Source organism: Nonomuraea basaltis (genome assembly GCF_005893125.1).
GTDB classification, from domain to species: Bacteria; Actinomycetota; Actinomycetes; order Streptosporangiales; family Streptosporangiaceae; genus Nonomuraea; species Nonomuraea basaltis.
Genome location: NZ_VCJS01000071.1, coordinates 1 through 55,467 on the forward strand (window position 1 = coordinate 1; position 55,467 = coordinate 55,467).

Sequence of the window (55,467 nt, forward strand, 5' to 3'; positions counted from 1 at the left end):
CCCGGCCCCCGGCCGGCAGCCGCCCGGCCGCCCCGGCCAGCGCGAGAGCGCCCACCGCCAGGACCAGCGACAGCCGCGCCGGATCGACCGCCGACAGCCCCAGGGCGATCAGCCACGACACCAGCGCCGTCCCGCCCACCGGCCCGGCGACGGCCCCGGGCAGGGCCGGCAGCGCGGCGGCCCGCGACAACAGCACCGCTACCAGCAGCAGCACCAGCGCCGCGTTCTCGGTGCCGAGCCCGCCGCCGAGCGCCGCGGCCACGCTCTCGGCCCCGACGGCCAGCCCGGTCACGGTCGAGGCAACGCCGGTGACCGGCGAGCCCTTGCCCCGGATCGCGCAGAGCACCCCGGTCACCACGATCGCCGCCAGCACCGCGAGCGTCGCCGTACGGTCGGCCAGCGACCAGGAGACGGCCAGCGTCGCCGTCCACAGGCTCGCGCTGCCCGCCGCCGACCGGCTCACCGCCGACCAGAGCGCGAGCCCCGCCGTGAGCGCGACGAGGAAGGCCAGCGCCGCCCAGTACGGCAGGTCCGCCGCCACCGGCAACGTCGTGGCCGCCAGCGGGAACGCGACCCTGGCCACCCCCATCGCGGCCGGCCTGCCCCAGCGCGCCCACGCGGCGAACGTCCCCGCGACGCCCGCCAGCACCAGAACGGGCAGCAGCATCGGCTGCTCCTGCCACGGCCCCGAGGGGCTGACCGCCTCCCGGGCCCCTTCCGCCGCACCGGCCCAGGCGTTCGTCAACCATCCGTACGGGCCCACGAGCGCCGGTACGACGGCCTTGCTCACCGGCAGCGGCGCGAGCGCGGCCAGCACGCAGGCCTCGGCCACCGCCGCCGTCCGCCACGGGCCCCTGGGCCGCCGCCACGCCGAGGCCGCCGCCAGCACCGCGCCGACCGCCAGCACGAGTGCCAGCCATTCGCCGCGCACGTCCTGCTGCCCGAGCGCGAACAGCCCCACCGCCACGGCCGCCGTCTCGACCGCCGCACGCCCGCCCGGCCTGATCATCCTGGTGAGCCGGTCCAGGACGCCGAGCGCGAGGGCGGCGCCTGTGCGGCGCGCCCGTACGACGGCGGTGGCCAGCCTGCGCGACGGCCGCGTCACGACCAGCGTCGCCGCCCGCACGCCGAGCAGCGCGAACGCCGCCCCGAGACCGTCGGCGAACAGGCCCCAGGCGAGCAGGCCCGCCGCCAGCGTCGCCCCGGCGCCGCCCATGGCCTGCACCGCCCTCGGCCGGGCGGCGACGGCACAGGCCAGCAGGACCACCATGAGCCCGCCCGCGACGCCGACGGTGGCCTGCCGATCAGCCAGCGCCCAGCACATCGCCAGCACGGCCAGGTATCCGCCCGTCCACAGCGCCGCCCCGCCGGGATGCGCCAACGCCTCCGTTCGGCCATCGGCCCTGTGGGACACGGCTTCCGTCTCACAGACGGCGGTGGTGCCGGTCGCCTGGGCTGTCGCGGGCCGGCGGGCGGCCGTGAGGAGGAGGGCACCGGTCAGGGCCACGAGCACCGCCAGCGCCGCCTCGTACGGCATGCCTGTCGCCACCGGCGCCGTGAGCACCGCCAGCAGGCCGAAGACCAGGCAGAGCGTGCGCCGGAGCCCGGACGTCCACATCTCACCCCGGGGCGGCACGAGCGCCAGACCCAGCGCGACGGCGCCCATCACCGCCGGAGCGGCCGGCGTGTCGTCCCATCGGACGCCATGAGGCCCCAGCACGTTCGCGGCGTGGCCGCCGGCCCCGGACCAGATCGACCCCACCCAGCTCAGCGGGGTGAGCGCGGCCGCGCCCACGGCGTGCGCCTGCCAACCGGCCGACACGGCCAGAGTCAGCACGGCACCTGTGCGTACGCCGTCGCGCAGCCGTACCGGGAGCATGAGCGTGGCGGCGAGGATCAGGCAGGCGCCGCCCGCGAAGACGGCGGCCTGCCACGAGCCGGGCACCATCGACGCGGGCACCAGGCAAACGGCTCCCGTCGCGGCGAGACACGCGCAGGCAGCGATCAGCAGGCGTCCCGCCCGGCCGCGCGTCGCGGCCGCCCACAGCATCGCCACCGCGGAGGCGGCGGCCAGGACGAGGGCCGCGACCGGCAGGGGCACGGGCGGCTCGGGGAGGTGGCCACCGGCGACCTCCGCGACCACCAGGAACGCGATCTCGCCGGTCCCGAGCACCCAGGCGAGGGAGCCCGCGACGGCCGTGGTCACGTACTCGGCGGCGGCCCGCGCCCGCCGGGCCGCCTGCCAGAGAGCCAGGTCGAAGGCGGCCGTGACGACCAGCGCCGCGGCGAGCCAGGCGTGTCCGGCGAAGGAGAGGGAGCCGTTGTCCATGGCCAGCCCGGCCAGCGGGAGCGGCGTCTGAGCCAGCACGATCGCGACCGGTACGGGAAGGCGCAGCGGTGCCCACCACGAGTACAGCGCCCACCCCACGGCCAGCGCGGCACCGCCGAGGGCGAATCCCCACAGCGGGTCCAGCCCCGGCGCGGCGGAGGGGCCGCCGTCGTCGAAGACCTGCATGATCGCGACGCCGTCCAGCGGGATCAGCACGAGGCCGATCAGCGCCACCGTCTCGGCGGTCGCGACCAGACGCCGGCGTGCCAGCAACCAGGGAGCGGCCAGCACTCCGAGCGTGAACACGCTCAGTATGAGCGCCCGTAGCGCCGGCACCTGCCAGCTCACCAGCGTGAACGCCACGGCGGCGATCGACAGCAGCACGCCGCCGAGCAGCAATAACACGTTCTGCACCGCCCGATGCGACAGATCACGCCGGGGCACTCGCCCGGCGCCGTCCGTCGGTCCGGCGCCGTCCGCCCGCTCGGCGGCATCCGTCCCTTCCGCGCCGGAGGCACGGTGCGCGTCGCTCGCGCCCTGCGCCGTGTCCGCGCCCTGCCTGCTCCGGTGCCCAACAGTGCCCCTCGCGCCGGGGACCGCGGTCACCATCGGCCCCTCAGCCGCGTCCTCGACAGCGGCCGTCAGTGCGGCGGTCATGGCGTCGGTGCCGGTGGTCCTTGCGGCGGCTGCTGCTGTCGCCGTGCGCATGCGGGTGAGGGCGTCGTCGCGGCGCTTCAGCAGCTCGGTACGGCGTTCCTCCAGCCGGTTCAGCGCGGCGGCGGCGGCGCGGTAGTCAGCGGCGGCCGGCCCGCGCAGGAGCAGGTGGCACTTGGGGCAGGCAGCAGCGGGCGGCGCGCCGGGCAGGACAGCGGCGCAGCCGGGGCAGATCGGCCAGTCCATGCGGTGAGACCTCGCGAAGATCGGTTATGCACGAGACCTTGCCGCACAAATCACGCATTGTCTGGTAATCAGAAAAGTCGCTGCCCGGTTGTAATTCGAAGTCGCCATAGGCCCCACGGTCTTCCCGGACCGGGGCCAGATCCGTCAGAGGTCGCGTTCCTGCTGGTCGAGGATGGCGACGGACACCGCGACCGCCCTGGCCGGATCCCCGTCCTCGATCGCCCGCAGCAGGTGCTCGTGCGAGCTGTCCGGATCCAGCGCCGCCTCCTCCTTATCCCGCACGCTGTCCCGCAGCGCGTCGCTCATGCTGCGATAGAGGTCTCCGAGCAGCGCGTTGTGCGCGGCGTCCGCCACCAGCAGATGGAAGTCGACGTCCGCGTCCGCGAACCCGTCGAGGTCGCCCGCCCGCCCGGCCGCGTCCCGGCGGGCCAGCGTCTCGCGCATCGCGACGAGGTCCTCCTCGGTGCGCCGGCCCGCCGCCAGCCGGGCCGCCACCAGATCGAGCCCGCGGCGTACGTCGATGATGTCCATGGCGGCCGCCGTGTCGAGCCGGCGGCGCAGCGCGACCTTGGACTCGTCGGTGGCGGTGACGTACGTGCCGTCACCCTGCCGCGTGTGCAGCAGACCGGCATGGGCGAGCACTCGGACCGCCTCGCGTACGGACAGCCTGCTCATGCCCAGGCTCTGGGCGAGCTGGCTCTCCGAAGGGATCTTCGTGCCGACCGGCCACGTCCCGCGGGCGATCTCCCGGCGGAGCTCGTCGATGGCGGAATCGACGAGCGAGGTCCGAGCGACGTTTCGCATTCACCCTCTTCTCATCCAGCTGGGAATTCCCACCCTAAGCGCTGCCGGCGAAGATCCGATCAGGTCAGCTCGGCGGCCAGACGCTCGATCGTGTCGCGGCCCTCCAGCGGGCGCAGCCAGGCGGCGGGCAGGGCCGCGGCGCCGTGCAGCGTGCCCAGGAGGTTGCCGCACACGGAGCCGGTCGAGTCGCTGTCGCCCGAGTGGTTGACCGAGAGCAGCAGCGCCCGTTCGACGGAGGGCTCGGCGAGGGCGCAGTACACGCCGATGGCCAGCGCCTCCTCCGCGACCCAGGCGCCGCCCAGCGACTCCGCCCGTTCCGGGGAGGGCGGCCCCTCGGCCGCCCGTGCCAGTGCCGCGCGCAGTGCCTCCGTGGTCTCCTCGTGCGCCGGGTAGCCGGTCAGCAGGTCGAGGGCGCGGTGGACGGCGGGCTCCAGCGCCTCGCCCGCCATCAGGTACGCGATGATCGCCGCGAACGCCCCCGCCGCCAGGTATCCCGTCGGGTGCCCGTGGGTGATCTGCGCGCACGCCGCCGCCAGCTCGAACGCCTCGCGCGCATCCCGCTCGGCCAGGCCGAACGGGGCCGAGCGCATCACGGTGCCGCAGCCCTTCGAGTCCGGGTTCACCGGCCCCGGCTCGCCCGGCGCCGACGGCCCCGGGAAGTGCCGGTGCAGCCCCGACAGGCAGGCGTTGCCGGGTGCACGGCGGGAGTACAGCCAGCCCTCCTCCCGCAGCAGCCCCGTCCGGTGGGGGAGGTCGGCGGGCGGGGGAGTGCGGTGGTTCTGGGTGTCGAGCCAGCGCAGGTACGCCTGCCGTACCGACTCCACCACCGCCTCCCGCGCGTCGCCCGCTCCCGCGGCCGATGATCGGCTAGCGTGATCAGCGCGGATGAGGCCCTCGACGGTGAAGAGGGTCATCTGGGTGTCGTCGGTGATGAGGCCGGTATTACCCCGCCAATCAGCGACATATCCGGAAATGCCGTCCGTGCCGTGATGTTTGCGGATCTCCCGCAACGACTGGAACTCGATCGGCGCCCCGAGTGCGTCACCGATCGCGCCGCCGAGGAGGCAGCCCCGGACTCGATCCTGAACATCCATACCCGGATCTTGCCAGCTTCCGGGCCGTCTGAGAGATTGCGGTGTATTTCCCACAGCCACGGAGGTCACGCGTGCCACAATTACGCCCGGCCCTCATCGCCGTCGCCCTCACCCTGGCGATCGCGACCCCGGCCCAGGCCACGGCCGGATCCACCATCAAGATCGAGAACGGCCGTACGCAGCCGGTCTTCTCCTATGCGGACGCGGTCCGCGAGCACGTGTACGTCGAGTCCACCGTCGACAGCGACCTGGACGGCAGGCTCGACAAGGTACGCGTGGACATCGTCAGGCCCAAGGAGTCCGGCCCGGGACTCAAGGTGCCGGTGATCATCGACGAGAGTCCGTACTACGACAACTCGGGCCGCGGCAACGAGGCGGAACGGAAGGTGTACGACGCCGCCGGAAATGTCGTAAAATTCCCGCTCTTCTATGACAACTACTTCGTCCCCCGCGGCTACGCCGTCCTCAACGTCGACATGCTCGGCACCACCAGGTCGGAGGGCTGCCCGGACATCGGCGGCAAGGCCGACGTGCTGGGCGGCAAGGCCGTCATCGACTGGCTGAACGGCCGCGCCAAGGCCGTCAAGGCCGACGGCACCCCGGCCGTGGCCGACTGGACGACCGGTAAGGCCGCCATGATCGGCAAGTCGTACGACGGCACCTTGGCCAACGCCGTCGCCGCGACCGGCGTCGAGGGGCTGAAGACGATCGTGCCGATCTCGGCGATCAGCTCCTGGTACAAGTACCAGCGCTCGAACGGCGTGATCTACAACTACGACTACGCCTCCTGGCTGGCGAACTACGTCGACACCGACCCCGAGCCCAAGTGTCAGCCGGTGCGCGACAAGATGGACGCCGAGGACGGCGACGACACGGGGAACCACAACCCGTTCTGGGCCGAGCGCGACTACATCCAGGGCCTGCTCGGCGACGTCTCCAAGGTGAAGGCCAGCGTCTTCGTCGTCCACACGGTCAACGACCTCAACGTCAAGCCGGACAACTTCTCCGTGTGGTGGAAGGCCCTGGCCGACCGGAACGTGCCGCGCAAGATCTGGGTCGGCCAGACCCAGCACGTGGACCCGTTCGACTTCGAGGGCCGCAGAGCGCTCTGGGTGGACACCCTGCACCGCTGGTTCGACTACTGGCTGCACGGCGTACGCAACGGGATCACTGGTGAGCCCCGCGCCGACGTCGAGATCGGCCCGGCCAAGTGGATCAGCCAGCGCGACTGGCCGGCGCCGTTCGCGGCCAAGGCGTCGCTGCGCCCCGCGCCCGACGGCTCGCTCGGCCTCAGGCCCGCCGCCAGGAACAGCACCGCCTCCTTCACCGACGTCGCCATGAGCGAGAACGCGATGGTGGCCGACGTCGGCACGGCGAACCCGGGACGGGTGGCGTTCACCACGGGCGCGCTCCCGCTCGACCTGCGCCTGTCCGGCACGCCCACCGCCGACCTGCGGGTCAAGCTGGACAAGCCCACCTCCAACCTGACCGCCCTGCTCGTCGACTTCGGCGAGGACACCCGCGTCGACTGGCGACGCGGCCAGGGCATCACCACGCTCGCCGAGGAGGACTGCCACGGCGAGAGCACCACGGCCGACGACGCCTGCTACAAGAAGGTCGTCACGAACGTGGCCACCCGGCCGCTGGAGATCGTCGCCCGCGGCTGGATCGACGTGCAGAACCGCGACTCGCTCAGCCAGGCCACCCCGCTGCCCGCCGGCACGTATGGCACGGTCAAGTGGCTGACGCTGCCGCAGGACTACACGTTCAAGAAGGGCCACAGGATCGGCCTGGTGATCGCTGGCACGGACTCGACCTACAGTGACGAGACCGGAACCGGCGCCAACGTCACCGTCGACCTGGCCAGGAGCAGCGTCGTCGTGCCGTTCGTCCTGGGCACGCCGCTGGCCGACGTCCCGCAGGACAAGGCCAGGTTCCACGGGCCGGACCGGATCGAGCTGCCGCAGCCGGAGCCCGAGTTCCAGTTCTTCTAGCCCGCCCACGGCCTCGGGCTCTCCGGAGCCCGGGGCCCCCTACCGGCAGTTGCTCCAGGTGACGCCGTCGCGCGAGTCGAGCATCAGCACGCCCTTGTCCCTGGCGACGGTCCAGGCCACGTTCAGGGTCAGGGTGCCCTTCCCGGCGGTCGTGCCGCCGGTGCGGGTGCCGTCGCCGGTGGTCCGGCCGGCCCACCGGACGACGATCTTCCCGCGGTGGACGCTCGGCCGCGTGCCGCAGCCCGGCCGGTCGGCGGGCGCGCGCACCCGGAACCTCGTGCCCGACACGACGATGCCGTCCGTGCCGGTGGCCGAGGTGATCGTGCAGCGCCCCGTGCACGACAGCGAGAACGACCCGGTACGCTCCGCCCCCAGCCGCACCGACGCCGGTGACAGCCGCGCCACCGGCGGCGCGGGCCTGGGCAGGTCCATCTTCCTGGGCACGCTCGCCAGCCCCGAGCGGGCGGCGGCGGTGGCCTCGGCCACCCAGCGCGACGGCTCCTCCAGCAGGACGCTCGTCCGCGAGGCGGCCTTGGTGATCGTGGCCGGGTGCTCGCGGGCGTTGAGCAGCGCCCACACCAGCCCGGCCGCCAGCAGGCCCACGCCCAGGACCAGCCCGAGCCTGGCCACGGCCCGGATCGGCGCGCCGGTCTCGGGATCGTCGTCGTCCGAGCGGTCCCGCCAGAACTCCTGCCACTGCGCGCCCTGCAGGGCGGCCGGCTCGCCGTTCAAAGTGATCCCGCCGTACCGGATGATCGCGCCGTTGCGCGGCGGCTCGTCGCCTGGGGGACCGTTCACCCGGGCGCCGTTGCGGGGCGGCTCGTCGCCCGGGAGAGCGTTCACGTGGGCGCCGTTGCTCTCGCCCCTTAGTGTGGCGCTGTAGACGAGCTTGTCGCCGTACGCACCGCCGCGGAAGGCCCGCGTCCGGCTCGGCGGCGTGAACGGGTGCCGCCCGCGCACGGCGGGGGCGGCAGGGGGATGCTCCTGGTCGGCGGCGGCCGCGCCCGCCGCCGACCAGGGCTTTCCCGGCGTCGCCGTCGTGGGGCCGGCGACCGGGACGGGCGGCGTGGCGTCGGCGACCGGTGGGACCGCCGCTGGGCCGGTCTCCATGGGGCCGGTCTCCATCGGGGCGGTCTCCACCAGTGTGCGGGCCTGCACAGGAAAGCCGTCCGCCCGCCAGAGAGGCCCCTCGCCGGGCAGCGGCTGCGCCGACGCCAGCCGGTTGGGAAGAGTGCCGGGCAACGTCGTGATCGGCAGGCGGCGCAGCAGCGCCCCCGCCGACATGGTCCTGGGTGCGGCCCGGCAGGTCGCGCAGGACTGGATGTGGCGGCCGATCCTGGCCCTGGCCCGCCGGCCGGGCGCGGTGACCCACGCCGCCACCCGCGCCGTCAGATCGGGGCAGCCGTCGCGGGACCGCGCGGCGGCGATCGCGGCGAACCACTCCTCCAGGCCGGCGGCGGCCCGGTCCACGATGGCCCGCACCTCCGCCGGGTCCAGCTCGAAGATCGCCGCGAGTTCGGGGTCGGCCAGGCCGTGCCGCACGGACAGGTCGAGCAGCTCCCGCTGCGGGCGGTCCAGGGACAGCAGGGCCTCGGGCAGCAGCTCCGACATGCGGCCGGGGCGGGACCAGGAGCCGATGCTGGCGGGTTTGGCCACGATCGCGCGGTGCGTCCGGGCCAGCGCGTACAGCCAGGGCCGCCGCAGGGCCGGATCCGTCATGCGATCCGCGTACAGGTGCGCCGTCAGCAGCGCGCCGGCGACGGCCTGCTCGGCGTCGCCCGCGGCGAGCTCGGTGCGGCAGTAGTCGTAGAGGCGGGCTCCGTGCCTGTCGCACAGGTCACGAATGGCCTGGCGCGCGTCGTCGGACAGGGTTCGCCACATCCGGCGTCACCTCCTCCAAGATCATCGTGGCGGCAGGTCAGGTCTTCCCCGGCACCGTGTCCAGCAGTGACGCCTGCGCCAGGTACGCCCGCGTCGCGTCGGGGTCGCCGGCGATCGCCCGCAATCCCGCCATGGCCGCGGCCAGCCTGGCGCTGTCGCGCTCGCGCACGCCTGCCAGCCGCGTCTCGCCGCGCGGGATCACCCGCTGCATCAGCACCGAGCGCCGCCGCCAGGCCCACGCCTCCAGCGCGGCGGGCGGGGCGAAGCCGCCGAGCACGGCCGCGATCACCTGGCCGACCTCGGCCGCGTCGTGGATGCCGGCGTTCATGTTCAGCCCGCCGACCGTGGAGGTCAGGTGCGCGGCGTCACCGACGAACATGACCCGCCCGCACCGGTACGACGTCAGCACGCCCCTGGACAGCCCGAACCGGTCCGCGCCCGTCACGTGGATCGGCCCGCTGGCCCCTGGGAGGGCCCGGCGGACCAGCAGCGACAGGTTCGCCGGTGACAGCGGCTCGTGCGAGTCGACGGGGATCTTGAAGATGATCCGCCAGTGGTCGGGCAGCGCCAGCAGGGTGCACGACTGCTGCACGTCCCGCACGTACGTCAGCGGCGCCAGGCTCGGCAGCAGCCGGTCGAGCGCGGAGTCGGTGAACACCCGCAGCGCCTGCGTCGGATAGCCGGACCTGGGGAACGGCAGCCCCAGCGAGCCGCGCACCGTGCTGTGCGCGCCGTCGGCGGCGATCATGTACCGGGCCCGCGTCCAGGTGTGGCCGACGCGGACCCGGATGCCTGTGCCGCCTTCGGCCACGCCGTCCACGCGGGTGCCGAAGCGCACGTCGACGTCGGGGTAGACGCTGAGCGCCGCGAGCAGCAGCGGGGTGAGCGCGGTCTGGTCGGCGTGGATCCTGAACGGATGCCTGGTCAGGCCGTCCAGCCGGTTCATGCCCATCTCGGCCAGCACGATCCCCGACCGGTCGCGCCACTGCACCCTGTCGACCACGCGGCCCTTGGCGACGAGCTGGGAGGCCACGCCGAGCCCGTCGAGCAGGTCGAGCGTGGCGGGGTGGAAGGTACAGGCGCGCGGCTGCCGGCCGAGCTCGCTCTCGCGCTCCAGCACCGTGACCGGGACCCCCGCCCTGGCCAGCGAGAGCGCCGCGGTCAGCCCCGCGGGTCCCGCTCCGACGACGATGACGCCGTTCATGCCGGGCGCCTCCCCTGCGCCGCCATGGGGCGGCGGTAGGGCACGCGGCCGAGCGTCACGTGCTGCCCGATGGCCCGCGACAGCGCCCACCAGGCCGTGCAGAGGTTGGCGGTGAGCAGGAGCCGGTCGTTGCCGGTGCTGAGCGGCCCGAGCACGGGCAGCGTGGCCATGCCGGTGCCGGTGAACAGCAGCACCGCGTCCGCCGGCAGCTCCGCGAGCTCGACCTGGGTGATCAGCTCGGCGGGGGTGACCGCGTACGACGAGTAGCCGTCCTTGGCGCGTACCTGCACCACCTGGGTGACGTTCAGGCCGGCCGTCTTCCAGAACCGCTCGGCCAGCTCCGTCAGCCACGGCTGGTACGGCGACACCAGCACGATGTCGCCCACCCCGACGTGCTCCATCGCCTCGCGCGTGGCCAGCGTGGCCGAGGCGAACGGCACTCCGGCCGCGGCGCTCAGCTCGGCGCACTGGTCGCGGTCCTCGTCGGGGCCGAGCAGGTAGCGGGGCTCGCTGCAGGCCATGACCATCGCGCTCAGCGGCAGGCCGTCGAACGCGTGCATCATGACGGGCAGATCCTCGTTGAAGCTCTCCAGCCGTTCGGCCAGGGGCAGCCCGGGCCGAACGGGGAAGCGGGTGACGTGCATGTCGGCCCGCGATCCGAGCAGGCGGGTCAGTTCTGGCTCCGCCGACGGGTTCGCGGGCGCGACGATCACGCCCACCCTGCGGCTCACCGCACCGGTGCGCATGGGTCTCCTCCTGCGAGGGGGAAGGACGGGATTCAGGAGGCGCGGTGCCGCAGCGCCTGGTCGATCTCGGTGATGGCCTGGACGGACACCTTGCGGATGCGGCGCAGTCGATGCACGGTACGCGCGGAGCCCGCCTCGTCCTGGTCCTCGCCCCAGGACGGCGGCGGCGCGCCGGGCCGTGCGCCGCGTGCGTGGACTTCGTGTGGTTGTGACCTGTGCATCTCGTCGGCGAGCATGTTCGCTCCTGTCTATCGCGGGTTGACGACTCGGGAGTCGCTGGCGTCGAAGCGGGCCGGGGCCGCGCCTCGCATCTGGTCGAACAGGTCGCGCGGCCCGGCGAGGAGCCGGCGTGGCGTCGCCGGCTCCTCTTCCGCCGCGCGTTGAGATCGATGTTCGGTCTCATGGCCCGACGCCCCGGCGACCCGCACCAGCGCCGTGGCGGCGAGCAAGACGGCGGCCATCAGGGCGGCCACCGGCACGGAGGCGTGCGCGGGCACCGGCCGCCGCGGCGGCCGGTCGATCAGTACCGTGGCGCCCGTCACGCCGATCGCCCCACCCAGCATCACCCTCGTGCCGATGGCGCCGATCCCGGCCGCGCGCCGCCGGCGCGCGGCCTCCGGTGCCCCGGCAGGCGGCACCGCGAACGCGTCCGCACACCCCAGCGGACGCGAAGGAAGCCGGCCCCAGGCGCTACCCCTCGAGCTGGCCAGCACGCCAGCCGCTACCGCGCTGGCCAACAACACCGCGCCGACTAGGTCGGGCACGTGCCGCACGGTGCCGGGGGGGTGGGGAAGCGCCGGGGCCAGCGCTAATGGGGCCCGCGCGCGGAACCGCGCGAGCGAGAGGGGGAGCATCATCGGCTTCATCGCGCCGTCCCCGCGCTCAGGGCCATGTTGGGCACGCTGACGCAGACCATGCGCTCCGTCAGCCCGGCCCTCTGTGCTGATACACGCAGGCCAGAGGCGCGCGACCTGGCCGGCACCGCACCACCGGCCACCGCGCGCGCGACCTTGGAGGCGAGCGCGAGATGCTCGCCGCAGCGACGGCTCACCTTGGCCTCCAGCCCGGCCACCTGGGCCAGCCTGAGCCTCAGCGGCTCCAGTGACGACCCGCGTTCGAGGCCGCCGAGATCGGCCAGCCGGGCGGGCCAGCGCAGCGCGTCGCCGCAGCGAGCTTCCACCTCGGCCGGAAGCTCCTCTACCGGGAACTCCGCGTGGCGCAGCCGGGTGGCGATCATGACGGCCATGAACGCCGTCTTGTCGAAGTCGGCGAGCCGTCCCGCGAGGGCCGCGCTCAGCATCCTGGCACGGTGGCTCAGGCAAACCGCACTCCACCCGAGCAACAGCAGCCGATCAGGGCCCGTCTCCGTGTGCCAGCCGGACAGCCGCAGCTCGCGGGCCATCCGGTGGTAGAAGCGCCAACGGTGACGGGGGCTGTCCAGCCAGACCTGGACCCCGCCCAGCGGCAGGCTCGCGACCTGGACGCCCGCCCCTGCCACGGGGCCGGCGACACGCGCGCAGATGCGCTGGACCACCTGCTCCTGGCTGGGAGAGACCGGATCGTCGATGAACCAGGAACCGCCCGATGAATCCATGGTCACCTCCGGCCACCTCCTCGCTGGGGAATCGCTCCAGAACCGCCTGACTGTTAAGCCTCAGTTACCACTTGCTCCGATAGTCCGCTTATAACGGAGGCTATGTCAACTGACAGTTTCCGCATATGTTGATACCTGACCGCGTGGCAGAGCTTGCCCGCATGGCAAGGGGACAGTGGGGCCCGCGTCCCTTACGCTGGAAAAGTTCACGGGCGGTAGGAGGTGTGCCGTGGCGAACTTCGCCGAGCGGCTCGATCTCGCGCTGACCAAGCGCGGCTTCACCGGCGCGCAGGTCGCCTTCGCCTTGACGGAGGCCGGCATCCCCATCACCCGTGCGTACGTCAGCCAGCTGCGCACCGGCAAGCAGACCAACCCGACGCTCCAGGTGCTCCGGGCGCTGGCCTCCTGTCTGCAGGTGAGCGTCGGCTGGCTGGTCGGCGACGACTACCTGGAGTCAGGCGCCGCGGAGGACCTGCAGCTGCGGGCGGCCACGATCGGCCTGGCCGCCTCGGGGCTGTCGGAGAGCTCCCTGAGCGTCCTGCGCGGCGTGGTCGAGCTCGCCCGCAAGGCCGAGGGCCTGCCCGACGAGCCCGAGCCCAGCTCCGACATCCCCGACGCCGCCGCGCCGCTGAGCGGGCCGCAGCGCCGGGCGCTCGGCCGGCGGCTGCACGGTCTGCGGCTGGCCGCGGAGCTGTCCGTGGAGCAGGTCGAGACCGCGATCGGCAGGGGCGCGGCCGCCATCCCCGCCGTCGAGGAGGGCCGCATCGCGCCGGCGCCGATCACCGTCGAGCGCCTGCTCACCGTCTACGGCGTAGCCTCGCCGCCGATCCGCGAATACGTGCTGTCGCTGGCCAGGGGCGAGCGCGAGGCCGCCTGGTACGACGCGCAGTCCGTGCCCGTCTGGCTGGCCACCACCTACGCGCTGGAGCAGCGGGCCACGCTGATCCGCACCTTCCACACCCAGTTCGTCCCGCCGCTGCTGCAGACCGAGGAATATGCCAGGGCGGCGGTCACCGTGGCCGGGCCCGCCACCCTCGGGCAGCCGACGGTCGACGAGGCGCTCGCCCTCGTGCTGGCCAGGCAGGAGGCGCTGGCCCGCGACAGCGGGGTCGTGGTGTGGGCGGTGATCGACGAGAGCGTCCTGTTGCGCTCGATCGTCGGGCGGCACGTCCAGCTACGCCAGCTCGAGATGCTCATGGACCATGCCAAGCGGCCCAACGTCTCGCTGCACGTCGTCCCGATGGACGACCCCGCCTACGTGCCGCGCACCGGTCCGTTCACGCTCTGGCGCTTCGCCGAGGCGTTCGAGTCCGACATCGCCTGCGCGCACGGCATCGAGGGCGACGAGCTGATCATCGACACCGCCACGGTGGAGGCGTACCACCAGGCGTTCACGAAGTTGTCGGTGACGACGACCACCCGCGAAGAGACCTTCGAGGTGCTGAATTTCCACCGTGAAAGGCTCTCGCGTTCGCTCGGAAAGTGATCTCTTTCCCGGATAAATGATCGTTATGCGCGGTGGACGGTTACCCACATATACCCAAAACTGATGGGTTTTCGGCTTGTCTTCTCGCGTGTAGCGAGGATCATATGGTCTGGGTCATCGAGTGGGGTCCGCAAGGATCAGCTTTTCCCGAGATAGTGGGCGAGGGGAAAGGGGCAACACTCAATGCGTCAGCGTGCCATCCGAAACCTGGCGAAGCTGGAGATGACCCAAGCAAGTGTCACCCGGGTTCTCGACGCCGCCGCGGGTGGAAAGAACAATTTCGTGGCGGACAGAGACGCAGTGCGCCGCTACGACCAGGCCGCTCCGATCGTGACGACGGCCGCGCGGGCCGTGCTCGAATATGTGTGCCGTGTGGTCCGTCATCTGGCGATCGAGGGTGTGGATCAGTTCGTGATCGTCGGCAGTGGCGTCCCCAGCGGCCTGCCCGCGGGCGGGCAGTTGCACGACGTGGCCCGTGACGCCCTGGTCGCCTCGGTGCCCCGGGTCGTGTACGTGGAAAGCGATCCGATGGTGCTGGCCGGAGCGAGGGCGACCATCGAGCCCGTCACCGATCTCGTACGCGTTGTAGAGGGCGACGTACGCGAGATCGACGACGTGCTCGACGACCGGGTCCTGCAGACGTTCCTTGACTGGGACCGGCCGATGGCCGTGCTGCTGCTGTCGGCCCACAGCCTGAACGACGACGAGTTCTTCCATTACGTGATCAAGCGGATCAGACAGGCGGTGCCGGAAGGCAGTTACCTGTCGTTGCTGCAGACCACGTTCGACGCCATCCCGCCGGAGTTGCTTCCCGCCATTCATGACCTGCTGGCGATGACGCTGCCCGGTCACGCGATTCGCGCACGGGAGGAGGTTGAGGCGTTGCTCGGAGATCTGGTGCTGGTAGATCCGGGATTGGTGTGGGTTCCGGAATGGCGGCCGAATGGCCACGACACCGCCTGCCTTGATCAGCCGAGCTCATCCGGCAATTACGGCGCCGTGGCATGCATTCCGTGAGAACAGTTATGCCTCGGCGGTCGTTATAGAGGGTTCGGCTGGTCCGCCGGCCGAGCCCTTGGCCGGCTCCACGCCGAACGCGAGCACCGCGAGCACGGCCAGCACGAGGGGCACCGCCCCGAGCAGCGCCGTCGTGCCGATGGAGGGTGCCGTCGCGCCCGCGACCAGCACGGCGGTGACGGCGACGCCGCCGAACTTGCCCATGCCGGCCGACAGCCCGGAGCCGCGTGAGCGCACCCGGGTCGGGTAGATCTCCGAGCTGTAGGCGGCCAGCACCGCCGCGATCGCCGCGGTCCCGACGATCGGCCCGGCCAGCAACGGGTAGATCCACCCATCCTGCGCCAGCGTCTCGCCCGAGAACGACAGCACCACCAGGGCCGCGCCGACCAGCGCTGTCAGCGTGAGGATCGTTTTCTTGGCGCTCCACAGTCCGTACATGGCGGCCGAGATGAAGATCAGCGGCAGGCCCAGCAGCGTCGAGTCGCGCAGCGCGCGGGCGGCGGTCTGCTGGTCGAGGCCGAGCCGCTGCAGGTTCGACGGGATCCACAGCTGGAAGCCGTACGTGACCAGGCCGATGCTCAGCCCCAGGACGACGATGGCCGTCGTGAGCCCGGTGAACGGGCGGCGGAACAGCCGCGAGTAACCGCCGTCGTGCTCGTCGGCGACCCGCTCGACGTCCTCGGCGGAGACCGCGGCGGCGCCGTACCTCGCCATGACGGCGCGGGCCTCGGCGTCGCGGCCGTGCGCGAACAGGAATCGCGGTGACTCGGGGATGAAGCGGTTGAGCAGGATCAGGAGCACCCCGGTCGGCAGGCCGACCAGCCACAGCACCCGCCAGGAGAACTCGGGCACCAGCGCTTCCGACAGCCAGCTCGCCGCGAGGAAGGCGACGGCCAGGTTGCCGCCGATCAGCACCATCACCCAGCCCTTGTGCCGCGGTGGGATCGTCTCGGCCAGCAGCGAGAACGCGATCGGCAGCATGCCGCCCGCGCCCAGCCCCATGGCCAGGCACATGGCCAGGTTCCACCCGAAGTCCGGCATGACGCCGCAGATGGCGGTGCCGATGAACAGCACCCCGGCGAACAGGATCGACGGCTTGCGGCCGATCTTGTCGCCCATCCAGCCCCACAGGATCGAGCCGAGCACGGTCCCGGTCAGGCCCGCCAGCGGCAGCAACGCGACGGGCAGCTCGCCGGCCGGGTCGAACGGCTTCAGGCCGTATTCCTTGGCCATCTCGGGCGCGACGAAGCCGAGCGTGATCGGCTTCATGGCGTCGATCACCACGGCGATCGACATGACCACGATGAGCCCGATGTGGGCGGGGCGCATCGGCGCGTCGTCCAACGCGCGCACCCGCACCTCGCCGGCCGGCTTGGCCTTGAACGCGCCCGGTGGCACCAGCCCGTACGCGGTGACGGCCGGGTTGCGGGCACCCGGGATCACCACCGAGACCCCCTCCTGGTCCAGGATCCAGCGGAGCGCGAACTGGGCCATCGTCACGCCAGAAGGCACCAGCGGCGCCAGGCGGCGGACCGCCTCCAGTCCGGTGGAGAAGTCCACGCCCGAGAAGGTCTCCCCGACGTCGAACGCCTCCCCCTGCCGGTTGTAATTACGGTGATCGTCCGGCGCGAACGTCGTGTGCTCGTCGTACCGGCCGGACAGCAGGCCGCTGGCCAGCGGGACCCGGGCGATGATGCCCACCCCGGCCGCCCGCGCGGCGGGCAGGACCTGCTCCAGGGGCTTGAGGCGGAACGCGTTCAGGATGATCTGCACGGTCGCCACTCCCGGCCGGGCGATCGCGGTCAGCGCCTCCTCGCACGTCTCCACGCTGACCCCGTACGCGGCGATCTTCTCCTCGGCCACGAGCGTGTCGAGGGCGTCGAACACGGCGTCCGCCGAGTACACCGGCGTCGGCGGGCAGTGCAGCTGGACCAGGTCGATCGTGTCCACCCCGAGGTTCTGGCGGGAGCGCTCGTTCCAGGCACGGAAGTTGGACATCACGTAGTTCGAGGGGATCTGCTCCAGCCGGCGACCCATCTTGGTGGCCACGGTGAGCTCGGGACGGCCCTTGGCGAAGCGGCCGACGGTCTGCTCGCTGCGCCCGTCGCCGTACACGTCGGCGGTGTCGATGAAGGTGACGCCCGCGTCCACGGCGGCGTCCAGCGTGGCCAAGGCCTCCTCCTCGGAGACCTCGCCCCAGTCGGCGCCGAGCTGCCAGGCGCCGAGCCCGACCACGCCGACCTGACGTCCAGTACGCCCCAATATGCGGTTTTCCATGGTCAGGCTCGCTTTCCCAGTCCGTCACTGTAGGGCTCGTATTCCACCACAGGACCGCGCGCTCCTCTCAATTGAGTAGGGGTCTACTCATGCCCGCGGCGTCCGGCACGCCTAGCGTCGGGACCCGACGGCAAGCGGAGGTGGCGATGCGGTACGGGCTGGTGGCGAAGGCGCTGGTCGCGAGCGTGATCGTGCTGGTGGCGGCGCCCACGGCGGCCGGAGCGGCGGGGCTGAGCACGCCGCTCTCGCAGGCGCTGTCCCCGAGCCCGGCGTCGCCCGAGGACGGAGGCGGAACCCGGGACGGCGTCACCGTGAGGACCGTGCCCAACGTCGTGGGGATGACCCGGGACGACACGACCGCCACGCTCAAGCAGGCCGGCTTCACAGCGGACCCGACGCCTTCCGACGCGGCGGGCGACTGGACGGTGACCGGCCAGAACCCGGCCGGCGGGACTTCCATGGAGTGCTGCTTCACCGTGACCCTCCAACTGGAAGAGCCGACCGTGGAGGTCCCCGACGTCGTCGGCGACCCGCTGGAGCAGGCGGAGCAGGAGATCCTGGGCGAAGGGCTCGTCCCGTCGGTGGCCGAGGGCGCCGCCGCCGAGCCGCGCGTGGTGGACTCCCAGGATCCCCCCGCCACCACGCAGGTGCCGCGCGGCAGTACCGTGACGCTGAGCCTGCGCGCCCCCACAGTCCCTGAGACCCCATCATCTACCGGCGTCGAGGTCCCCGACCTGAGCGGGCTCACCGAGAGCGCGGCGACCAGGCGGCTCGACGGGCTCGGGCTCACGCTCGTCGTCGGCAGCGGCGACTCGGGCAGGGTGAGCGCGCAGGAGCCGGCCGCCGGCAGTGTCGTCGACCCCGGCAGCTCCGTCACCGTCACGCTGACCCCGGTCACCGCCCCGACCGACGCCGCCGGCCCGGACATCACCCCGAGCGACACCACCGGTGAGGCCGGTGAGCCGCCGGAGGAGGCCGGCGTCATCGACCCCGTCGAGACGGATTCGCCGAGCCCGGCACCGCCCATCTTCCTGCTGGCCGTGCTCGTGGCGGCGGCCGCGCTGGTCTGGGCAGTGCGCCGTGCCCGTCGCGGCCCGCGGCCCTCCCCGGCGGCCTCCGTCGTCTGCGTGCCGTACGCGGACCTCTCCCCGCAGGTGGAGATCCGCGACATCGCGCCCTCGTTCAGCCTCGACTTCGTGTGCCACCACGACGTGGGCCACCAGGAGATCAGGGAGACCGTACGGTGACCGTAACCTTCACCACCCACCCGAGCACCGCCGACCTGCTGCTCTACGCCGATCCCGGACGCGCGGCCGAGAAGCTGTCGCAGGCCATGGACGCCCGCCGGGTGCTCGACGAGATCAGGCAGCAGGTCCAGACGCCGCCCGGCGACCTGGCGCGCAAGGCCGCGGAAGCGGGGGTCGAGCTGCTGCAGGGCATCGACGTGGGCATGGTCCTGCTGAACGGCTGGTCGAAGTACCGCAACCTGCGCGCCGCCGCCCGCAGGACCCTGGACGAGCCGGGTACGGGGCAGATGGTGCCGATAGCCGAGCACCAGGTCGTCTCCCACCACGAGCCCTACGTCGAGGTGCAGATCAACGGCCAGCCCATGGGCCGCGTGACCTTCGGCGTGGACCTGATCCTTCACGTCACGATGTTGCAGGCGAGCGTCCGGGCGGGCCGTCTCATGCGCCTGACCGGGGGCGACTGCACGGCCTCCATCGTCTGCAAGATCCAAGGCGTTGAGGTGGCCAAGCAGGACTTCGTGATGGTCACGCTGCCGATCAACCGCGACTTCGGAGAGGGCTACCCGCTGCTCCGGGAGGCGCGGACCGCGAGCTGACGACAACCTGACGCGTGATCCGCGTCTTCTGCCCCCCGCGTGACCTGGTCACAGGAGCCGTTCTTCGCCGCGAGCCGACCGGTCCATGGCCGCGCTGGGCACGGCCGCGCTCACGGTGGTCCCACCTCCCACCACGCTGTTGATCTTCAGAGTGCCGCCGATCCCGGCGAGGCCGGCCTTCATGACGATCTGCCCGCGCCCCGCCGCCCCCGGCGCGAACCCGGCCCCGTCATCGCTGATGGTCAGCCGCAGCCCGCGCGACCCTACGGTCAGCGCGATGGAGACGGTACGCGCCCGGCCGTGCCGCTCCACGTTGTCGAACGCCTCCCGCACCGTGGCGAGGACCACCTCCGACACCCGCCGCGGAACGTCCACACCGGGCACCGCCCACACCGCCACGGCGATCCCCGTACGCTCCTCCCACCGCGCCAGAAAGTCCAGCAGGACCTGCGCGAGCCCGCGCCGCCCGTCCAAGCGAAGTTCCATGTCCCCCTCGATTCACCGAATCGGCCCCCTCACTGATGAGGCGTTCCAACCGGTTCCATCAGCGAGGACAGGCGCCGGCGTGCGTGGGACCGGACTTCAGCAGCAGCCGGGTGGCCAGGATCTCCGCGGCCACGTCCCGGCCCATGGCCAGGCCGTCGACGTTGCTGAAGCCGAAGTGCTGCCCGCCGAGCACGCGCGAGCGCCCCGCGTCGGCCGCCGCCGCGGAGAAGCCGGGGAAGCGCCGCCGCCACGGCTGCCCGGTGGCCGGGTCGACGGGCGCGGAGTCGGTGACGAGCGTGAAGAGGATCCTGTCGGCGCAGAAGAAACCCGCCAGGACGGCCGCGCCGGCGCCGCTGAAGGAGCTGTGGCCGGAGATGTACTCGGGAGAGCTCCCCATGCCGCCCGCCCGCGCCCGCCAGGTCTCGTCCCGCTCGGTGTACGGGTTCCCGTCCGTGTCCGCCTGCTGGATCGCCGGCTGCGGCCGCCAGTGGCGGTAGGTGAACTTGGTCATGACCGTCGGGATCGACGTGTCGGCCAGCGCCATGCCGAGCAGCGCGAACAGCCGGCTCTTGTCCGCCGGCGGCAGCGGCCGCTGCACACTGAGCGCGATCTTGATCCATTCGCCGGGCGGCTGCGCCGTGCCGGCGGGCAGCGCCCAGTACTGGTACACGGCGGACTTGCCCACGTCCGGGATGGCGGCGTCGCCCAGCAGTCTCACCCCGGCGAACGCCGCCGCGTAGTCCAGGCTCCCGAGCGGCGGCGGACCGCTACCGACGTACGGCGCCGCGTCGGCGATCGCGAACGGCTTCATGTTCCGGTACTGCACGCCTGACCACGCCTGCCCGAACACCCCCGGCCCCGACCCCGCCGGCTGAGTCTCCACCGGATACGAGCCGTCGCCCTCCCGGGCCGCGACGACGTCCCTGCCCACGGCCTCGCCCCATGCGCGGCCCGCGGCGACGCGCGGCCCGCCGCCCAGCCGGGCCAGGTCGCCCGCCAGCCGCTCCTTGAGCCCCTCCGCCTGGGCGGGGTAGAGGCGGGTGAGCACCGTGTGCGCCGCCGCCAGGGCCGCGGCCTGCTGGTCACCGTGCGGAGGAGCGCCCTTCGGATCGCGCAGGGCGAACCCCCTGGCCCGGTCGCCGCGGGCGGTCGCGATGCCGTTGACGGCGTCGTACATGCCGGCGTTGACCATCGCGTACGTCCTGGCGGCGTCGGCGTCGGAGGCCCGGTGCACTCGTACGGCCTCCAGAGCCGCCTCGTTCCAGCCGCGTACGGCGTCCACGTCCGGCGGCGCGGCGAAGGTCACCGCGGGAGGCGGCCCCGCCAGCGGCGGGATGAGGACGAGCAGCATGAAGAGCTTGTTCATGAGGAACCCCTGTCCCGAGTCCGTCCCGGTTCCCATGAACGGTGCGCCTCCGCAGGATCGAGCGCCACTATCCCGGCAGGGTAGGCGGCGGTGCGCGCGGCACCAGCAGGCCCGTTCCGCTTTACCGGGGCCGGTAACAGCAGCGCAGCCCCGTCTGCACGCAGGTCCGCAGTTCCTCGCCGATCGCCTGGTCCGCGTCCGCGATGCGGGACAGCGCCCGCCTGATGGCCTTGCCGACGGCGATCCTGGCGCGTTCCTCGCTCCCCGCGAACGGCCGCGCCCGCCCGCCGATGCCGGTCGCCGCGGACAGCTCGGCCACCAGCCACTCGCGCTCCAGCCGCAGCGCCGCCGCCCGCTCCAGGTCGCACATCGCCTCGAGGTCGTCGATCTCGGCCTGCAGCTGGGCCAGCCGCTCCCGGTAGGCGTCCCTGGCCAGGTCGTCGAGCACCGGCTGGGCCGAGGCGCGCTCGCTGTCCCGCGACCAGGTGCCCGCGGCCAGGTCGGCGGCCAGGATCTCGTGCCCGGGATTGGCGACCAGTGTGGCCAGGTGCGTCATGCCCACGCTGTGGCTCACGTGCGCGACCCGCCCTCCGAGCTCGACCTGCCAGTGCCGCCCGTGCTTGCGGAACCGGCAGGGGCCGTCCGCTTTGACCGCCCGTCCCACCACAGCGGGCAGCGCCATGCCCAGCTCCCTCGCCTCCCGCGCGGCGGCGGTCTGCTCGGCGAGCGCCGTCTCGTCCCGCGGCCCGTCGCGCAGCGCCAGCGCCTGCCCGAGCCGGCACCTGGACAGCGCGGCGGCCGGCCAGTGGCCCAGGGCCAGGTTCGCCTGCACGGCGGCCCTCAGGCGCCCGACGGCCCGCTCCACGTCCCCGGTGGTGAGCGCGGCCATGCCGAGGGAGTGGTGCACCGAGCCGAAGCAGACCACGCCGAGACTGGCGATGACCGGCAGGTCCGCGAACGGGCTCAGCAACGCGTACGCCCGCGCCGCCGTACCGGCGTCCTGGAGGATGTGCGCGGTTTCCACGACGCAGTACATCGAGGCCAGCCAAGAGCTCGACCTGGGCAGGTCCGCCAGGTCACGGCCGCGCAGCCGCGCCAGGTGCCCGGCCGCCAGGCGCCGGTCGCCCGCCACGGCCGCGGCCAGCGCCAGGCCGGCCGGGTACGAGTTGTCGATCGGACTGAGCGTGGGCGAGCTGACCAGGTCCGACAGCACGGGCAGCAGCTCGGCGGCGCGGCCCTGGTACCAGCGGATGGCGCCGAGCTGGCCGCCGTACCAGCCGGTCGCGTCCATGTCACCGGCCACGACGCCGCGCTCGAAGCACTCGCCGGCCGACTTCTCCGCCTCGTCGAAACGGCCGGCGCGGATGGCCAGCATGACGTCGATGGCGTTGACCACGTACCCGGCGGCGAGGTAGTCGTGCTCGTCCAGCAGGCCGCGCAGCTCCTCCAGGGCGCGCTCCGCGTGCGGGTCGGCGGCCAGGTAGAGATCGACCGTCCGCCACAGCAGCCCCATCATGAGGTCGCCCCTGCGCCCGGTCACCGCCGCCTGGCCGATCAGCTCTCTCGCCAGCTCCAGCCGGGTCGCGCCGTGCTCGGGGCCGAGCAGGCAGTGGTGCGCCAGGCTCAGCGCCTCCGCCCACGCCGACGGGTCCCCGGAATCCCTGGCCTGCTCGAGCAGCGGCAGGATCGCGGCGTGCCCGCCGGCGCGGTAGTCCTCCTCGCCGCGCATCCGCACGCGCAGCCGCAGCGCCAGCGGCGAGGAGGGGTTGAGCAGCGCCAGCGCGTGCCGCTGCACGGCCCGCACCCGCTCCGACTCGGCGCATGTCCGGTGCTCGTGCACCCACACCCCGCCAAGACCCAGCGCGGCCCGCGCGAGCCCGATCGGGTCGGCGCACAGCTCCGCCTGCCGGTAGGCCGCGTCGAACCACCGGCGCGCGGTCTGCAGGTCGCCGTTCACGTAGAGTGCACGCTCGCCGAGCACGAGCGCCAGCTTGAGGTCAGAACAAAGGGCCGGCAGCACTTCCGGCCGTTGTGCGACGCCCACGTTTCCGCTCCCCTGGTCGGTCATCTGGGCGGAGTGTTCCGACGGCCCCCCGAATACCATTCCGGAATCAGGACGTCTGACGCCCCTGCCGGGTTCACTCCCGGAAGCTGTCAGTCTGGCCGCGCCTGACCTCCGAGCAGGCGCTCGCCTTCGCCGACCAGCTCCGCGCCCTGGCCGCGGAGCAGGCGCCGAGGAGCCCGCCCAGCACCGCCGCGCCGGCGGTCCGCCCCAGAGAGATGACCGGCATGCCGGTCAGTGTAAACACGGGTATCGATCAGGTCGAAGGTGCGGAAGCCACTTCGTCGATGGGATCATCTCCATTGGGAGACAGACATGACTGCTCGCGAGTACGGATATCAGATCCTTCCCGGCACCGCGGCGCAGACGCCGGGAGTGCTGGACATTGTGCGAAAAGAGGTGAGAGCGGGCCTTCGCCGAGGTTTGCCGTTGCTTGCGGTTCAGCTCTGCCTCACAGCCTTGCTGATACCCAGGGGAGGACCGGCGAGCTTCCTGGGCGTGATGCTCGCCTTCACCAGTGCGATCACGCTCGGTGTCGTCGTCATGTGGCAGCGGGCGCGGCGTAAGGAGCTGCGCATCCTCCAGACCAGTCCGTGGGAGGTCTGGCCTTGCCGAGGCGAGAAGGTCCGCGTGGTCTCCTCGGAAGGCGAACGAGCCAGCGGACGCCGATGGAGCACCGACGGCCGTCTCGTCCTGCTCAAGCCGGACGGCCAGTCCCAGTGCTCCTTTCCTGTCCCGGGCCCCGGCATCAAGGACAAGGTCTGTTTCGCCGGGGACATCACCGGGAGCGGGATCCTCGCCGCCCCTGGCGGACTGCCGTTCCGCCACGTGACGCGCACGAGGAAGGCTCGCTAGCCCCACCGACGGCGCTTCGCATCACTCGGGAGGGCGCGCTCGCGCCTCTGGAGTTCGGCAGGACGCCCATACATGGCTCGGCAGAACGCTCACGCATCCTTCGGCAAATCGCCCACCAAGTAATCGGCAGACTGCCCACAACAGTTGCGGCAGAACGACCACAGAGTGGAGCTTATCTGCGGTAACGTGCTGACATGACGCAGCCCTATCTATTCCCGCGACGCGCTGAAGAGATGACACTTGAGGCATTGGCGGATACGCGGGTCGTGATCGTGAATGGCGCTCGGCAAGTGGGCAAGAGCACCCTAGCCAGCTTGATCGTCTCGCGGGTTGACGACACTCGCCAGCTTTACCTCGACGACCCTGCGGTCCTGGCCGCGGCTGAGGAGGATCCCGTCGCCTTCGTTCAGCATGACGGGGTGCTCATGATCGATGAGATCCAACGCGCCCCGCAGCTACTCCTGCCGATCAAACATGAGGTTGACCGGGATCCACGTCCTGGCCGTTTTCTTCTCACCGGCTCCGCACGCCTCCTGGGCCTACGTGATCTTCCCGATGCTCTGCCCGGCCGAACGGAGACCATCGAATTGTGGCCCCTGTCCCAAGGAGAGATCGAGACCTCTCCAGACGGATTCGTGGACCACGTCTTCACGCATGGCGCTGATATCGCTATGCGTCCCTGCTCGCTGCGCAAGCATGACTACGTGGACAGGGCGCTGCGCGGCGGCTACCCGGAGGCGATCCGGCGGGACCCGGGGCGCAGACGAAGCAGATTCTTCGACTCCTACATAACTGATCTGATCACCCGGGACGTACGCCAGATCTCAGATATCGAACGTCCAGCAGAGATGCGGAGGCTTCTCAGCGTCATCGCTGCCCGTATGGGAGGCCTGGCCGTGATCCAGTCGATCGCCAGCGACGTGGGACTCCCCAGGATGACGCTCTCCCGTTACCTGGACCTCCTGGAGCTGGTCTTCGTCATCAAGCGCATCCCGGCCTGGTCCTCGAATCTCACCCGCCGCGCCATATCCACCCCCAAATTGATTTTCACAGACAGCGGACTCGGCGGCCGGCTCATCGGTATGTCACCCGAGCGTGCCAGGGACGTAACGGCCCCTATCGGCCCGCTGATCGAGAATTTCGCGATCGGCGAGGTGGCACGCCAGCTCACCTGGGCCAACGAGCCTGTCCAATTGTTCCACTACCGGGACCGCGACAAAGTCGAGGTGGACATCGTCCTGGAGCACGCGTCCGGTGAAGTGGTCGGGGTCGAAATCAAAGCCGCCGAAACCGTCCGTGGGGATGACTTCCGCGGCTTGCGCCATTTGGCTGATCGGCTGGGAGCGAGATTCCGTGCAGGATTCGTACTGTATACCGGCGAGCAGACCCTGCCGTTCGGCGACAAGCTCAAGGCACTGCCGATGGCGTCCTTGTGGATGCTCGGCAGCGCGACGGACCGTGAGTAGCAAGGCCTGTGCCCGGCCACTCCTCATGGGCGGCGGCGCAGCGGAACCGTGCGTTGCCTTGCGACGCTCGGGTGGGCGGTACTGGGCCCGGGATTATCACTGGTAGGCGGATGCCTGGAGGTCGTACAAGTGGGCGTACCGGCCGGCGCGGTCGATGAGCTCGGCGTGCGTGCCGCACTCGATGATTCGCCCGCCGTCGAGCACGACGATCAGGTCGGCCATCCGGATGGTGGCGAATCGGTGCGAGACCAGCAGGGTGATCCCGCCGGTGGCCTGCTGCCACTCCTGGGCCGCCTCCGCGTACCGCTGATAGATCTCGTACTCGCTGGCCGCGTCCAGCGCGGCGGTCGGCTCGTCGAGCACGGCAAGGAGCGGCGTGGACCGCATGAACGCCCGCGATAGAGCGATCTTCTGCCATTGGCCGCCGGAGAGCTCGACGCCGTCGCCGGTGGAGAACAGTCAGGCGGCGCTGAGCCGCGTGGACGAGAGCAAGGACCAGCCGATTTCGCGAACCCGCCGCCCTCAGCATGGGGATCATTGCGGAGCTCAACCGGGCCGTCCTCGAGACGGATGCCTTCGACCAGAATCTGCGCCGCAGGCTGGCCGAGCATTATGGCGGGCTCATCGATACGCGGAACGGCTGCCACTGCCCGTTCGCCTGGCGGCCCGCGACCTGGCCGGTCAGCGTGCGGCTACGGCTCCCGCCATCACGCTGACGATGATGGCGGCGGCCTTCGGCATCGCGTTGACGATCATCGCGGTTGGCGTGACGGGCCAGAGCAGGGCCGATTACCTCCCGCGGGAGCGGCCCGGCACCCTCCTGGTGGGGCATTTCTCGGCGGAGGATCTGGGTGCCGTACGTGCGGCGATCCGGCAGGAGTTACCCCGGAACGCCCATCACGCAGAGTGAGATTCCGAGTCACCCTCCGCGTGAATACCGACACTTCGGCGTGCATGCCGAGAACGTCGACCTGCCGGAAAGGTCCGTCTACCCGGACGAGGTCTTCGGTGACGAGACGCTGCTGCGATATCTCAAGGGCGACCAGTCGACGCCGTACGACGAGGGCACGGGCGTGGTGGTCACGACCGCCGACGTGAAGGTCGACTCGGTCGAGATCCACTACGACGTCACCGGGAAGAAACCCACTGATGAGCAAGACCATTCCAGCGATCGTCGCCCGAACCGTCGACCCTCAGATGGAGATGATCTTCGTCCCGTCGAAGGTCGTCCGGGACATCGGCTATCAGCTGGAGCCGGACGAGTTGATCGTCGATCCCTCCCTCCATCGCAAGCCGGCAGCCGGTCTCTCCGCGCCCGGCCAAGCTGCCGGCGTCCCAGCTAAAGCGCGGGAATGGGCCCGTGATGAGCTCTTTCCCAAGAGGAGTGGGACGAGTTCCTCGGCCAAAGGGAAGCGGCGCAAGGTCGCCCTGGGAGACTGCGGGCCGCGCCTACGGCACCAGCTGCCAGCACAAGCACAGTTGTTGACCGAACTGATCTTGAAGGGAGTTCCCGGGTCATCAAGAGCCGGTTAGGTGACTGAATGTGACCGCAAGAGATTGCTGATGGCCTGACCCTCGGCGTGTCGCAGGCACCCGCCTCTTGGGAAGTTTCAAGCCGCATCATGCGACGACGGGGGTCTCGCGCATCCTGTGCAACCACTCATAAGGGGCGGCATAGTCGGCGTCGCCGAGACCCTGCCTGGTGTCGACACGATCGAGCAGGGCATGTCCTTGGTGGTGTGCGGATACGCAAGCTCGATCGATGTCGGTGATCTTATCGTCGACCAGGCGAATGAGCGCCCTGCTGCCCAGCGACGAGGGCGCGGGTTTCCCAATGCCTCCCGTCCCGCTCGTCCTGTTCATCGAATCGCTCAGATTCGTGCCCTGAACTGCTGCTCAGCGGTACCCGGCGAGTCCCGCGAAAGGGTGTGCATTCCCGTCAAATGCCCCAACGCGTAGGTCTGGGGTCTGACGCGGGCGCTGGTGCTGGGCTGAGCCGACTGCGGACTTCTTGTTACAGGTGGACGGGTACTGAGGTGGAAGGCGATCATTCCGACGCCGGGGAGAGTGAGCGTCGCCACTCGTTGAGGTGCTTGCGCATCGCCTCGATACGCTCCGCCGTCACGCCGTAGGCGAGAAAGTCTCGGTCGGGGACCGTTCGAGGTACGACAGCGCTTCGGCGAACATGGACCTGTCGAACCCGGGATTGTGTTCTACGGCGACCGCCAAGAGTTGATCTCTGGTGTAGCGGCCACTGCTCAAGATCGCTTCGATATCCAGGAAATCTCGGGGCGCCTGTTGAACAGCGCGTCCATCTTGCCAGCCACCGCATCGTCGGGGTGCAGCACCGGACCTATCTCCAGCATCACCGGGGAGCGCGCTTGCCAGAACACCCCCAGATCTACCTTGCAGCTGTGCCCAGTAGTGTCGCTGACCTCCATTTGCACCAGGTCAGGCGTACGCAGCCGTACCTCGACTTGGAAGCCCGCTCCGCGGTAGGCGTCGACGACCGCTCGTTCAACCTGTTCCGGTGTCCCGCGCCGTGGCGCGAACAGGTCGATATCCTCGGACGGGCGCGCACCCATGCCATGCAGTTGCACTGCATGACCGCCGCCGAGGACGAATCCGTGTTGGGCGGCCACCTCCAGTCCGATACGCGCAAGCCGCTCCTGCAACTGATCCATCAGGCGGCGACCCGCCGCAACTCGGGAAACTGCTCCTCCCACAGCGCCCGGACCCGCCGGGCAGGCAGGAACTCGCCCCAGTGACGCCGTAGCACCTCACCATTGAGCAGCGCGCGCAAATGCTCCTGACTCCCTTCCTCCAGCACAATTTTGTACAAAGCACCGAGGTCATAGGAATCATCCAGGTCGAAGCTGCGACGACCGCTCCATGCCAGCTCGTGCGGGAGGGTCACCACGCCGTGCACCGGGCCACGCAGCTCATCTAGCGACTCGGCGACCGCATACGGCCGGATATCTGCATAGCTGAAGGGAGCGCCACGCTGAGTGTTCATACTCACCAGACTGCCCCACGCGACGACACCTCCGCCGCTCTCCGTCCAGGACGGGAAGAATTGCTCCCATCTCACTCCCAGAACGCCGGTTTCAGACCGTCATCCTGGGCCCAGAACGAACACTTGACCCGGTGGGCGGTACTGGGTTCGAACCAGTGGCCCGTCGCTTGTAAGGCACGCCAGGAGGGTGCGGATCCTGGGCGATCCAGAAATCTCGCCTCGGTGAACGTTCGGCCCAGGTCCTCGGCCGTCCGCACGCGTCCCGGGCCGTTGTCACTCATATAGTCACTCAGCGAGGCGGTGGCGGCAGCCTGGAGACGGCGGGTTGAGTCCAGCACAGGATCGCCGGGACGGCTGCTCGACACCGGCTTCCCCTTGAGCACACAAGGAGACTTCCCCAACGAGGAACCCGTCTACGCGGCAGAGCGCCCACCCCGGTTCCGGCAGAACGCCCACACGACCTTCGGCAGAATGCCCACACTACCGAGAAAGCCACTACCGCTGACGATGAGGGTTCTCACGGTCGGTCACCATAGTTGATCAGAGGCTCTTGTCGCAGATGTGCCGTGCTTGGCCCGGCGCGAACCGCATCGCCCCAGTCCCAGTGCTTAAGCTCTTTGGTTCCTCGGGGCAACGAGGACCCTCGGCGACTCATTCGACGGGCTCGTCTGGGGGCGGAGACGTGCAGTGTCTCAGCTGTCTAGCGTTGCTTGAGGCGAAGTGCTTCTTTGCGGGTCTCGGCCTGGATGGACCGCTCGCGCTCCAGCCACGCTGGGTTCTCCGCTTTCAGCGCATCGATCTCAGCGGTGGTGAGCGGTTCGGTGATCCCTCCTCTGGTCAGGCCGGAGATGGAGACCCCGAGCTTCGCGGCGATGACCTGCTTGGGATGCGGGCCGTTGCGGCGCAGGTCAGCGAGCCAGGCGGGTGGCGTCGATTGCAGCTCGTTCAGCTCGTCCCTCGAGACGACACCCGCCTGGAACTCGGCGGGAGTGGCCGAGAGGAGAACACCCAGCTTCTTGGCCGCGGTCTCCGGCTTCATCGTCTGGATGGTCTTCGGTTTGGGCGAGGTCATGGCATCAAGGGTAGTCAGTCGGAACGGGTTCCCCTGACATCGGTACCCTGAGGAAGTGACTGATGGAGAGACCGGCAGCGTGTTTCGGCTGGCGTACGTGCCCGGGGTGACACCCGCGAAATGGGTCAACGTCTGGACCGAGAGGATGCCCGGCGTGCCGGTTACCCTGGCCGCGGTTCCCGCCTCCGAGGTGGTGGGACTCCTGCGGGATGGCGGCGCCGATGCCGGATTCGTCAGGCTGCCGGTCGACCGGGACGGGCTCAGCGTGATTCCTCTCTACGTGGAGGCCACGGTGGTCGTGGTGCCCAAGGACCACGCGGTGGCCGCCGCCGACGAGGTGGCCATCGCCGACCTGACCGACGACAAGGTGTTCCATCCTCTGGACGACACCATCGAGTGGACGGTCCGGCCCGGGCTGCCCGCGTTCACCCGCCCGGCCACAACGGCGGACGCGGTCGAGCTGGTAGCGGCCGGCACCGGGCTTCTCCTGGTTCCGCAGTCGCTGGCACGCCTCCACCACCGCAGGGATCTCACTTACCGGCCGGTGCCGGACGCGCCGCAGTCTCAGGTCGCGCTGGCCTGGCCCACGGACGCGACCACTGACCTGGTGGAAGATTTCATCGGCATCGTCCGCGGCCGGACAGTGAACAGCTCGCGGGGCCGCACCACCGCCTCCCCTGCGGAGAAACCGGCACAGCGGCAGGCACAAAAACCCGCACAAAATGGCTCCGGTCGCCGGGCCGTGCCGGCCGGCCGCAAAAGGAAGGGCCACCGGCCTCGGTGACCTGCAGCCCCGAACCTCCGGTTCGGACCCGCTTTGAGAGTTAGTCGCTCAGACCCCGTTTCCACGATCGGAAACGGGGTCTTTTCGCAGGTGGGCGGTACTGGTATCGAACCAGTGACCCCTCGCTTGTAAGGCACATCCGAGAAGGGCGGGAGATGCGTGAATACCCTCTCCGGCCTGGGCGTTCAATCTTCAGAAGTGTCCCACTGACCAGGCGGGTCCGTGGCCGTTGTCACTCAGATAGTCACTCAACGGGACGGCCTGGCCGCGCCCCAGATAGCCCGCCTCTCCTCGCTGACGGGCGGTGGCAGCGGCCTTGATACGGCGGCAAGACGCTCGATCAGAAGGCTGGTGATCTCGCCGACGCCGACATCGGGGAAGCGCTTCGGCATCACCTCGGTCGGGGGATTGGCGACGCTACGCAATGCTGAGGCAGCCGGCTCCGGCACGCCGTCCTCTCGATGGGTGGCCATGTGACCAGGACCGCCGGATCGGGCCAGGATGAAATGTAACCAGAACCCGAGCAAATGTAACCAGATCGTGGTTACATTTATTCATGAGCCAGCACGTGAACGAGTTGGTCGCACGTCTCCGCGCGACCGGGGGCGACTACGACGATGTCGAGGTCAAGTCGGCGGCAGGAGGGCTGCCGCAGTCGCTCGCCTCCACCCTGAGCGCGCTCGCAAACCATCCGGGCGGTGGGACGGTCATCCTCGGGCTCGACAAGGCCACCGGCTTTCGCCCGGTACAGCTACCAGACCCACAGGCTCTCAAGCAGGGCCTCGCTCACAAGGCCCGCTCGTTCTCGCCACCTGTCCAGCTCACGATCACCGACGCGGAGGTGGATGGGGCACCCGTCATCGTCGCCAGAGTGCATGAATGCGATCCGTCGGCCAAGCCGTGTCGGATCACGGCGTCGGGCACGGCATACATGCGGGGGTACGACGGGGACTTCCCACTGTCGGATTTGGAAGAGCAGGCATTCGTTGCCGCCCGGAAACCACCGCTCTTCGACCGGCAGCCCGTGACAGGCGCCACCCGCGAGGACCTAGACAGCGACCTCGTCACAGCGTTCCTGCGTTCGGTCCGCGAACGGGATCCCCACGGCCTAGGCCGTTTCCCTGACGATGCCGAGCTGCTCCGGCGTGCCGGAGTGACTCTGCCCGACGGCACCCCGACCGTCGCGGGGCTGCTGGCTTTGGGCGTTCATCCACAGGAGTGGTTTCCACGCTTCGTCATCCAGGCTTCTGCGGAGCCGTTGCCGACTGATCCTGCCGGTTCTCGGGCCCGCGATCAGACGACGATCACGGGAGCCATTCCCCGGATGTTGGAAGAGGCCCTGGCATGGGCACGCCGCACCTTCGACACAAGCGTCGTGTCGGCGCCGGACGGAACTGTTCGCGATCAGCCCGCCTATCCATACATAGCGTTTCGCGAGATCATCGCGAACGCTCTTCTCCATCGCGACCTCGATCACTGGTCGGCGGGCATGGCGGTGGAGGTTCGGCTCCGCCGCGATCGATTGATCGTCTCCAATCCGGGTGGCCTCTATGGCATCACGGTCGATCGACTCGGACGCGACGCAGTCACCTCCGCCCGCAACGCGCGACTCGTCTCCATCTGTCAGCACGCTCGCACACCAGAAACTGGTGGACGCGTGATCGAGGCCCTGGCTACCGGCATCCCGATCGTTGCCAACGCCCTCGCTGAGGCGGGACTTCCGCCCGCGCATTACATCGACGCCGCCATCCGGTTCACTGTCGTCCTGCGGCAACAGGCGGCTCCCGCCGGCCGTCCAGGTAACGACCTGAACGAGACGGAGCTACGCGTGTACGACGCCTTGGCGGTCGGAGCACGGAGCGTCGCTGACCTCAAGCAGGAACTGAACCTGTCCGCACCCAACATCCGCAAAGCGCTACGCGAGCTGCGGTCGAGAGGGCTCGTCGAGCAGTTGGGCGGGAAAGGACAGCCGACAACCTATCGGCAGCTCTCAGAGTAAGGCAGTTCAAAGATTTCCGTAGATGTCCAGCGCCGGCCCACTGCACAATGAATTGCTCGAGGCATGTCGTCGATGATGGCCTTCTTGAACAGGTGGGCGGTACTGGGTTCGAACCAGTGACCCCTCGCTTGTCAGGCTCATCAGGAGAAGGCGGGATTGTGGGTGATACAGAGTTTCACCTGGGCAGACGTTCCGCCGAGATCCTCGGTAGTCCGCGCGCGTCCCGGGCCGTTGTCACTCAGATAGTCACTCAGTGGGAACGGCCCGACCGTGCTCCAGATAGACCATCTCTCCCAGCTCACGGGCGGTGGCTGCGGCCTTGAGACGGCGGGCGAGGCGTTCGATCAGAAGATCGTCCAACTCTTCAACGGAACGGAACTCGTACCCGCTCAGCTCGTTGTCGGCGAACGTGATCTGCTTGATCGCCCTATCGTCGAGAGTCCCGCCGTCGAACACGAACAAAATCTTGTCGCCCTCCTGCGGCAGAGGCGCCCAATCGACGATGAGGAGACGACCGATGGCCGGCTGGATATCCAGCTCTTCGCGCACCTCACGTACGCATGCCTCGTACGGGGTCTCCCCCGGCTCGACGTACCCGCCGGGGATGTCCATGTAGGACTTGTACGTAGGCCGGACAAGCAGCACACGACCACTGTCATCGAAGAACAACGCTCCAGCGGCGGCGCGCTGGTATCGAGTCGTGGCCCCATATCCACGGCGACCTGAATGTCTCCCAGCTCGATCGCCGTCGCCTCAGTTCGTCACCCAGAGAGGATCACGAATCCCCAGGCTGCCGCACCTCGATGCGGGCAACGGCGAGAACGAAGATCTGCCAGCGGCGCGGATCGCAACCCGTGGCCGTTCCTCTCCGGCGCCTAGATGTCACTCCGGAGGCCCTGCCGGTTTCGTCGAGATTCCGTGCATTGCGCGGTTACGGCACCGCGGTGCTGTCATGATCTCGGTGGCACCTCACCGATGGGATCCGCGATGTCTGCTCGCTCACTCGTGCTGCTGGCCGCCTCGCTCTGCGCGGGCGGCCTCGCAGCTCTGGTGTACTTCCACGACTCCGACCTGGTGCTCTTGAGGGAACATCTGAACCATCCGTTCGCGCTCGGTGCGCTGGCCTGCCTCCTGACCGCGTGGGCCGCCGCCGGGCTGCGGTGGAGGTGGCTACGCATCCTGATCGGCGTCCTTGCCGGGCTGTGCGCGAGTGCTGCGCTGTTCGTGGGGTTGGTCGCCCTTGCGTTCACCGCTACCGAGGAGGCCGGCTTCGTCGACGGGCCGGCCCCGTACAGGATCCGGCTCCAGCAGTCGCCGGCGGGTCTCGGGCCGGACACGGTGATGTGGCTCAGCCTCCGCAGGGACGGCGGATTGCTCAGCAGGGAGTGGGATCTCGGCTGCTTCAACGACGACGACCCCGACGACGCCTTCGACTCGGTCAAGTGGACGGGGCCGAGTTCGGTTGAGATCCAGGTGGCCGACGGGCGAACGTTCCCCGTAGCCTTGGACCCCGCCTCGGGCCGGCCCCAGATCACCGCCGCCCTCGGTTGTTAACAGCGGTCCCAAGCGATGTAGCTGGCAATGGGTGTCGGCCGGTCGACCGAGCACGACGCGCCCTGGGCCGCAGAGTGGCAACTGCTCACCTGCCTGGACCTCCCCCTCAACCTGGATCAAAACCGCACCACACCTTCCATCCCTATCTGAGTAACCTCCGCGCCTCGGCACGGGCCCGCGCTCGCCTCCTCCCGATTAACACCAGCTGATACCTGCGCCGTGAACGCGCTCGGCCAGCCCACTTATTCGATGGCAAGGACCGACGAAGTCGGTCCGCGGCAGCGATCGCCCCAGGCACGAACGGCGAGCCCTGAAGTGAGCGATCGGCGCGGCCCCAACCATCAAGCAGCCCCGGCTCCAACTCGCTCCAGCCAGGTAACATGCCCGGCAACGAGGAGGCATCAGGAACGGCCGACTGGTCGTTCCTGATGTCAACATCGCCTCAAATCTGACCCCTTTCCAACGTCTGAAATCTGACCCCCGGTGTCGTTGTTGATGGTTACGGTGTGTTGCGGTCGGCTGCTGGTGTGCGGCCGAGGTCGCGGTTCTTGAGACGGTAGCTGTCTCCCTTGAGGGAGATCACTTCGGCGTGGTGGACGAGGCGGTCGATCATCGCGGCGGCGACGGTGTCGTCGCCGAAGACCTCGCCCCAGCGGCCGAAGGGCTTGTTGCTGGTGACGACGAGACTGGCGCGTTCGTAGCGGGCCGAGACCAGCTGGAAGAACAGGTTGGCGGCGTGGGATTCGAACGGGATGTAGCCGATCTCGTCAATGATCAAGAGCGGGTAGCGGCCGAGCCGGGTGAGTTCGTCGTGCAGGCGGCCGCCCTCGTGGGCGTCGCCGAGGCGGGCGACCCATTCGGCGGCGGTGGCGAACAAGACCCGGTGCCCGGCCTGGCAGGCGCGGATGCCGATGCCCGTGGCGATGTGTGTTTTGCCTGTTCCAGGTGGCCCGAGCAGGATGGCGTTCTCTTTGGCGACGATGAAATCCAGGGCGGCCAGGTGAGTGACGATCTCCCGCTTGACCGAGCGCTGGTGGTCGAAGTCGAAGTCCTCGATGGTCTTGCGGGCGGGGAAGGCGGCGGCTTTGATCCGGTTCTCGGCGCCGTGGGCGTCGCGGGAGGCGACCTCGCGTTGCAGGCAGGCGGCCAGGAACTCCTCATGGGTCCAGCCCTGCTCGCGCGCCTGGTCAGCGAGGCGAGCGACGGCGTCGCGCAGGGTGGGGGCCTTCAAGACCCGAGTCAGGTAGGCGATCTCGGAGATGACGTCGCGTCCGGTCTTGACGGTCATGGCCGCTCTGCCTCCTGGCCTGTCTCCTGGTCGGGGCCGTGGGCGAACTCGGGGGCGGGGTCTTGGGTGGTGGGCTGGTCGAGTTCGGTCATCCAGTGCCAGCCCGGAGGCAGCGGGGTGGGACGCTCGTTGGGGCCGTGTGCGGCCGGATGGCCGTCAGGGCCCAGGGCAAGGGCTTCGCCCTCACCCTGGATCGAGATCTCCAGTTCGGCGTAGACGCGCACCGGGACTCCGGCTGCGGTCCCATGGATCCTCAGCCAGCTTGCGGGGCGGAAGGGATCGTCATGGCGCAGCACCGGGCTGTCCAGCACGGTGGCCAGCGCCGACAGCGTGGCCAGCCGGGCGGGCAGGTCGGCCATCAGATGACGGCTGACCTGGATGCCGATCGCCTGGTCATCACAGGTGATGCAGATGCCGCTGACTCCTGCGGTCTCGATAAGGTCGGCGGCGGCGCGCATCGCCCGGGCGGTCACCGGCGTCGATCCCATGGACGGAAAGCGGCTCTGCGACGGCGACGAGGACACAGACGAGGACAGAGCGGATGCGTTGTCGTTCATGAGGCCTCCCGCCGAGGATCGGGATCGGTGAGATGGTCATAGACCGACAGCGGCCGCTCCTCCACCTCGACGCCGCCGCCGGCTGCGTTGATGGCGGCGGTGACGGCAGTGGCGGTCGGTGTCGCGGCCGGGCCGGTGCGGCCGGTGGCGAGTTTGGCCTGTGCGGCCTCGGCCCGCAGCAGCCGTGCCGTCTCGGCGTGGCCGGGGTCGGTGATGGTCTGATGCGGTGCCCAGGAGCGGGCGTGCTCGCCGACCAGGCGGTCCTCGCATCTGATGGTGACCCGCTCCAGGTCGGCGTGGACGTTCACCCGCCGGCCGATCACTCGCGGGTCGACGGAGTAGTCGCAGGTGTCCAGCCGAACCCAGTGATCGCGCGGCAGGCGGATCTGGTTATGCCAGCCCAGCTGGCCGGTCTCGATCGGCGGTAACGGGAGCATCGCGGCCCGGTCGGCGGCGATCCGGTCGGCCGGCGCGCACTGCAGATGCCGCTTGCGCCGCTGGTTGACCAGCGCGAACCAGGCACTCAGCTGAGCGTTGAAGTCGTCTGGGCCGGCGAAGCTGCGGCCCGGCAGGAACGAGGTCTCCAGATACTCGTTCGTCCGCTCGACGATCCCTTTCGATTCCGGTTCCCGCGGCGGCAGGATGATCATCCGGGTAGTCAGCAGCCCGCGCAGCGCGTTGTACTGCGCCGACAGCACCGGCGCCCGGCCCCGCCGGTACTTGCCCACGCCACCCTCGTTGTCCCACACCAGCGCCTTGGGCACGGCACCCAGCTCGGACAGCAGCGCCCAGGTGGCCAGCACCAGATCCTGGGCGTGCCGTGAGGGGATCATCCGCGCGAGACTCCATCGCGAGTATCCCGACACCATGACCAGCACTGGCGGCACCTCGGCCAGGCCGGGCAGCACGATCGGCGGGAACCACAGATCACACTGAGCCAGTTCCCCCGGCTCGTAGACGGTCCGCGACGTCGGATCCACCGGCAGGTAGGCCGGGCGCAGCTCACGGACCCGGTCCCGCAGCACGGTGATCGAGTTCGTCCAGCCGATCCGCTCGGCGATCGTCGTGGCGGGCATCCGCGCATCCAGCGTGAGCTGCGCCCGGATCTGCGGCTCCACCGCGTCCACGATCGATCCGGTGGCGGCCCGCTCGTACTTCGGCACCTCGGTCGCGCGGATCGCCCGCCGCACGGTGTTCTTGGAGATCCCCATCAGCCGGGCGATCGCCTTGATCGGCATCTGCTCCGCCCTGTGCAGCCGGCGGATCTCCGCCCAGTCATCCACAGTGATCACATCCCTTTCTGTCACCTCTGGTGACGAAGGGGGTCAGTTTTCACGCGTTGCCTGGGGGTCAGTATTCAAGGCTCGTCGACACCTGACTGGATTCTCTCTCCCGCTCCATCCTCCAGCGGGCCCGGATTCCCGCGATCAGCAGAACGGCCGCGCTGCCGTAGCCGAGCACAGGCACAAGATGCAACAGCAGCCACGGGAGCCTTCCGTCCCAGCCCGCACAGTTGAGCATCCTGAAGTACCGGAGCCCGAGGAACAACCAGTCAAGCGCGACCACCAGCATGGCCGAAACGGCCAACGCTCCCACCGCCGTGCTGAGCCGACGCCCTGCCCAGGCGGCGACCGCGCCTGACAGCAGAGCGCTTATAGAGGGCAGGGCGTACAGGACCAGAAGGTGCTCTGTAGTGGACGTCACGGGATCGCGCAGACGCTCCCACGTCCGTTCGAGACCGGACTGCATCTCGGACGGGCTGAGCGAAAGCGGGCCTCCACAAAACACGCTCGCATCGCCGGGGATGAACATTGGAAGCCACGGGGACAGGAAACTCAGGACGCACGCCGCCAGTGCGGCTAACCACCATCGCAGATAGCGCCACCGAGGCATGGGCCGCCTTTCCCCCGCGCATGATCGACAGCGGATATTGTCCACCATGGCGCCCAAGGCCGTGGCTGATCGCCCCAGTCCCTTACGCGAGTACCGAAGTCCGCGATCGTCACGGATCCAGCGCTTGGATATGCGGCCATTCAGGGGCTCCCGCTCTGACGGGATCACAGCGCATGTAGGGAGTTTCTATATGTCATACCGACGGCTTTGGATGGGTCGACAGCGGCGGGGCGGTCGGGCGGGACCGGCCCGGAGAGGCCGCACGCCCGCCCGGGCCGCCCGGCCGCCCGCCGCCCATCGGGGGCGGCTTGAACCAAGGCCGCGTAGACCCGGGCCGCCTGGCTGCCGGTTGGCCAGGTGGGCTGGGAGCACAAAGACGTCGCGATCTACGTCTGGCGGTCCGTCCGGCAGAAGGGCGACACCAAGACCGTCAAGTCCCGCCGTTCGCTCAAGCTCCCACGGCGTTGTGTGGACGCGCTACGCCTGCTCAGGGAAGCCCACGACATCGCGCAGGAGAAGACAGGAGACCAGCGGCAGGAAACAGACCTGGTGTTCTGCACGCGGACGGGCACACCGGTCACGGCCCACAACGTACGACGCGACTTCCGGAAGGTCGTAGAAGCGGCAGAGCTCACCGGACGGGAGTGGTCGCCTCGCGAACTGCGGCACAGCTTTTGTCTCTGTGCTGTCAGACTCCGGCGTCCCTATCGAGGACATCTCGCGCCTGGTCGGCCACTCCAACACGGTGGTCACCGAGACGGTCTACCGGCACCAGATCAGGCCGGTGATCATGCAAGGAGCTGCGGCGATGGACGAGATCTTTGGGAGTTAGTCACTCACTTAGTCACTCGGACGCCGTTTTCAAGATCAAAGATCAAATGTTTGTGCAGGTGGGCGGTACTGGGTTCGAACCAGTGACCCCTCGCTTGTAAGGCGAGTGCTCTACCGCTGAGCTAACCGCCCCTGATCGGCACTACACCTTACGACACCAAGGGGGCCGCTCGCACATCCACGGTCCAGCCGGGCCCCAGCTCAGGCCTCCCCGCCGCCCGCCACCCCAGCAGCGCGGCGCCGAGCATGCCCGCGTCCACCCCCAGCGCCGCCGGGATCAGCGGGGGCGCCTCGCGGAAGGCCAGGCGTTTGACGAGGCGGGTGCGTACCGGGTCGAAGAGGGCGGGGCCCGCTTCGGCGAGGCCGCCACCGAGGACGATCAGCGAGGGGTCCAGCAGCAGCGTGTACGTGGCCAGGGCCAGCGACAGCGCCTCCACGGCCTCGTCCCACACCTCGATGGCGATGGGGTCGTCCGAGGAGACCACCTGCTCGGCCTTGACGCCCTCGACGCCCGCCCGCACGCTGTAGCGGCGGCCCACCGAGGCGGCCGACGCGTACGTCTCCAGGCAGCCGAACTGGCCGCACGCGCACTCTTCGCCGTCAGGGAAGACCGGGGTGTGGCCGATCTCGCCGGCCCAGCCGGAGGAGCCGCCGTACGGCTCGCCGCGGATGATCGAGGCGCCCGCGATGCCCGTGCCGATGGGGAGGAACAGGAAGTCGGAAACGCCCCGGCCCGAGCCCAGGATGCACTCGGCGAGCCCGCCGGTGCGTACGTCGTGCCCCAGCATCACCGGGATGTCCAGGGTGGTGAAGTCCGTGGCGGGAACGTCGCGCCAGCCCAGGTTGGCCGCGTAGATGGCGGCGTTCTCGGACACCAGCCCCGGCACGGCCAGGCCCACGCCCGCCGGGACGCCGTCGCCCGCGGCCGCCAGATGGCTGATGAAGCCGGAGATGGCGGTCACGACCGCCGCCGGCCCCTCCGCTCGCGGGGTGGGGCGCCGCTCGCTCAGCAGCACCGCGCCGGAGTCGCTGACCAGGCCGCCCTTCATGGACGTGCCACCGACGTCGAGCGCGACGACGAACGTACTCATTGCGGACACGAAAAGAGACGATAGCGCAGCTCAGCAAGTGCCTGGAAAGCCGCGCACGCGGAAATCCCGGCGGCCCCGAGGTCTCAGAGCCCTCAGGCTCGTCCCAGCACCCGGTTGAGCGCCGCCTCCACCTCCGCCGACAGCCCGGGCGGCGGCGCCATGGAGCCGCCGAGAGGGGTGTCCGAGCGCGCCATCCGCACGGCCCCGCAGGACCGGCACTCCACCTCGCCCAGCCGGCAGATCAGCGCAGTGGACCCGCACGTCCCGCACGAGTCCAGGTCGAGGTCGTGCAGCCGTTGACAGTCCGGGCAGATCAGCACCTGGGACTCCTCGCGCACCCCGCGCTGCCACGGGCTGGCGCCGCGGACCGGGTCCGTCTGCCGGGCCCCGCACCGGTAGCAGGGCATCGTTCCCTCCGAAGTCAGTGAATGTCGGCGAGTGCCTTGACGTAGTCGGCGACGTCGCGTGCGGAGGAGATCGGATGGACCACCGACCACCGGATCACGCCCGCGCCGTCGATGATGAAGGTCCCCCGCAGAGCGAGCCCCTTCGCCTCATCGAACACACCGTACGCCCGCGCGACCTGTCCGTGTGGCCAGAAATCAGAGAGCAGCGGGAACGTGTAACCCTCACGATCCGCCCAGGCGCGGTGCGTGAACATCGAGTCGACGGAGACGGTCAGCACCTGGGCGCCGTCGAGCGGGTGGTCGCGCAACGCGGACAGCTCGCTGCTGCAGATGCCGGTGAAGGCAAGCGGATAGAAGACCAGCACGACCTTCCTGCCCCTGAACTGGGACAGGCGCACCGGAGCGCCGTGCTGGTCCTGCAGCTCGAAATCCGGAGCCAGGGCGCCGACCTCGGCAGGATGTGCGTTCACGGCATCATCCTGCCGCATGTCAAGCGCTCGGGCCCCCTACCGTCGGCCCTTGGGCGTCACGAGCCTGGTGCCTGACCAGTCGGGTGCGGCGGAGATGCTGCTGGTCTGCGAGAGACCCGCGGTGGCGGCATCCTCCCCTATGTCGCTCGGCTCCACGTGGCCCTCGCGCCCGGCCTTGGGAGTCAGCAGCCAGATCTGGCCGCCGTCGGCGAGTGCTCGCATGGCGTCGCTGAGAGCGTCGAACAGGTCTCCGTCGCCGTCGCGCCACCACAGCAGCACCACGTCGACGACGTCGTCACTCTCCTCGTCCAGCAGCTCGTTGCCGGTCAGGTCTTCGATGGAGTCGCGGAGCTCGTCGTCGACGTCCTCGTCCCAACCGATCTCCTGCACCACCTGACCCGGCTTGAGGCCGAGTCGTTCGGCCAGGCCGCGCTCGCCCTGCGCCTGACCCGCGGTCGCGCTCACGTTTATCCCTCCTGCTTGAGTGGCCCCGCTTATGCGGTTTATCGCTTCGGCACAGTCCACACGCTGTGACCCTCAGTCGTCAACGGTCGCCACGGGTACGGCCGTAGTCGGCCAGAATCAATCAGACAAAAACGACAGGCGAACCTGCCGTTGCACGTTGTCGACGTTCAGGTCCACGAGCGCCACCGACTGCCAGGTGCCCAGCGCCATCCGCCCGCCCAGCACCGGGATGGTGGCGTACGGCGGGATCAGCGCCGGCATGACGTGCGACCTGCCGTGACCGGGCGAACCGTGGGCATGACGCCAGCGGTCGTCGGCCGGCAGGAGCTCGCGCAGAGCGGCGAGCAGATCGTCGTCGCTGCGCGAGCCCAGCTCGAGCAGGGCGATGCCGGCGGTCGCGTGCGGCACGAAAACGTGCAGCAGCCCGTCTTCGCCCTGAGCACGCACGAAGTCGGCGCATTCGTCCGTGATGTCGTGCACCGTCTCTCTGGACCCGGTGGCCACAGAGATGATTTCAGATCTCACAGGGAAATCTTACTTAGGCACAACGACGGCATCCGGGCCGGGAAACACCAGCCCCGTGTGCCCGTCGTCGAACCGCACCATGTACGGAGGCCCGCCGTTCGGGCCCTGTACCTCCATGATCACACCGCTCCGGTCCCGTTCGCCAACGGTATTACCGTGGACCACGAGCCGGTCGCCTGCCGCCGCATTCATATCTCCCAGATTGGTACGCGAAGGGCCGGACGAAAAGAGCGAATCCCAAGATCGGGCGATTTTTGCCTCCCCCTTCTGGGAGAGGAAGAACCATGACCAAAACGTTACGCTGCGCGGGTGTGGCGTTTCGGGCTGCGTGGCCGGATGGCGGTGTCGTACGTGCTGGTCACCGCCCCGCGTGCTGGTGGCCGGGGCGGCGATCGTGGCGACAGGCGACTTCCGGCCCAGGGCCGAGGTTTCTGGCGCCCTCCCAGGACCTGTTCTCGCTGAGTCCGCCGGCCGTGGGCAGGCGCCGGGCCGCCCCGGGGAGGCTGCGCGAGCGGCGAGCGTGGCCGCCAGGCTCGGCATGGGGCTGACGCTGATGCGCGAACGGGTGACGGAGACTCGACGAGGCCCTCTGGCACGATGCCCGGAGGCCGGCGGCTAGACTCGGCCGGCCGCCGGGTGAGAACCTCCCCGCTTCGGGGGAGGGTCAGGTACGGCAGGCGCCGTTCGCCTGGGGCGAAGCCCAAGACATTCGAGCGAAATTTCGTTCATTTTCCGGTCTTGTTAAATTGCTCCCGGGATGTAACCTTTGATGGCGATTCATCCTACCATCGGTGGTCTAGGCCATCGCAGATGGCCCTGCCAGCAGGGACACTCTGGTTACTAGCCAGTAGAGATGCGTTTTCTACGGCTAGCGACCAGGATGGAAGGCGACCCAGACCAGACATCAGTCATTCTCGGAAGGCGAGACCCAGTGGCTTCCGGACGCCAGCGATTCTCGATCATCAGCGACGGCCTACCCAGCCAGCTGCCTGATGTCGACCCCAGTGAGACCAACGAGTGGCTCGAGTCTCTCGACAATGTCGTCAAGACCGAAGGCCGCACCCGGGCGCGTTACCTCATGCTGCGCATGCTGGAGCGGGCCCGCGAGCACCAGGTCGGCGTGCCGGGCCTGCGCAGCACCGACTACATCAACACGATTCCGCCGGAGCGCGAGCCCTGGTTCCCGGGCGATGAGCACGTCGAGCGCCGCATCCGCGCCTACATCCGCTGGAACGCGGCCATCATGGTGTCCAGGGCCAACGCCCGCACCAACGTGGGCGGCCACATCGCCACCTACGCCTCGGCCGCATCGCTCTACGAGGTGGGCTTCAACCACTTCTTCCGCGGCAAGGACCACGGCGAGTCGGGCGACCAGGTCTTCTTCCAGGGGCACGCCGCGCCGGGCATCTACGCCCGCGCCTTCCTCGAGGGCCGGCTCAACGAGGCCCAGCTCGACGCGTTCCGCCAGGAGCTGTCGCACGGCTTCCACGGCCTGCCCTCCTACCCGCATCCGCGGCTCATGCCCGATTTCTGGGAGTTCCCCACGGTCTCCATGGGCCTGGGCCCCATCGGCGCGATCTACCAGGCGCGGTTCAACCGCTACCTGCTCAACCGCCAGATCAAGGACACCTCGCGCAGCCATGTCTGGGCGTTCCTGGGCGACGGCGAGATGGACGAGCCCGAGTCGCTCGGCGCGATCGGCCTGGCCTCCCGTGAGGAGCTCGACAACCTCACGTTCGTCATCAACTGCAACCTGCAGCGGCTCGACGGCCCGGTACGCGGCAACGGCAAGATCATCCAGGAGCTGGAGTCGTACTTCCGCGGCGCCGGCTGGAACGTGATCAAGGTCGTGTGGGGCCGCGACTGGGACCCGCTGCTCGCGGCCGACGTCGACGGCGTGCTGGTCAACCAGATGAACACCACGCCCGACGGCCAGTTCCAGACCTACTCCGTCGAGTCGGGCGGCTACATCCGCGACAACTTCTTCGGCGGCGACCCGCGCCTGCGCAAGATGGTCGAGCACCTGACCGACGACGACATCCGCAAGCTGTCGCGCGGCGGCCACGACTATCGCAAGGTCTTCGCGGCGTTCAAGGCGGCCCGCGAGCACGTCGGCCAGCCGACCGTGATCCTCGCCCAGACCATCAAGGGCTGGACGCTGGGCAAGGACTTCGAGGCGCGCAACGCCACGCACCAGATGAAGAAGCTCACCAAGGCCGAGCTCAAGGAGTTCCGCGACCGGCTCTACCTGCCGATCCCGGACTCGGCGCTCGATGGCGAGCTGCCCCCCTACTTCCACCCGGGCGAGAACGACCCCGAGATCCAGTACATGAAGGAGCGCCGCGCCGCGCTCGGCGGCGTGCTGCCCAAGCGGGTCCTGCGCGCCAAGCCGATCAAGCTGCCCGCCGACGAGGTCTACACCACGTTCGGCAAGGGCTCGGGCAAGCAGCAGGTGGCCACCACGATGGCGTTCGTGCGGGTGCTGAAGGACCTCATGCGCGACAAGGAGATCGGCCACCGGTTCGTGCCGATCATCCCCGACGAGGCCCGCACGTTCGGCCTGGACGCCATGTTCCCGACGGCCAAGATCTACTCGCCGCACGGCCAGACCTATGAGGCCGTCGACAGGGAGCTGCTGCTGTCGTACAAGGAGCACGTCCAGGGCCAGATCCTGCACGAGGGCATCACCGAGGCGGGCTCGATGGCCTCGGCGATCGCGGCGGGCACCACCTACGCCACGCACGGCGAGCACATGATCCCGATCTACATCTTCTACTCGATGTTCGGCTGGCAGCGCACCGGCGACCAGATGTGGCAGATGGCCGACCAGATGACCCGCGGCTTCCTGGTCGGCGCCACCGCGGGCCGCACCACGCTCAACGGCGAGGGCCTGCAGCACGAGGACGGCCACACGCCGCTCATCGCCTCGACCAACCCGGCCGCGGTCTCCTACGACCCGTCCTGGGCGTTCGAGGTCGCGCACATCGTCAAGGACGGCCTCAAGAGGATGTACGGCGACCAGCCGGAAGACATCTTCTACTACCTGACCGTCTACAACGAGCCCTACCTGCAGCCCGCCCAGCCCGCGAACCTCGACGTGCAGGGGCTGCTCAAGGGCCTGTACAAGTTCGCCGACGGGCCGCAGACCCAGGGCCCGAAGGCCAACATCCTGTCCTCTGGCGTGGCGGGCCCGTGGGCGATGGAGGCGCAGCGGCTGCTGGCCGAAGACTGGGGCGTGTCGGCCGACGTGTGGTCGGCCACGTCGTGGTCCGAGCTGCGCCGCGAGGCGCTGGCGTGCGAGGAGCACAACCTCCTCAACCCCGACGCCGAGCAGCGAGTCCCGTACGTCACCCGGCTCCTCTCCCAGGCCCAGGGTCCGTTCGTGGCCGTCAGCGACTACATGAAGGCCGTCCAGGACCAGATCGCGCAGTGGGTGCCGGGCGACTGGTCCTCGCTGGGCACCGACGGGTTCGGCCTGTCCGACACCCGCTCGGCGCTGCGCCGCCACTTCCACGTGGACGCGGCCTCGATCACGCTGGCGGTGCTGACCACGCTGGTCAAGCGCGGCGAGCTCGACGGCGAGGTGCTGCGCGAGGCCATCGCCCGCTACCACCTCAAGAACGGCGTCACCGAGGCAGGCGGCGCGGAGAGCAACGACACCCAGTCCATGGGCGTCTAGCCCTCTCGATGCACGCGCCGGGTGAGGCGGCACGACCGGAGCGGTACGTGCCGCCTCACCCGGATTTAGTGCGGAGCCACGTATTGTGGGCACTACTTCCCCCCGAGAGACGAGGGGAAGTTTGTGCTATGCGACGCGTCCTAGCCGCTGCGCTGCTCCTGGCGGCCGCGGGCTGCTCCACCGCACCCGCCCAGCCGGCTGCGCAGCAGGGAACCATTGCCGAGAACGAGCCGATCGACTGGGGCCCGTGCACCGATATCAAGCGCCCTGACGGCGAGCCGCCGGCCCGCCGGGACGCCTCCGTGCGGTGCGGGAAGCTCTCGGTGCCCCTGGACTACGCCCAGCCCAACGGGGAGAAGATCGACCTGGCGCTCATCAAGCTGCCGGCCACCGGCAAGGGCCAGCGGCTCGGCTCGATGGTGTTCAACTTCGGCGGCCCCGGCGCCTCCGGCGTGGACACGCTCGACCAGGCGGCCAAGGCGCTCACCAAGCTGCGGGCCCGCTACGACCTGATCAGCTTCGATCCGCGCGGCGTCGAGCGCAGCTCCGGGGTGCGCTGCGGCAACAGCGCCCAAATGGACCGGTTCACGTCGCTGGACACGCTGCCGCCCAACGATGAGACGCACCGGGAGAGCCTGGCGGCCAACAAGGAGTTCGCCGCGCTCTGCCAGCAGAACTCGGGCAAGATCCTCCCGTACGTCGGCACCGTGAACGCCGCCCGCGACATGGACCGGATCCGCGCCGCCGTGGGCGACGCCAAGCTGAACTACGTCGGTATGTCCTACGGCACCCAGCTCGGCGGCGTCTACGCCACCGAGTTCCCGAAGAACGTGGGCCGCATGGTGCTCGACGCGCCGCTGGATCCGACGGTGACGTTCGCGCAGCGGACGCTGGCCCAGACGCGCGGCTTCCAGAACGCGTACGAGAGCTTCCTCAAGGCGTGTGTCAAGGGCGGCTGCGCGGTCGGCAAGGACCAGGCCACGGCCAACACCAACGTCGAGAACCTGATGAACCAGCTCACCGCCCAGCCGCTGAAGGTCGGCACCCGCGAGCTCACGCAGGGGCTGGCCGCCACCGGCGTGGCCGCCGCGCTGTACTCGGAGATGACCTGGCCGTTCCTGGAGCAGGCGCTGGGCGACGCGCTCAAGGGCAGGGGCGACGCGCTGATGTACCTGGCCGACACCTACATCGGCCGCTCTCCGGACGGCACGTATTCGACGCAGATGACCAGTTTCCCGGCCATCACGTGCGTGGACACCGCCGAGCGGCCGACCGAGGCCGAGCTGCGGCGCACCGAGGAGGCGGCGCTCAAGATCTCGCCGCTGTTCGGCAGCGAGGGCTCGGGCGGGCTGTGCCGGGTGTGGCCCGTCAAGGGCAGCGACCAGGCGCGGCACGTGGACGCCACCGGGTCCGCGCCGATCGTGGTGGTGGGCGGCAGGGGCGACCCGGCCACGCCGTACGAGTGGGCGCCCAAGCTGACGGCCCAGCTCAAGACCGCCACGCTGGTCACGTACGAGGGCGAGGGGCACGGCGCGTACCTGTCGGGCAGCAAGTGCGTGCAGGAGCTCGTGGACGCGTATCTGCTCCAGGGCACGGTGCCGGAGAAGGGGGCCACCTGCCCGGCGGCCTAGGCCGCTTTCTGAACAATGGGGCCCTGGACGCGCCGCCGCTCGGCGATCGGCGGCGTGTCCAGGGCTATGGGTGAACCGCTCCTGGGAACCCTTGTTCCTTGGAGGCGGCCCGTCGCCTGCCGGGGTCGGCGGGGAAGTCGCTCTCCCCGGCCCGGCGACGGGGCATCACCTGCTGTGGAAGACTCCGAAGACGCTGCCGGACGTGTCACGCAGATAGGCGAAGTCGGTGCCCCCGCCGCCGCCGACCACCTTCGTGATCACCTTGCCGCCGAGCGCCTCGCTCTTGGCGCAGGTCTCCTCGACGTCGGCCACGTGCACGTGGAAGATCGCGTGGTTGGGAAAGTCCCCCTTGGTGTTGAACAGCCCGCCCGCCGGCTGCTCGCCGCCCGGATAACCGATCATCCGGTAGTCGAGCGGACCGCTCTCATCCTTCGCGAACGTCCAGCCGAACAGCCCGCCGTAGAACGTCTGAGCGCCTTCGGGGTCGTCGGTCGCGACCTCGAACCAGGTCACCGTGTTGTCCATCGTCGTCTCCTTACTTTCTCGAACAAGACAACGATCTAACGCGGAGGCGACAACCCTATGTCGGTGTTTTCGATTGACTAATCGAGCACGGTGCCGTGCACGATCATCTCGGGCACGTCGGTGGCGAAGCCTTCGAGCGGCCGGTCGGGGCAGCGCTCGGCGGTGACGGTGGCGGCGGCGATGCGGTCGAGGCGGAAGACGCGCACGTCGTCGCGCAAGCGGCACCACGCCACGAGATACCAGAACCCGCCGCGCCCGCCCAGGAACACCCCCGGCTCGACGTCACGTGAGGTGAGCGCCCCCTTGGCGTCGGCGTAGTCCAGCCTGAGCACGCGGCGGCGCAGCAGCGCCTCCTCGATGGCCCGGGAGATGCCCTCGGCGCCGAGCGGCTGGATGTCGCCGCCCGGCTCGGGCGGCAGGTGGACGAGCTGCACCCGGCGGGCCAGCTCCCTGGCCAGTTCGCCCTCGGGGCCCGGCATGGCGGCGACCACCTTGCGTAAGGCGCTGCGCGCCTGCCGGCCGAATGGCTGGTCCCCGGCACGGCTGAGCGCAACCGCGATGGCCACCGCCTCGGCCGGGGTGAAGTTGAGCGGGGGAAGGGACATCTTCTTGTCGATGGCGTAGCCGCCCTTGCGGCCCGCCTCGGCATAGATCGGCACCCCCGACTCCTGCAGGGCGGTGATGTCGCGCTCGATCGTGCGCACGCTCACCTCGAACCGCTTGGCCAGCTCCCGGGCGGAGCGGCAGCGGGGCGAGATGGCACGCAGGTTTTCGACGAGTGCGTAGAGCCGGTCGGTACGGTTCACAGCCGTGACGCTACGCCGCGCCACCGACAATCGCGGAGCGCCCGGCAGCCCCGGGACACCCTCCTAACCGGGCCGCCACAGGGGTCTCACGCCTGCGGCCAGTGTCCCACCACAACCTGTGGCGCATCTCACACCGCCCTCGGGCCCGCCTGCCGCCGGGCGCGATGGGCCCCGCTTTCACACCGGGGCAAAACGATCGCGCCTTTCACCCGGCACCGGATCAGAGCCCCTCTCGGTCGCCGCTCCCCCGAGTCCATTCGAGCAGCCGGTCCAGCGGCCAGGTGTTCACGACGCGCTCGGCCTCGATGCCGCACCTGGCGACCCGCTCGCACCCGTAGCGCTGCCAGTCGAGCTGCCCCGGCGCGTGCGCGTCGGAATTGATCGCGAACATGCACCCCATCTCGTACGCCAGCCGCATCAGCCGCTTCGGCGGGTCGAGCCGATCGGGCCGGGAGTTGACCTCGACCGCCACCCCGAACCGCCGGCAGGCCTCGAAGACCAGCTCGGCCTCGAACTCCGACTCCGGCCGCTTGACGCCCCGCTTGCCCCCGGCCTGCACGACCCGGCCGGTGCAGTGCCCGAGCACATCCACGAGCGGGTTGGCGACGGCGGTGACCAGCCGCCGGGTCATGTCCGCCTCGCCCATGCGCAGCTTGGAGTGCACGCTGGCCACCACCACGTCCAGCCGCTCCAGCAGCTCCTGATTCTGGTCGAGCGAGCCGTCCAGGTTGATGTCCACCTCGATGCCGGTCAGGATCCGGAACGGCGCCAGCCGCTCGTTCAGCTTCTCCACCACCTCGAGCTGCCGTGCCAGCCGCTCGGCCGGCAAGCCCCTGGCGACGGTCAGGCGCGGCGAGTGGTCGGTCAGCGCCACGTACTCGTGCCCCAGCGAGATGGCCGCCTCGGCCATCTCCTCGATCGGCGAGCCGCCGTCCGACCAGTCCGAGTGGCTGTGCAGGTCGCCTTTCAGCGCGGTCCGCATCGCGGCGGTCTCCGCGTCGAGCTCGACCCCCGCGGTGGCCCTCATCCTGCGCAGGTACGTCGGAACCTGCCCGTCCAGGCTTTCGTTGACCACAAGAGCGGTGACCTTGCCGATCCCCGGCAGGTCGCCGAGTCCGCCGGTGCGGGCCAGCCGCTCGAGCTCGTCCCTGGGGAGGTCGGCGACGACCGCGGCGGCGCGGCGGAAGGCGCGCACTCGATAGGTGGGCTCACCGGCGCGCTCGAGCAGGAAGGCGATCTCGCGCAGCGCCTCAACCGGTTCCATACGTCGTTCATACCCGAAGGAAGAACAACTGGCAGCGCGTCCCGATTGAACACCGACGCGGGCCACCGATAGTCTGATCGGCCCAGGAAAGCAGGAGCTAGATGGCATCACCGGCGCAAAGAAACCACACGCCTCCACAGCCACCCCGCAAGTCGTCCAAGGCCATCCCGCTGACCATTCTCGGTGTCCTGTCGGTGATGCTCGTCGGCTACTGCGCCGCCGTTCAGGACGACGACGAGGTCACCGCGGACTGCGTCGTACAGCTCGAAGACGGCACCTACGAGGCCGTTGACGACGACTACTGCGAGGACGACAGCGGCACCCGCGTCTATTACGGCAGCTCGCGGGGGGCGTACATGTGGTATTACGGCGGCAGGAGGGTCGGCAACCGGATCCAGGGCGGCACCACGCTCCGCCCCTCCGACACGAACATCACCTCCCGCAACGGCAAGTCGATCCAGCGCGGCGGATTCGGCAGCAACTCGAGCAGCGGGAGCTGACGCGTGCGCCGCGAACATGGCACTCCCAGGGACGGCTGGGAGAAGACGATCGAGAGCCAGGGTCTGGCCTACCACCACGCCGCCCACCCCGAGGGCCTGAGCAGGCCCTACTGGGACGAGTCCGTGCACTACGTCTTCTCGATGGACGAGGTCGAGGCGCTGGAGGCGCAGGTCGAGGAGCTCCACGGCATGTGCCTGCGCACCGTCGAGCACGTGGTCTCGACCGGGCGCTTCGCCGACTTCGCCATCCCCGAGTGGGCGTGGGAGGAGGTGGCGCGCTCGTGGGAGCGCCGCGACCCCTACGTCTACGGCCGCTTCGACCTGCGCTACGACGGCACGGGCCCGGCCAGGCTGCTGGAGTACAACGCCGACACGCCGACCTCGCTGGTGGAGTCTTCGGTCGTGCAGTGGTTCTGGCTGCAGGACGTCCACCCCGGCGGCGACCAGTGGAACTCCGTCCACGAGCGGCTCATCGACCGCTGGCGCGAGCTTCGGCTGCCGCCCGGCCCCGTGCACTTCGCGTTCACCAACGCGGACCAGACCGGCGAGGAGGCGATGACGGTGGCATACCTGCAGGAGACCGCCGAGCAGGCGGGCCTGCAGACGATCGCCATCGCCATGGAGGACATCGGCTGGGACTCTCTCAACCGGCGCTTCGTCGACGTCGAGGAGCAGGTGCTCCGCTCGGCGTTCAAGCTCTACCCCTGGGAGTGGATGCTGGCCGACGAGTTCGGCCGGCACGCGGTGCGGCACGCCACCTGGATCGAGCCGCTGTGGAAGGCGCTGCTGTCGAACAAGGCGCTGCTGGCCATCCTGTGGGAGCTCTACCCCGGCCATCCCGCGCTGCTGCCCGCCTACCTGGACGGGCCGCGCGAGCTGACCTCCTACATCGCCAAGCCGCTGCTCGGCAGGGAGGGCGCCTCGATGCGCATCGTCACCCCGGAGGGCACCCAGGAGACGCCCGGCAGATACGGCAAGGAGGGCTACGTCTTCCAGGGCTTCGAAGCCCTGCCGGTGTTCGAGGGGCAGCGGCCGGTGCTCGGCGCCTGGGTGGTCGCCGACGAGGCCGCCGGGCTGGGCATCAGGGAGACGACCGGCCTCATCACCGACGACACCTCCTCCTTCGTCCCGCACCGCATCGCCGACTGACGTGTTCTCCAGCCCCACTCCGAACGACATCCTCTCGCCCCACGGCGGGACGCTCCCCGTGATTGGATCAGACGTGACCCTTCTCGAGACCCTCGCCCGTGGCGCGGGCGCCATCGCCTCCTATGCCGCCGTCGGCGTGATCCTGATGATCATCGGCTTCTACGTGATCGACTGGGCCACCCCCGGCAAGCTGAGCGAGATCATCCGCACCGAGCGCAACCCGAACGCCACCCTGCTGGCCACCTCCGCCCTGGCCGCCGTCGGCCTGATCGTGGCCGCCTCCATCTGGTCCTCCGGCGGCCGGCTCGCCGAGGGCCTGGCGGGCACGGCAGTGTTCGGCCTGGTCGGCATCGTGGTGCAGACCGTGGCGATGCTGCTTTTCGACCGGATCGTCGGCATCTCGGTACGCGATCTGATCAAGGAGTCCGAGCTGCAGCCGGGCGCGCGGTTGCTGGCCGTGACGCATGTGGCGATCGGCCTGATCACCGCCGTGGCGGTGATATGACCGTGCGCGACACCACCGTCTCGGTCATCCGAATCGACCTGGCACTCTAGGAGGCGTGACAGACCGGATCCGGGAGGACACCACGCGCAGGCTCGAGCGGGCCATGGGCTCGCTCGGCACCGCGGCGATGGCCCGCATGGACGAGCAGCTGCCGTGGTTCCGCGCACTCAGCGCCGAGGACCGGTCATGGGTGGGGCTCGTGGCCCAGGCCGGCATCGCCGCGTTCGTCGAGTGGTTCTCGACGGCCGGGGAGGACCGGCCCACGCCCAGCATCGAGTTCTTCGGCACGGCCCCGCGCGAGCTCAAGCGCTCGATCTCGCTCCAGCAGACCGTCGACATCGTCAGGGTCGTGGTCGAGGTGGTCGAGGCACAGACGCACGAGCTGGCCGCATCCGGCGGCGAGGACCAGCTCCAGCAGGCCATGCTGCGCTACACGCGTGACGTGGCCTTCGCCGCCGCCCACGTCTACGCCCGCGAGGCCGAGGCCAGGGGCTCGTGGGACGCCCGGCTCGAGGCGCTGATCGTGGACGCCCTCGTACGCGGCGAGGTGGACGACGGGCTGCACTCCTGGGCCGCCGCGCTCGGCTGGACCTCCTCTCCCGTGGTCGTCATCGCCGGTCACGCCCCCGACGGCGACCCCCGCGCGGTCATCGACGGCCTGCGGGAAAAGGGCCGCCGCATCGGCATGGACCTGCTGGCCGGCGTGCAGGCCGACCGGCTGATCGTGATCGTCGGCGGCGCCAGCGGCGTTGACGACGCGGCCAGGCAGGTCGTGGCCCGCTTCGGCGTGGGGCCCATCGTGATCGGCCCCGAGGTGCCCGACCTGCACGCGGCCGCCAGGTCCGCCAGGGCGGCGCTGGCCGGGCTGAAGGCGTCTTCGGGCTGGCCGGACGCGCCACGGCCGGTGCACGCCGAGGACCTGCTGGCCGAGCGGGCGCTCGACGGCGACGACGACGCCAGGGAGCAGCTCATCGAGAACGTCTACCTGCCGCTCGCCGGCACGCCGCTGCTCGACACGCTGGCCACGTACCTGGAGCAGGGCACCTCGCTGGAGGCGACGGCGCGGCTGCTGTTCGTCCACCCGAACACCGTGCGCTACCGGCTCAAGAAGATCACGGAGCTGACCGGATACCAGCCCACCGAGGGCAGGTCCGCCTTCACGCTGCAGGTCGGGCTGATCCTCGGCAGGCTTGCGGAGAGCGCTGTAACGTGGCGGGCCCTAACGTAACCACGCCGAAATCCCCACTGTAGGGTTCCCACAAATCACCCCGGACAAAGTTCGTACGGATCCTTATCCGCGTGTTGGAGTTCTACAGGGCAAGGTGGGTTTTGTGCTTGTACTCGTCGCTCCGGGCCAAGGTGCCCAAACCCCAGGCTTCCTGGCTCCCTGGCTCGAGCTACCCGGTCTGGCGGACAGCCTCGGCGCCTGGTCGGAGGTCGTCGGGATCGACCTGGTCGCCTGCGGGACGACCGCCGGCGCCGACGAGATCCGCGACACCGCCGTCGCCCAGCCCCTGCTCGTAGCCGCCGCGCTGGCCTCGGCCGAGGCACTCGGCGCGGCCCCCGACGTGCTCGCCGGCCACAGCGTGGGCGAGTTCGCCGCGGCCGCGCTGGCCGGGGTGCTCACCCGCGAGCAGGCGCTCGCTCTCGTCCGCGAGCGCGCCCAGGCCATGGCCAAGGCCGCCGTCGTCACTGAGACCGGCATGACCGCCGTGCTCGGCGGCGCCGAGGACGAGGTGCTCGCCGCTCTCGAGCGGCACGGGCTGACGCCCGCCAACATCAACGGCGCCGGCCAGATCGTGGCCGGGGGCACGATGGAGGAGCTGGCCGCGCTCAAGGACGACGCGCCGGCCCGCGCCCGGCTCATCCCGCTGTCCGTGGCGGGCGCGTTCCACACCCGCCACATGGCTCCGGCCGTGGAGCGCCTTCGCGAGGCCGCTTCGACCGTCGACCCCGCCGACCCGGCGGTCACGCTGCTGTCCAACTCCGACGGCAAGCCGGTCGGCTCCGGCGCCGAGTTCGTCGAGCGACTGGTCAAGCAGGTCAGCAGCCCCGTCAGGTGGGGCGCCTGCATGGAGACGATGGCCGGACTCGGCGTCACCAAGATGATCGAGCTGCTGCCCGGCGGCACGCTGACCGGTCTGGCGAGGCGCGGCCTGCGCGGCGTCCAGACGGTGGCGCTGAAGACCCCAGACGACCTCGACGCGGCCAGGGAGCTGATCAAGTGAGGATCCCCGACATCGCCCCAGGCGGCAGGGTGCTGGCTCTCGGCCACTACCAGCCGGCGAACGTCGTCACCAACGACGACCTGGCCAAGACCATGGACACCAACGACGAGTGGATCCAGTCCCGGGTCGGCATCAAGGAGCGCCGGGTCGCGCTCGAGGGCGAGTCGCTCGAGGACATGGCCACCATCGCCGGCGGCAAGGCGCTGGCCGCGAGCGGCCTGTCGCCCGACGACGTCGACCTGGTCATCGTCGCGACCTGCACCCTCGAGTCGCAGATCCCCAACGCCTCGGCCATCGTGGCGCACCGCCTCGGCATCAAGTCGCCGGGCGCGTTCGACGTGAACGCCGCCTGCGCCGGCTTCTGCTACGCGCTCGCCACCGCCAGCGCCGCCGTCCGCGCGGGCTCGGCCAGGAACGTGCTGGTCATCGGCGCGGAGAAGCTGTCGCAGTGGGTCGACTGGACCGACAGGTCCACCGCCGTGATCTTCGCCGACGGCGCCGGAGCCGCGGTGGTGGGCCCCTCCGAGACCCCCGGCATCGGCCCCGTCGTCTGGGGCAGCGCCGGCGACAAGTCCGACGCCATCATCATCAAGGACCGGGCGAACTTCCTCCATCAGGAGGGCCAGACCGTGTTCCGCTGGGCCACCACCACGCTCCACCCGGTGGCCCTGGAGGCCTGCTCCCGCGCGGGAGTGGACCCGTCGGAGCTGTCGGCGTTCGTCCCCCATCAGGCCAACCTGCGCATCATCGAGGCCATCGCCCGCAAGCTGGGCGCCGACCAGGCCGTGGTCGCGCGCGACATCGTCAACGCCGGCAACACCTCCGCCGCGTCCATCCCGCTCGCGCTGTCGCGCATGCTGGAGCGCGGCGAGGTCCGGTCAGGCGGTCTCGCGCTCATCCTCGGCTTCGGCGCCGGGCTCACCTACGCGGGCCAAGTGATCGAGATTCCGTAGGATCCGGTACGGCTCCGCCGTACCGACGTCAGAGCTTGTACGGCGCAGACCGTGCAGAACCCCAGAAAAACCAAAGGAGAACCAACGACATGGCTGCCACCGAGCAGGACATCCTCGCGGGCCTTGGCAAGATCATCAATGAGATCACCGGCATTCCGGCCTCGGAGGTGACCCCCGAGAAGAGCTTCGTGGACGACCTCGACATCGACTCCCTGTCCATGGTCGAGATCGCCGTGGCCGCCCAGGACGAGTTCGGCGTCGAGATTCCCGACGACCAGCTCAAGAACCTGAAGACGGTCAAGGACGTCCTGGGCTTCATCCAGGGCTGAAAACCACCGACGCAGAAACGATTGCCCAGAACTGATCAGCAAGGAGCGCGATAACGTGAGTGCGAACCGGGTACGTGTCGTCGTCACCGGACTTGGCGCGACGACGCCCGTCGGTGGAGACGTCACCTCGACCTGGACGGCGCTCCTCGCCGGTCAGTCGGGTGTCGAGACTCTCACCACGGACTGGATCGACGCCGTCCCCGTGAAGTTCGCGGGGACGGCCGCGGTCGATCCCGCCGAAGTGCTGCCGCGGCCCGAGGCCCGCAGGCTCGACCGCAGCGAGCAGTTCGCCATGGTCGCCGCCAGGGAGGCGTGGCAGGACGCCGGCGCCCCCGAGGTCGCGCCCGAGCGGCTCGGCGTCGTGGTCTCCAGCGGCATCGGCGGCATCAGCACCACGCTGAGCGCCTACGACACGTGGAAGGAGAAGGGCTGGAACCGGCTGTCTCCCTTCACGGTGCCGATGCTCATGCCCAACGGCCCAGCCGCCTGGATCGGCCTCGACCTGCGCGCCCAGGCAGGCGTGCACGCCACGGTGTCGGCGT

At 69.9% G+C, this 55,467-nt stretch carries 56 protein-coding genes, 1 tRNA gene and 3 pseudogenes (1 of these 60 only partly in view); 25 read left to right on the top strand and 35 right to left on the bottom strand.

Translation table 11 applies throughout. The features are described 5' to 3' along the window. The 3 genes from EJK15_RS30185 to EJK15_RS30195 form a co-directional block, all read right to left on the bottom strand. The coding region (locus tag EJK15_RS30185) for a hypothetical protein (RefSeq protein WP_138713872.1) at positions 1-3,229 on the bottom strand (3,229 nt) is incomplete at its 3' end. 144 nt (positions 3,230-3,373) lie between these two features. Then, entirely contained in the window at positions 3,374-4,033 is a 660-nt protein-coding gene (locus tag EJK15_RS30190; protein WP_138713873.1) for a FadR/GntR family transcriptional regulator, read from the bottom strand. 59 nt (positions 4,034-4,092) lie between these two features. Continuing rightward, positions 4,093-5,127 (bottom strand): ADP-ribosylglycohydrolase family protein, encoded by a 1,035-nt coding sequence (locus tag EJK15_RS30195; protein WP_138713874.1) that lies wholly within the window; start codon positions 5,125-5,127, stop codon positions 4,093-4,095. 71 nt (positions 5,128-5,198) lie between these two features. Between EJK15_RS30195 and EJK15_RS30200 the strand changes: the two genes are divergently transcribed. Next, positions 5,199-7,121, top strand: coding sequence for a Xaa-Pro dipeptidyl-peptidase (locus EJK15_RS30200; protein ID WP_138713875.1), 1,923 nt, complete (start codon positions 5,199-5,201; stop codon positions 7,119-7,121). A gap of 39 nt (positions 7,122-7,160) precedes the next feature. Here EJK15_RS30200 and EJK15_RS30205 read toward each other — a convergent pair whose 3' ends face one another. The 6 genes from EJK15_RS30205 to EJK15_RS30215 all read right to left on the bottom strand — a co-directional run bounded on the left by EJK15_RS30205 (position 7,161) and on the right by EJK15_RS30215 (position 12,552). Then, positions 7,161-9,002: an RNA polymerase sigma factor gene (locus EJK15_RS30205; protein ID WP_138713876.1), complete on the bottom strand. Its 1,842-nt coding sequence runs from the start codon at positions 9,000-9,002 to the stop codon at positions 7,161-7,163. A 37-nt stretch (positions 9,003-9,039) separates the two neighbouring features. Further along, positions 9,040-10,206: an FAD-dependent oxidoreductase gene (locus tag EJK15_RS70960; RefSeq protein WP_171074611.1), complete on the bottom strand. Its 1,167-nt coding sequence runs from the start codon at positions 10,204-10,206 to the stop codon at positions 9,040-9,042. Further along, entirely contained in the window at positions 10,203-10,952 is a 750-nt protein-coding gene (locus EJK15_RS70965) for a maleate cis-trans isomerase family protein (RefSeq protein WP_171074612.1), read from the bottom strand. Before EJK15_RS70965 ends, EJK15_RS70960 begins: the two co-directional genes overlap by 4 nt. Positions 10,953-10,984: 32 nt before the next feature. Beyond that, positions 10,985-11,188 carry a hypothetical protein gene (locus tag EJK15_RS70970; RefSeq protein ID WP_171074613.1) on the bottom strand — a complete coding sequence of 68 codons (204 nt, stop codon included), beginning with the start codon at positions 11,186-11,188 and terminating at the stop codon, positions 10,985-10,987. 12 nt (positions 11,189-11,200) lie between these two features. Further along, complete coding sequence (locus EJK15_RS70975; RefSeq protein WP_171074614.1) at positions 11,201-11,716, bottom strand: hypothetical protein; 516 nt, start codon at positions 11,714-11,716, stop codon at positions 11,201-11,203. Positions 11,717-11,814: 98 nt separating this feature from the next. Then, a complete protein-coding gene (locus EJK15_RS30215) occupies positions 11,815-12,552 on the bottom strand; it encodes a hypothetical protein (protein WP_138713877.1) in 738 nt (245 codons plus the stop codon). 223 nt (positions 12,553-12,775) lie between these two features. On the opposite strand from EJK15_RS30215, the gene EJK15_RS30220 reads away from it, so the two are divergent. Further along, positions 12,776-14,032: a helix-turn-helix domain-containing protein gene (locus EJK15_RS30220; protein ID WP_171074615.1), complete on the top strand. Its 1,257-nt coding sequence runs from the start codon at positions 12,776-12,778 to the stop codon at positions 14,030-14,032. 222 nt (positions 14,033-14,254) lie between these two features. Further along, a complete protein-coding gene (locus EJK15_RS30225) occupies positions 14,255-15,049 on the top strand; it encodes an SAM-dependent methyltransferase (protein ID WP_138713879.1) in 795 nt (264 codons plus the stop codon). 6 nt (positions 15,050-15,055) lie between these two features. On the opposite strand, the gene EJK15_RS74890 is transcribed toward EJK15_RS30225, so the two are convergent. Together EJK15_RS74890 and EJK15_RS74895 are read right to left on the bottom strand one after the other, a co-directional pair. Then, the gene (locus tag EJK15_RS74890) at positions 15,056-16,378 is read right to left on the bottom strand and encodes an MFS transporter (RefSeq protein ID WP_338089900.1); all 1,323 of its coding nucleotides are present in this window, start codon (positions 16,376-16,378) and stop codon (positions 15,056-15,058) included. 89 nt (positions 16,379-16,467) lie between these two features. After that, positions 16,468-17,326, bottom strand: a pseudogene (locus tag EJK15_RS74895) (aldo/keto reductase); the annotation flags it as partial. Positions 17,327-17,472: 146 nt separating this feature from the next. On the opposite strand from EJK15_RS74895, the gene EJK15_RS30235 reads away from it, so the two are divergent. Further along, positions 17,473-18,573, top strand: a complete 1,101-nt coding sequence (locus tag EJK15_RS30235) for a PASTA domain-containing protein (RefSeq protein WP_171074616.1) — start codon at positions 17,473-17,475, stop codon at positions 18,571-18,573. Continuing rightward, positions 18,570-19,169 carry a hypothetical protein gene (locus tag EJK15_RS30240; protein WP_138713882.1) on the top strand — a complete coding sequence of 200 codons (600 nt, stop codon included), beginning with the start codon at positions 18,570-18,572 and terminating at the stop codon, positions 19,167-19,169. The genes EJK15_RS30235 and EJK15_RS30240 overlap by 4 nt, the downstream gene beginning before the upstream one ends. Before the next feature lie 48 nt (positions 19,170-19,217). On the opposite strand, the gene EJK15_RS30245 is transcribed toward EJK15_RS30240, so the two are convergent. From EJK15_RS30245 to EJK15_RS70980, 4 genes are all read right to left on the bottom strand, one after another. Further along, entirely contained in the window at positions 19,218-19,655 is a 438-nt protein-coding gene (locus tag EJK15_RS30245; protein WP_138713883.1) for an ATP-binding protein, read from the bottom strand. 58 nt (positions 19,656-19,713) lie between these two features. Further along, entirely contained in the window at positions 19,714-21,021 is a 1,308-nt protein-coding gene (locus tag EJK15_RS30250) for a vanadium-dependent haloperoxidase (RefSeq protein WP_206061178.1), read from the bottom strand. Positions 21,022-21,142: 121 nt separating this feature from the next. After that, positions 21,143-23,089, bottom strand: a complete 1,947-nt coding sequence (locus EJK15_RS30255) for a hypothetical protein (protein ID WP_240777305.1) — start codon at positions 23,087-23,089, stop codon at positions 21,143-21,145. Between the two features lie 70 nt (positions 23,090-23,159). Continuing rightward, the gene (locus EJK15_RS70980) at positions 23,160-23,312 is read right to left on the bottom strand and encodes a hypothetical protein (RefSeq protein WP_171074617.1); all 153 of its coding nucleotides are present in this window, start codon (positions 23,310-23,312) and stop codon (positions 23,160-23,162) included. A gap of 230 nt (positions 23,313-23,542) precedes the next feature. Between EJK15_RS70980 and EJK15_RS30260 the strand changes: the two genes are divergently transcribed. Beyond that, positions 23,543-23,938, top strand: a complete 396-nt coding sequence (locus EJK15_RS30260) for a hypothetical protein (protein ID WP_138713884.1) — start codon at positions 23,543-23,545, stop codon at positions 23,936-23,938. A 194-nt stretch (positions 23,939-24,132) separates the two neighbouring features. Then, complete coding sequence (locus tag EJK15_RS30265; RefSeq protein ID WP_206061179.1) at positions 24,133-25,404, top strand: ATP-binding protein; 1,272 nt, start codon at positions 24,133-24,135, stop codon at positions 25,402-25,404. Between the two features lie 96 nt (positions 25,405-25,500). Here the strand turns inward: EJK15_RS30265 and EJK15_RS30270 are convergent, their stop codons facing one another. Next, positions 25,501-25,791, bottom strand: coding sequence for a hypothetical protein (locus EJK15_RS30270; RefSeq protein WP_240777306.1), 291 nt, complete (start codon positions 25,789-25,791; stop codon positions 25,501-25,503). A 140-nt stretch (positions 25,792-25,931) separates the two neighbouring features. Here EJK15_RS30270 and EJK15_RS30275 point away from each other — a divergent pair, with 140 nt between their 5' ends. The 3 genes from EJK15_RS30275 (at position 25,932) to EJK15_RS30285 (ending at position 26,937) form a co-directional block, all read left to right on the top strand. After that, positions 25,932-26,120 carry a hypothetical protein gene (locus tag EJK15_RS30275; RefSeq protein ID WP_138713886.1) on the top strand — a complete coding sequence of 63 codons (189 nt, stop codon included), beginning with the start codon at positions 25,932-25,934 and terminating at the stop codon, positions 26,118-26,120. 2 nt (positions 26,121-26,122) lie between these two features. Then, entirely contained in the window at positions 26,123-26,314 is a 192-nt protein-coding gene (locus EJK15_RS30280; protein ID WP_138713887.1) for a hypothetical protein, read from the top strand. Between the two features lie 239 nt (positions 26,315-26,553). Beyond that, positions 26,554-26,937 carry a hypothetical protein gene (locus EJK15_RS30285; protein ID WP_138713888.1) on the top strand — a complete coding sequence of 128 codons (384 nt, stop codon included), beginning with the start codon at positions 26,554-26,556 and terminating at the stop codon, positions 26,935-26,937. Positions 26,938-27,662: 725 nt separating this feature from the next. Here EJK15_RS30285 and EJK15_RS30290 read toward each other — a convergent pair. The 3 genes from EJK15_RS30290 to EJK15_RS30300 form a co-directional block, all read right to left on the bottom strand. After that, positions 27,663-28,088 carry a nucleotidyl transferase AbiEii/AbiGii toxin family protein gene (locus tag EJK15_RS30290; RefSeq protein WP_206061180.1) on the bottom strand — a complete coding sequence of 142 codons (426 nt, stop codon included), beginning with the start codon at positions 28,086-28,088 and terminating at the stop codon, positions 27,663-27,665. Beyond that, the gene (locus EJK15_RS30295) at positions 28,088-28,420 is read right to left on the bottom strand and encodes a hypothetical protein (RefSeq protein WP_138713889.1); all 333 of its coding nucleotides are present in this window, start codon (positions 28,418-28,420) and stop codon (positions 28,088-28,090) included. Before EJK15_RS30295 ends, EJK15_RS30290 begins: the two co-directional genes overlap by 1 nt. Before the next feature lie 700 nt (positions 28,421-29,120). Then, positions 29,121-29,492, bottom strand: a complete 372-nt coding sequence (locus EJK15_RS30300) for a DUF5997 family protein (protein ID WP_138713890.1) — start codon at positions 29,490-29,492, stop codon at positions 29,121-29,123. 55 nt (positions 29,493-29,547) lie between these two features. Here EJK15_RS30300 and EJK15_RS30305 point away from each other — a divergent pair, with 55 nt between their 5' ends. Then, complete coding sequence (locus tag EJK15_RS30305; RefSeq protein WP_240777307.1) at positions 29,548-30,276, top strand: LysR family substrate-binding domain-containing protein; 729 nt, start codon at positions 29,548-29,550, stop codon at positions 30,274-30,276. 248 nt (positions 30,277-30,524) lie between these two features. Here the strand turns inward: EJK15_RS30305 and EJK15_RS30310 are convergent, their stop codons facing one another. After that, on the bottom strand, positions 30,525-30,749 hold the full coding sequence (locus EJK15_RS30310) for a hypothetical protein (protein ID WP_138713891.1): 225 nt from the start codon (positions 30,747-30,749) through the stop codon (positions 30,525-30,527). An 83-nt stretch (positions 30,750-30,832) separates the two neighbouring features. On the opposite strand from EJK15_RS30310, the gene EJK15_RS30315 reads away from it, so the two are divergent. Next, positions 30,833-32,275 carry an ATP-binding protein gene (locus tag EJK15_RS30315; protein WP_171074618.1) on the top strand — a complete coding sequence of 481 codons (1,443 nt, stop codon included), beginning with the start codon at positions 30,833-30,835 and terminating at the stop codon, positions 32,273-32,275. 246 nt (positions 32,276-32,521) lie between these two features. On the opposite strand, the pseudogene EJK15_RS30320 reads toward EJK15_RS30315, so the two are convergent. Continuing rightward, positions 32,522-32,950, bottom strand: a pseudogene (locus tag EJK15_RS30320) (NUDIX domain-containing protein); the annotation flags it as partial. Between the two features lie 312 nt (positions 32,951-33,262). Here EJK15_RS30320 and EJK15_RS30325 point away from each other — a divergent pair. Continuing rightward, a complete protein-coding gene (locus EJK15_RS30325) occupies positions 33,263-33,829 on the top strand; it encodes a hypothetical protein (RefSeq protein WP_138713893.1) in 567 nt (188 codons plus the stop codon). A gap of 499 nt (positions 33,830-34,328) precedes the next feature. Here EJK15_RS30325 and istB read toward each other — a convergent pair whose 3' ends face one another. Genes istB through EJK15_RS30345 form a run of 4 tightly spaced genes read right to left on the bottom strand, consistent with a single transcriptional unit; the run spans position 34,329 to position 37,486 of the window. Then, complete coding sequence (istB, locus tag EJK15_RS30330; RefSeq protein WP_138713894.1) at positions 34,329-35,117, bottom strand: IS21-like element helper ATPase IstB; 789 nt, start codon at positions 35,115-35,117, stop codon at positions 34,329-34,331. Further along, positions 35,114-35,674 (bottom strand): hypothetical protein, encoded by a 561-nt coding sequence (locus EJK15_RS30335; protein WP_138713895.1) that lies wholly within the window; start codon positions 35,672-35,674, stop codon positions 35,114-35,116. The genes istB and EJK15_RS30335 overlap by 4 nt, the downstream gene beginning before the upstream one ends. After that, a complete protein-coding gene (istA, locus tag EJK15_RS30340) occupies positions 35,671-36,966 on the bottom strand; it encodes an IS21 family transposase (protein WP_206061181.1) in 1,296 nt (431 codons plus the stop codon). The genes EJK15_RS30335 and istA overlap by 4 nt, the downstream gene beginning before the upstream one ends. A gap of 58 nt (positions 36,967-37,024) precedes the next feature. After that, positions 37,025-37,486, bottom strand: coding sequence for a hypothetical protein (locus EJK15_RS30345; RefSeq protein WP_138713896.1), 462 nt, complete (start codon positions 37,484-37,486; stop codon positions 37,025-37,027). Positions 37,487-37,924: 438 nt separating this feature from the next. Here EJK15_RS30345 and EJK15_RS74900 point away from each other — a divergent pair. Together EJK15_RS74900 and EJK15_RS74905 are read left to right on the top strand one after the other, a co-directional pair. Then, positions 37,925-38,185: pseudogene (locus tag EJK15_RS74900) on the top strand (site-specific integrase); the annotation flags it as partial. Positions 38,186-38,249: 64 nt separating this feature from the next. Continuing rightward, complete coding sequence (locus EJK15_RS74905) at positions 38,250-38,399, top strand: site-specific integrase (protein ID WP_240777308.1); 150 nt, start codon at positions 38,250-38,252, stop codon at positions 38,397-38,399. A gap of 59 nt (positions 38,400-38,458) precedes the next feature. Here EJK15_RS74905 and EJK15_RS30355 read toward each other — a convergent pair. The 7 genes from EJK15_RS30355 to EJK15_RS78465 form a co-directional block, all read right to left on the bottom strand. Further along, positions 38,459-38,530, bottom strand: a tRNA-Val gene (locus tag EJK15_RS30355). A 17-nt stretch (positions 38,531-38,547) separates the two neighbouring features. After that, a complete protein-coding gene (locus EJK15_RS30360) occupies positions 38,548-39,489 on the bottom strand; it encodes an ROK family protein (RefSeq protein WP_138713922.1) in 942 nt (313 codons plus the stop codon). Positions 39,490-39,581: 92 nt separating this feature from the next. Beyond that, positions 39,582-39,896 carry a hypothetical protein gene (locus tag EJK15_RS30365; RefSeq protein ID WP_138713897.1) on the bottom strand — a complete coding sequence of 105 codons (315 nt, stop codon included), beginning with the start codon at positions 39,894-39,896 and terminating at the stop codon, positions 39,582-39,584. A 14-nt stretch (positions 39,897-39,910) separates the two neighbouring features. Further along, a complete protein-coding gene (locus tag EJK15_RS30370) occupies positions 39,911-40,366 on the bottom strand; it encodes a peroxiredoxin (protein ID WP_240777309.1) in 456 nt (151 codons plus the stop codon). Positions 40,367-40,402: 36 nt separating this feature from the next. Further along, positions 40,403-40,831: a DUF3052 domain-containing protein gene (locus tag EJK15_RS30375; protein ID WP_138713899.1), complete on the bottom strand. Its 429-nt coding sequence runs from the start codon at positions 40,829-40,831 to the stop codon at positions 40,403-40,405. A 117-nt stretch (positions 40,832-40,948) separates the two neighbouring features. Further along, on the bottom strand, positions 40,949-41,344 hold the full coding sequence (locus EJK15_RS30380; RefSeq protein ID WP_420847105.1) for a secondary thiamine-phosphate synthase enzyme YjbQ: 396 nt from the start codon (positions 41,342-41,344) through the stop codon (positions 40,949-40,951). 21 nt (positions 41,345-41,365) lie between these two features. Further along, positions 41,366-41,548, bottom strand: a complete 183-nt coding sequence (locus tag EJK15_RS78465) for a DUF1918 domain-containing protein (protein ID WP_138713901.1) — start codon at positions 41,546-41,548, stop codon at positions 41,366-41,368. A 739-nt stretch (positions 41,549-42,287) separates the two neighbouring features. Between EJK15_RS78465 and aceE the strand changes: the two genes are divergently transcribed. Together aceE and EJK15_RS30395 are read left to right on the top strand one after the other, a co-directional pair. Then, on the top strand, positions 42,288-45,035 hold the full coding sequence (gene aceE, locus EJK15_RS30390) for a pyruvate dehydrogenase (acetyl-transferring), homodimeric type (RefSeq protein ID WP_138713902.1): 2,748 nt from the start codon (positions 42,288-42,290) through the stop codon (positions 45,033-45,035). A 128-nt stretch (positions 45,036-45,163) separates the two neighbouring features. After that, positions 45,164-46,666 (top strand): alpha/beta hydrolase, encoded by a 1,503-nt coding sequence (locus tag EJK15_RS30395; RefSeq protein WP_138713903.1) that lies wholly within the window; start codon positions 45,164-45,166, stop codon positions 46,664-46,666. A 165-nt stretch (positions 46,667-46,831) separates the two neighbouring features. Here EJK15_RS30395 and EJK15_RS30400 read toward each other — a convergent pair whose 3' ends face one another. The 3 genes from EJK15_RS30400 to EJK15_RS30410 all read right to left on the bottom strand — a co-directional run bounded on the left by EJK15_RS30400 (position 46,832) and on the right by EJK15_RS30410 (position 49,261). Continuing rightward, a complete protein-coding gene (locus EJK15_RS30400) occupies positions 46,832-47,191 on the bottom strand; it encodes a VOC family protein (protein WP_138713904.1) in 360 nt (119 codons plus the stop codon). Between the two features lie 77 nt (positions 47,192-47,268). Then, entirely contained in the window at positions 47,269-47,997 is a 729-nt protein-coding gene (locus tag EJK15_RS30405) for a helix-turn-helix transcriptional regulator (RefSeq protein WP_138713905.1), read from the bottom strand. Positions 47,998-48,217: 220 nt separating this feature from the next. Continuing rightward, entirely contained in the window at positions 48,218-49,261 is a 1,044-nt protein-coding gene (locus EJK15_RS30410) for a PHP domain-containing protein (RefSeq protein WP_138713906.1), read from the bottom strand. A 101-nt stretch (positions 49,262-49,362) separates the two neighbouring features. Here EJK15_RS30410 and EJK15_RS30415 point away from each other — a divergent pair, with 101 nt between their 5' ends. From EJK15_RS30415 to fabF, 8 genes are all read left to right on the top strand, one after another. Then, positions 49,363-49,761 carry a hypothetical protein gene (locus EJK15_RS30415; protein ID WP_138713907.1) on the top strand — a complete coding sequence of 133 codons (399 nt, stop codon included), beginning with the start codon at positions 49,363-49,365 and terminating at the stop codon, positions 49,759-49,761. Positions 49,762-49,764: 3 nt separating this feature from the next. Then, on the top strand, positions 49,765-50,910 hold the full coding sequence (locus EJK15_RS30420; protein ID WP_138713908.1) for a glutathionylspermidine synthase family protein: 1,146 nt from the start codon (positions 49,765-49,767) through the stop codon (positions 50,908-50,910). A gap of 73 nt (positions 50,911-50,983) precedes the next feature. After that, the gene (locus tag EJK15_RS30425) at positions 50,984-51,415 is read left to right on the top strand and encodes a DUF350 domain-containing protein (RefSeq protein WP_138713909.1); all 432 of its coding nucleotides are present in this window, start codon (positions 50,984-50,986) and stop codon (positions 51,413-51,415) included. A gap of 103 nt (positions 51,416-51,518) precedes the next feature. Further along, a complete protein-coding gene (locus EJK15_RS30430; protein WP_138713923.1) occupies positions 51,519-52,643 on the top strand; it encodes a PucR family transcriptional regulator in 1,125 nt (374 codons plus the stop codon). Positions 52,644-52,746: 103 nt separating this feature from the next. Then, complete coding sequence (locus EJK15_RS30435; protein WP_138713910.1) at positions 52,747-53,643, top strand: ACP S-malonyltransferase; 897 nt, start codon at positions 52,747-52,749, stop codon at positions 53,641-53,643. After that, positions 53,640-54,596, top strand: coding sequence for a beta-ketoacyl-ACP synthase III (locus EJK15_RS30440; RefSeq protein ID WP_138713911.1), 957 nt, complete (start codon positions 53,640-53,642; stop codon positions 54,594-54,596). Before EJK15_RS30435 ends, EJK15_RS30440 begins: the two co-directional genes overlap by 4 nt. 89 nt (positions 54,597-54,685) lie before the next feature. Then, complete coding sequence (locus EJK15_RS30445) at positions 54,686-54,925, top strand: acyl carrier protein (protein WP_138713912.1); 240 nt, start codon at positions 54,686-54,688, stop codon at positions 54,923-54,925. A gap of 55 nt (positions 54,926-54,980) precedes the next feature. Further along, positions 54,981-55,467: the 5' end (the start) of a beta-ketoacyl-ACP synthase II gene (gene fabF / locus EJK15_RS30450; protein ID WP_138713913.1), read on the top strand. 746 nt of this gene lie beyond the right edge of the window; the window shows 487 of its 1,233 coding nt (coding positions 1-487); it begins with the start codon at positions 54,981-54,983; the stop codon falls past the right edge of the window.

Bases quoted from the DNA above. Each gene is read 5' to 3' on its own strand.
- EJK15_RS30190 (WP_138713873.1), bottom strand. From the start codon at position 4,033: ATGCGAAACGTCGCTCGGACCTCGCTCGTCGATTCCGCCATCGACGAG.
- EJK15_RS30195 (WP_138713874.1), bottom strand. From the start codon at position 5,127: ATGGATGTTCAGGATCGAGTCCGGGGCTGCCTCCTCGGCGGCGCGATC.
- EJK15_RS30205 (WP_138713876.1), bottom strand. From the start codon at position 9,002: ATGTGGCGAACCCTGTCCGACGACGCGCGCCAGGCCATTCGTGACCTG.
- EJK15_RS70960 (WP_171074611.1), bottom strand. From the start codon at position 10,206: ATGAACGGCGTCATCGTCGTCGGAGCGGGACCCGCGGGGCTGACCGCG.
- EJK15_RS70965 (WP_171074612.1), bottom strand. From the start codon at position 10,952: ATGCGCACCGGTGCGGTGAGCCGCAGGGTGGGCGTGATCGTCGCGCCC.
- EJK15_RS70970 (WP_171074613.1), bottom strand. From the start codon at position 11,188: ATGCTCGCCGACGAGATGCACAGGTCACAACCACACGAAGTCCACGCA.
- EJK15_RS30225 (WP_138713879.1), top strand. From the start codon at position 14,255: ATGACCCAAGCAAGTGTCACCCGGGTTCTCGACGCCGCCGCGGGTGGA.
- EJK15_RS74890 (WP_338089900.1), bottom strand. From the start codon at position 16,378: ATGCGCCCCGCCCACATCGGGCTCATCGTGGTCATGTCGATCGCCGTG.
- EJK15_RS30235 (WP_171074616.1), top strand. From the start codon at position 17,473: ATGCGGTACGGGCTGGTGGCGAAGGCGCTGGTCGCGAGCGTGATCGTG.
- EJK15_RS30245 (WP_138713883.1), bottom strand. From the start codon at position 19,655: ATGGAACTTCGCTTGGACGGGCGGCGCGGGCTCGCGCAGGTCCTGCTG.
- EJK15_RS30250 (WP_206061178.1), bottom strand. From the start codon at position 21,021: ATGAACAAGCTCTTCATGCTGCTCGTCCTCATCCCGCCGCTGGCGGGG.
- EJK15_RS30255 (WP_240777305.1), bottom strand. From the start codon at position 23,089: ATGACCGACCAGGGGAGCGGAAACGTGGGCGTCGCACAACGGCCGGAA.
- EJK15_RS70980 (WP_171074617.1), bottom strand. From the start codon at position 23,312: ATGCCGGTCATCTCTCTGGGGCGGACCGCCGGCGCGGCGGTGCTGGGC.
- EJK15_RS30265 (WP_206061179.1), top strand. From the start codon at position 24,133: ATGACGCAGCCCTATCTATTCCCGCGACGCGCTGAAGAGATGACACTT.
- EJK15_RS30270 (WP_240777306.1), bottom strand. From the start codon at position 25,791: ATGCGGTCCACGCCGCTCCTTGCCGTGCTCGACGAGCCGACCGCCGCG.
- EJK15_RS30275 (WP_138713886.1), top strand. From the start codon at position 25,932: ATGGGGATCATTGCGGAGCTCAACCGGGCCGTCCTCGAGACGGATGCC.
- EJK15_RS30280 (WP_138713887.1), top strand. From the start codon at position 26,123: ATGATGGCGGCGGCCTTCGGCATCGCGTTGACGATCATCGCGGTTGGC.
- EJK15_RS30285 (WP_138713888.1), top strand. From the start codon at position 26,554: ATGAGCAAGACCATTCCAGCGATCGTCGCCCGAACCGTCGACCCTCAG.
- EJK15_RS30290 (WP_206061180.1), bottom strand. From the start codon at position 28,088: ATGGATCAGTTGCAGGAGCGGCTTGCGCGTATCGGACTGGAGGTGGCC.
- EJK15_RS30295 (WP_138713889.1), bottom strand. From the start codon at position 28,420: ATGAACACTCAGCGTGGCGCTCCCTTCAGCTATGCAGATATCCGGCCG.
- EJK15_RS30300 (WP_138713890.1), bottom strand. From the start codon at position 29,492: ATGACCTCGCCCAAACCGAAGACCATCCAGACGATGAAGCCGGAGACC.
- EJK15_RS30310 (WP_138713891.1), bottom strand. From the start codon at position 30,749: ATGGCCACCCATCGAGAGGACGGCGTGCCGGAGCCGGCTGCCTCAGCA.
- EJK15_RS30315 (WP_171074618.1), top strand. From the start codon at position 30,833: ATGAGCCAGCACGTGAACGAGTTGGTCGCACGTCTCCGCGCGACCGGG.
- EJK15_RS30325 (WP_138713893.1), top strand. From the start codon at position 33,263: ATGTCTGCTCGCTCACTCGTGCTGCTGGCCGCCTCGCTCTGCGCGGGC.
- istB (WP_138713894.1), bottom strand. From the start codon at position 35,117: ATGACCGTCAAGACCGGACGCGACGTCATCTCCGAGATCGCCTACCTG.
- EJK15_RS30335 (WP_138713895.1), bottom strand. From the start codon at position 35,674: ATGAACGACAACGCATCCGCTCTGTCCTCGTCTGTGTCCTCGTCGCCG.
- EJK15_RS30345 (WP_138713896.1), bottom strand. From the start codon at position 37,486: ATGTTCATCCCCGGCGATGCGAGCGTGTTTTGTGGAGGCCCGCTTTCG.
- EJK15_RS30360 (WP_138713922.1), bottom strand. From the start codon at position 39,489: ATGAGTACGTTCGTCGTCGCGCTCGACGTCGGTGGCACGTCCATGAAG.
- EJK15_RS30365 (WP_138713897.1), bottom strand. From the start codon at position 39,896: ATGCCCTGCTACCGGTGCGGGGCCCGGCAGACGGACCCGGTCCGCGGC.
- EJK15_RS78465 (WP_138713901.1), bottom strand. From the start codon at position 41,548: ATGAATGCGGCGGCAGGCGACCGGCTCGTGGTCCACGGTAATACCGTT.
- EJK15_RS30395 (WP_138713903.1), top strand. From the start codon at position 45,164: ATGCGACGCGTCCTAGCCGCTGCGCTGCTCCTGGCGGCCGCGGGCTGC.
- EJK15_RS30400 (WP_138713904.1), bottom strand. From the start codon at position 47,191: ATGGACAACACGGTGACCTGGTTCGAGGTCGCGACCGACGACCCCGAA.
- EJK15_RS30410 (WP_138713906.1), bottom strand. From the start codon at position 49,261: ATGGAACCGGTTGAGGCGCTGCGCGAGATCGCCTTCCTGCTCGAGCGC.
- EJK15_RS30415 (WP_138713907.1), top strand. From the start codon at position 49,363: ATGGCATCACCGGCGCAAAGAAACCACACGCCTCCACAGCCACCCCGC.
- EJK15_RS30430 (WP_138713923.1), top strand. From the start codon at position 51,519: ATGGGCTCGCTCGGCACCGCGGCGATGGCCCGCATGGACGAGCAGCTG.
- EJK15_RS30445 (WP_138713912.1), top strand. From the start codon at position 54,686: ATGGCTGCCACCGAGCAGGACATCCTCGCGGGCCTTGGCAAGATCATC.